The organism is Photobacterium sp. GB-72 (genome assembly GCF_003026095.1).
In the GTDB taxonomy this organism is placed as follows: Bacteria; Pseudomonadota; Gammaproteobacteria; order Enterobacterales; family Vibrionaceae; genus Photobacterium.
The window spans coordinates 1-57,461 of sequence record NZ_PYNV01000025.1 but is presented as its reverse complement, the minus strand read 5'-3'; the positions used below and the strand labels follow the sequence as shown (position 1 = coordinate 57,461).

Annotated in this window: 57 protein-coding genes and 1 CRISPR repeat array; of the genes, 5 read left to right on the top strand and 52 right to left on the bottom strand. The window is 37.7% G+C overall.

All coding sequences use genetic code 11. The features are described from left to right. Positions 1–1,374: 1,374 nt before the first annotated feature. On the top strand, positions 1,375–3,663 hold the full coding sequence (locus tag C9J40_RS20295; RefSeq protein WP_107247855.1) for a hypothetical protein: 2,289 nt from the start codon (positions 1,375–1,377) through the stop codon (positions 3,661–3,663). 147 nt (positions 3,664–3,810) lie between these two features. Here C9J40_RS20295 and C9J40_RS20290 read toward each other — a convergent pair whose 3' ends face one another. The 23 genes from C9J40_RS20290 to C9J40_RS20165 all read right to left on the bottom strand — a co-directional run bounded on the left by C9J40_RS20290 (position 3,811) and on the right by C9J40_RS20165 (position 25,275). Continuing rightward, positions 3,811–4,134 carry a hypothetical protein gene (locus C9J40_RS20290; protein WP_107247854.1) on the bottom strand — a complete coding sequence of 108 codons (324 nt, stop codon included), beginning with the start codon at positions 4,132–4,134 and terminating at the stop codon, positions 3,811–3,813. Positions 4,135–4,275: 141 nt separating this feature from the next. After that, the gene (locus C9J40_RS20285) at positions 4,276–5,856 is read right to left on the bottom strand and encodes a hypothetical protein (RefSeq protein ID WP_107247853.1); all 1,581 of its coding nucleotides are present in this window, start codon (positions 5,854–5,856) and stop codon (positions 4,276–4,278) included. 145 nt (positions 5,857–6,001) lie between these two features. Next, complete coding sequence (locus C9J40_RS20280; protein ID WP_107247852.1) at positions 6,002–7,276, bottom strand: GlyGly-CTERM sorting domain-containing protein; 1,275 nt, start codon at positions 7,274–7,276, stop codon at positions 6,002–6,004. Between the two features lie 228 nt (positions 7,277–7,504). Beyond that, positions 7,505–8,041, bottom strand: coding sequence for a hypothetical protein (locus C9J40_RS20275; protein WP_107247851.1), 537 nt, complete (start codon positions 8,039–8,041; stop codon positions 7,505–7,507). Beyond that, positions 8,028–8,537 carry a hypothetical protein gene (locus C9J40_RS20270; protein WP_107247850.1) on the bottom strand — a complete coding sequence of 170 codons (510 nt, stop codon included), beginning with the start codon at positions 8,535–8,537 and terminating at the stop codon, positions 8,028–8,030. The genes C9J40_RS20275 and C9J40_RS20270 overlap by 14 nt, the downstream gene beginning before the upstream one ends. A 102-nt stretch (positions 8,538–8,639) precedes the next feature. Continuing rightward, positions 8,640–9,716 (bottom strand): hypothetical protein, encoded by a 1,077-nt coding sequence (locus C9J40_RS20265; RefSeq protein WP_107247849.1) that lies wholly within the window; start codon positions 9,714–9,716, stop codon positions 8,640–8,642. A gap of 14 nt (positions 9,717–9,730) precedes the next feature. Beyond that, positions 9,731–11,278, bottom strand: coding sequence for a GspE/PulE family protein (locus C9J40_RS20260; protein WP_158259569.1), 1,548 nt, complete (start codon positions 11,276–11,278; stop codon positions 9,731–9,733). A gap of 15 nt (positions 11,279–11,293) precedes the next feature. Further along, positions 11,294–12,079 (bottom strand): hypothetical protein, encoded by a 786-nt coding sequence (locus C9J40_RS20255; RefSeq protein WP_107247847.1) that lies wholly within the window; start codon positions 12,077–12,079, stop codon positions 11,294–11,296. A 3-nt stretch (positions 12,080–12,082) separates the two neighbouring features. Next, complete coding sequence (locus tag C9J40_RS20250) at positions 12,083–13,345, bottom strand: hypothetical protein (RefSeq protein ID WP_107247846.1); 1,263 nt, start codon at positions 13,343–13,345, stop codon at positions 12,083–12,085. Then, on the bottom strand, positions 13,342–14,853 hold the full coding sequence (locus tag C9J40_RS20245) for a type II secretion system protein GspD (protein ID WP_107247845.1): 1,512 nt from the start codon (positions 14,851–14,853) through the stop codon (positions 13,342–13,344). Before C9J40_RS20245 ends, C9J40_RS20250 begins: the two co-directional genes overlap by 4 nt. Position 14,854: 1 nt before the next feature. After that, positions 14,855–15,571, bottom strand: a complete 717-nt coding sequence (locus C9J40_RS20240; protein WP_107247844.1) for a hypothetical protein — start codon at positions 15,569–15,571, stop codon at positions 14,855–14,857. Further along, entirely contained in the window at positions 15,571–16,056 is a 486-nt protein-coding gene (locus tag C9J40_RS20235) for a hypothetical protein (protein WP_107247843.1), read from the bottom strand. Before C9J40_RS20235 ends, C9J40_RS20240 begins: the two co-directional genes overlap by 1 nt. Before the next feature lie 380 nt (positions 16,057–16,436). Continuing rightward, positions 16,437–16,655, bottom strand: a complete 219-nt coding sequence (locus C9J40_RS20230) for a hypothetical protein (protein WP_107247842.1) — start codon at positions 16,653–16,655, stop codon at positions 16,437–16,439. 67 nt (positions 16,656–16,722) lie between these two features. After that, positions 16,723–17,139, bottom strand: coding sequence for a hypothetical protein (locus C9J40_RS20225; protein WP_107247841.1), 417 nt, complete (start codon positions 17,137–17,139; stop codon positions 16,723–16,725). 623 nt (positions 17,140–17,762) lie between these two features. Next, the gene (locus C9J40_RS20215; RefSeq protein WP_107247839.1) at positions 17,763–17,978 is read right to left on the bottom strand and encodes a hypothetical protein; all 216 of its coding nucleotides are present in this window, start codon (positions 17,976–17,978) and stop codon (positions 17,763–17,765) included. 454 nt (positions 17,979–18,432) lie between these two features. After that, on the bottom strand, positions 18,433–18,693 hold the full coding sequence (locus C9J40_RS20205; RefSeq protein WP_107247837.1) for a hypothetical protein: 261 nt from the start codon (positions 18,691–18,693) through the stop codon (positions 18,433–18,435). 110 nt (positions 18,694–18,803) lie between these two features. Then, a complete protein-coding gene (locus C9J40_RS20200; protein WP_107247836.1) occupies positions 18,804–19,157 on the bottom strand; it encodes a hypothetical protein in 354 nt (117 codons plus the stop codon). Between the two features lie 111 nt (positions 19,158–19,268). Next, positions 19,269–19,775 (bottom strand): hypothetical protein, encoded by a 507-nt coding sequence (locus C9J40_RS20195; protein WP_107247835.1) that lies wholly within the window; start codon positions 19,773–19,775, stop codon positions 19,269–19,271. A 128-nt stretch (positions 19,776–19,903) separates the two neighbouring features. After that, positions 19,904–20,500 (bottom strand): hypothetical protein, encoded by a 597-nt coding sequence (locus C9J40_RS20190; protein ID WP_107247834.1) that lies wholly within the window; start codon positions 20,498–20,500, stop codon positions 19,904–19,906. Positions 20,501–21,684: 1,184 nt separating this feature from the next. Next, positions 21,685–22,284, bottom strand: coding sequence for a hypothetical protein (locus C9J40_RS20180; protein WP_146144971.1), 600 nt, complete (start codon positions 22,282–22,284; stop codon positions 21,685–21,687). 34 nt (positions 22,285–22,318) lie between these two features. Then, a complete protein-coding gene (locus C9J40_RS20175) occupies positions 22,319–23,533 on the bottom strand; it encodes a hypothetical protein (protein WP_107247831.1) in 1,215 nt (404 codons plus the stop codon). 15 nt (positions 23,534–23,548) lie between these two features. Then, positions 23,549–24,511, bottom strand: a complete 963-nt coding sequence (locus tag C9J40_RS20170) for a hypothetical protein (protein WP_107247830.1) — start codon at positions 24,509–24,511, stop codon at positions 23,549–23,551. A 5-nt stretch (positions 24,512–24,516) separates the two neighbouring features. Next, positions 24,517–25,275, bottom strand: a complete 759-nt coding sequence (locus C9J40_RS20165; RefSeq protein WP_107247829.1) for a hypothetical protein — start codon at positions 25,273–25,275, stop codon at positions 24,517–24,519. Positions 25,276–25,437: 162 nt separating this feature from the next. On the opposite strand from C9J40_RS20165, the gene C9J40_RS20160 reads away from it, so the two are divergent. Next, a complete protein-coding gene (locus C9J40_RS20160; protein ID WP_107247828.1) occupies positions 25,438–27,756 on the top strand; it encodes a helicase C-terminal domain-containing protein in 2,319 nt (772 codons plus the stop codon). A 101-nt stretch (positions 27,757–27,857) separates the two neighbouring features. Continuing rightward, positions 27,858–28,247: direct repeats of the CRISPR family, unit length 34 nt; unit sequence GTTACCATGCTATGTCATGAAGGGCATAGGCTGA. A gap of 521 nt (positions 28,248–28,768) precedes the next feature. Here the strand turns inward: C9J40_RS20160 and C9J40_RS20155 are convergent. The 17 genes from C9J40_RS20155 to C9J40_RS20065 form a co-directional block, all read right to left on the bottom strand. Next, entirely contained in the window at positions 28,769–29,128 is a 360-nt protein-coding gene (locus C9J40_RS20155; RefSeq protein WP_107247827.1) for a hypothetical protein, read from the bottom strand. Positions 29,129–29,266: 138 nt separating this feature from the next. After that, positions 29,267–29,596, bottom strand: a complete 330-nt coding sequence (locus tag C9J40_RS20150; RefSeq protein WP_107247826.1) for a hypothetical protein — start codon at positions 29,594–29,596, stop codon at positions 29,267–29,269. Positions 29,597–29,812: 216 nt separating this feature from the next. Continuing rightward, entirely contained in the window at positions 29,813–30,502 is a 690-nt protein-coding gene (locus tag C9J40_RS20145) for a hypothetical protein (RefSeq protein ID WP_146144970.1), read from the bottom strand. A gap of 98 nt (positions 30,503–30,600) precedes the next feature. After that, positions 30,601–30,780, bottom strand: coding sequence for a hypothetical protein (locus C9J40_RS20140; protein ID WP_107247824.1), 180 nt, complete (start codon positions 30,778–30,780; stop codon positions 30,601–30,603). 727 nt (positions 30,781–31,507) lie between these two features. Continuing rightward, entirely contained in the window at positions 31,508–32,224 is a 717-nt protein-coding gene (locus tag C9J40_RS20130; RefSeq protein WP_107247822.1) for a TIGR03747 family integrating conjugative element membrane protein, read from the bottom strand. Further along, positions 32,221–34,410, bottom strand: coding sequence for a type IV conjugative transfer system coupling protein TraD (traD, locus tag C9J40_RS20125; protein WP_107247821.1), 2,190 nt, complete (start codon positions 34,408–34,410; stop codon positions 32,221–32,223). Before traD ends, C9J40_RS20130 begins: the two co-directional genes overlap by 4 nt. Then, positions 34,407–34,988 (bottom strand): PFL_4695 family integrating conjugative element protein, encoded by a 582-nt coding sequence (locus tag C9J40_RS20120; protein WP_107247820.1) that lies wholly within the window; start codon positions 34,986–34,988, stop codon positions 34,407–34,409. Before C9J40_RS20120 ends, traD begins: the two co-directional genes overlap by 4 nt. After that, a complete protein-coding gene (locus tag C9J40_RS20115) occupies positions 34,955–35,536 on the bottom strand; it encodes a hypothetical protein (RefSeq protein ID WP_146144969.1) in 582 nt (193 codons plus the stop codon). Before C9J40_RS20115 ends, C9J40_RS20120 begins: the two co-directional genes overlap by 34 nt. Beyond that, complete coding sequence (locus tag C9J40_RS20110; protein ID WP_107247818.1) at positions 35,511–36,323, bottom strand: hypothetical protein; 813 nt, start codon at positions 36,321–36,323, stop codon at positions 35,511–35,513. The genes C9J40_RS20115 and C9J40_RS20110 overlap by 26 nt, the downstream gene beginning before the upstream one ends. A 202-nt stretch (positions 36,324–36,525) precedes the next feature. Continuing rightward, positions 36,526–37,362 carry a hypothetical protein gene (locus tag C9J40_RS20105; RefSeq protein WP_107247817.1) on the bottom strand — a complete coding sequence of 279 codons (837 nt, stop codon included), beginning with the start codon at positions 37,360–37,362 and terminating at the stop codon, positions 36,526–36,528. 13 nt (positions 37,363–37,375) lie between these two features. Beyond that, entirely contained in the window at positions 37,376–37,798 is a 423-nt protein-coding gene (locus tag C9J40_RS20100; protein WP_107247816.1) for a hypothetical protein, read from the bottom strand. Positions 37,799–38,767: 969 nt separating this feature from the next. Continuing rightward, positions 38,768–39,067, bottom strand: coding sequence for a hypothetical protein (locus C9J40_RS20095; protein WP_107247815.1), 300 nt, complete (start codon positions 39,065–39,067; stop codon positions 38,768–38,770). Continuing rightward, positions 39,067–39,867, bottom strand: coding sequence for a PFL_4669 family integrating conjugative element protein (locus C9J40_RS20090; protein ID WP_107247814.1), 801 nt, complete (start codon positions 39,865–39,867; stop codon positions 39,067–39,069). The genes C9J40_RS20095 and C9J40_RS20090 overlap by 1 nt, the downstream gene beginning before the upstream one ends. Before the next feature lie 66 nt (positions 39,868–39,933). Continuing rightward, the gene (locus tag C9J40_RS20085) at positions 39,934–40,833 is read right to left on the bottom strand and encodes a hypothetical protein (protein WP_107247813.1); all 900 of its coding nucleotides are present in this window, start codon (positions 40,831–40,833) and stop codon (positions 39,934–39,936) included. After that, the gene (locus C9J40_RS20080; protein ID WP_146144968.1) at positions 40,823–41,506 is read right to left on the bottom strand and encodes a hypothetical protein; all 684 of its coding nucleotides are present in this window, start codon (positions 41,504–41,506) and stop codon (positions 40,823–40,825) included. The genes C9J40_RS20085 and C9J40_RS20080 overlap by 11 nt, the downstream gene beginning before the upstream one ends. A 192-nt stretch (positions 41,507–41,698) precedes the next feature. Further along, complete coding sequence (locus C9J40_RS20070; protein ID WP_107247810.1) at positions 41,699–43,852, bottom strand: TraI domain-containing protein; 2,154 nt, start codon at positions 43,850–43,852, stop codon at positions 41,699–41,701. Next, positions 43,852–44,163, bottom strand: a complete 312-nt coding sequence (locus C9J40_RS20065) for a hypothetical protein (protein WP_107247809.1) — start codon at positions 44,161–44,163, stop codon at positions 43,852–43,854. Before C9J40_RS20065 ends, C9J40_RS20070 begins: the two co-directional genes overlap by 1 nt. Positions 44,164–44,360: 197 nt before the next feature. Here C9J40_RS20065 and C9J40_RS20060 point away from each other — a divergent pair, with 197 nt between their 5' ends. Next, on the top strand, positions 44,361–45,623 hold the full coding sequence (locus tag C9J40_RS20060; protein ID WP_107247808.1) for a hypothetical protein: 1,263 nt from the start codon (positions 44,361–44,363) through the stop codon (positions 45,621–45,623). On the opposite strand, the gene C9J40_RS20055 is transcribed toward C9J40_RS20060, so the two are convergent. Then, positions 45,604–45,804: a hypothetical protein gene (locus tag C9J40_RS20055; protein ID WP_107247807.1), complete on the bottom strand. Its 201-nt coding sequence runs from the start codon at positions 45,802–45,804 to the stop codon at positions 45,604–45,606. The genes C9J40_RS20060 and C9J40_RS20055 overlap by 20 nt on opposite strands. A gap of 53 nt (positions 45,805–45,857) precedes the next feature. Here C9J40_RS20055 and C9J40_RS20050 point away from each other — a divergent pair, with 53 nt between their 5' ends. Next, entirely contained in the window at positions 45,858–46,610 is a 753-nt protein-coding gene (locus C9J40_RS20050; protein ID WP_107247806.1) for an EAL domain-containing protein, read from the top strand. Positions 46,611–46,959: 349 nt separating this feature from the next. Here the strand turns inward: C9J40_RS20050 and C9J40_RS20045 are convergent, their stop codons facing one another. The 3 genes from C9J40_RS20045 to C9J40_RS20040 all read right to left on the bottom strand — a co-directional run bounded on the left by C9J40_RS20045 (position 46,960) and on the right by C9J40_RS20040 (position 49,039). Further along, entirely contained in the window at positions 46,960–47,652 is a 693-nt protein-coding gene (locus tag C9J40_RS20045; protein WP_107247805.1) for a hypothetical protein, read from the bottom strand. 51 nt (positions 47,653–47,703) lie between these two features. Continuing rightward, the gene (locus tag C9J40_RS21950) at positions 47,704–47,931 is read right to left on the bottom strand and encodes a hypothetical protein (RefSeq protein ID WP_146144967.1); all 228 of its coding nucleotides are present in this window, start codon (positions 47,929–47,931) and stop codon (positions 47,704–47,706) included. A 529-nt stretch (positions 47,932–48,460) separates the two neighbouring features. Beyond that, positions 48,461–49,039, bottom strand: a complete 579-nt coding sequence (locus C9J40_RS20040) for a hypothetical protein (RefSeq protein WP_146144966.1) — start codon at positions 49,037–49,039, stop codon at positions 48,461–48,463. A gap of 235 nt (positions 49,040–49,274) precedes the next feature. On the opposite strand from C9J40_RS20040, the gene C9J40_RS20035 reads away from it, so the two are divergent. Then, positions 49,275–50,471 (top strand): site-specific integrase, encoded by a 1,197-nt coding sequence (locus C9J40_RS20035; RefSeq protein WP_107247803.1) that lies wholly within the window; start codon positions 49,275–49,277, stop codon positions 50,469–50,471. A gap of 7 nt (positions 50,472–50,478) precedes the next feature. Here the strand turns inward: C9J40_RS20035 and C9J40_RS20030 are convergent, their stop codons facing one another. From C9J40_RS20030 to C9J40_RS19995, 8 genes are all read right to left on the bottom strand, one after another. Continuing rightward, positions 50,479–51,108, bottom strand: a complete 630-nt coding sequence (locus C9J40_RS20030) for a hypothetical protein (RefSeq protein ID WP_107247802.1) — start codon at positions 51,106–51,108, stop codon at positions 50,479–50,481. Positions 51,109–51,235: 127 nt separating this feature from the next. Next, complete coding sequence (locus tag C9J40_RS20025) at positions 51,236–51,565, bottom strand: hypothetical protein (RefSeq protein ID WP_107247801.1); 330 nt, start codon at positions 51,563–51,565, stop codon at positions 51,236–51,238. Between the two features lie 100 nt (positions 51,566–51,665). Beyond that, complete coding sequence (locus C9J40_RS20020; RefSeq protein WP_107247800.1) at positions 51,666–51,923, bottom strand: hypothetical protein; 258 nt, start codon at positions 51,921–51,923, stop codon at positions 51,666–51,668. 4 nt (positions 51,924–51,927) lie between these two features. Then, the gene (locus tag C9J40_RS20015; RefSeq protein ID WP_107247799.1) at positions 51,928–52,491 is read right to left on the bottom strand and encodes a hypothetical protein; all 564 of its coding nucleotides are present in this window, start codon (positions 52,489–52,491) and stop codon (positions 51,928–51,930) included. A 209-nt stretch (positions 52,492–52,700) separates the two neighbouring features. After that, on the bottom strand, positions 52,701–52,943 hold the full coding sequence (locus C9J40_RS20010) for a hypothetical protein (protein ID WP_107247798.1): 243 nt from the start codon (positions 52,941–52,943) through the stop codon (positions 52,701–52,703). Between the two features lie 21 nt (positions 52,944–52,964). Then, on the bottom strand, positions 52,965–53,357 hold the full coding sequence (locus C9J40_RS20005) for a hypothetical protein (protein ID WP_107247797.1): 393 nt from the start codon (positions 53,355–53,357) through the stop codon (positions 52,965–52,967). A 544-nt stretch (positions 53,358–53,901) separates the two neighbouring features. Beyond that, positions 53,902–54,189: a hypothetical protein gene (locus C9J40_RS20000; protein ID WP_107247796.1), complete on the bottom strand. Its 288-nt coding sequence runs from the start codon at positions 54,187–54,189 to the stop codon at positions 53,902–53,904. A gap of 639 nt (positions 54,190–54,828) precedes the next feature. Next, positions 54,829–56,430: an ATP-binding protein gene (locus tag C9J40_RS19995; RefSeq protein WP_158259568.1), complete on the bottom strand. Its 1,602-nt coding sequence runs from the start codon at positions 56,428–56,430 to the stop codon at positions 54,829–54,831. Between the last annotated feature and the right edge of the window lie 1,031 nt (positions 56,431–57,461).

Genomic DNA, 57,461 nt, shown 5'->3' with positions numbered 1-57,461 from the left:
CTACTTTTCAGTGACTTAACATCATTTCAAGTTCACTTAAGAGTTACGTTAATCCCAACTCTCAAGTGAACACCACATTATCACGGCTCACTTCGACTTCTGATACTCAACTCTCAAGTGAACTTCTGATAAATACCATCAACAGTTAAAAATTAATTAATGCTACTTTTCAGTGACTTAACATCATTTCAAGTTCACTTAAGAGTTACGTTAATCCCAACTCTCAAGTGAACACCACATTATCATGGCTCACTTCGACTTCTGATACTCAACTCTCAAGTGAACTTCTGATAAATACCATCAACAGTTAGAAATTAATTAATGCTAATTTTCAGTGACTTAGCATCAATTAAAGTTCACTTAAGAGTTACGTTAATCACGACTCTCAAGTGAACACCACATAATCACGGCTCAATTGGACTTCTGACACTTAACTCTCAAGTGAACTTATGATAAGCACCATCAACAGTTAAAAATCAATTAATGATATTTTTCAGTCACTTAGAATCAATTCAAGTTCACTTAAGAGTTACGTTAATCACGACTCTTAAGTGAACACCACATAATCATGGCTCACTTCGACTTCTGACGATTAACTCTCAAGTGAAGTATTGATACTCAACTCTCAAGTGAAGTACTGATACTCAACTCTCAAGTGAAGTACTGATACTCAACTCTCAAGTGAAGTACTGATACTCAACTCTCAAGTGAAGTATTTACACTCAACTCTCAAGTGAAGTATTTACACTCAACTCTCAAGTGAAGTACTGATACTCAACTCTCAAGTGAAGTACTGATACTCAACTCTCAAGTGAAGTATTTACACTCAACTCTCAAGTGAAGTATTGATACTCAACTCTCAAGTGAAGTATTGATACTCAACTCTCAAGTGAAGTACTGATACTTAACTCTCAAGTGAAGTACTGATACTTAACTCTCAAGTGAACTTCTGCTAATCTATCCTTTAGATTAACAAGCTGATAGTAAGCCTAAATCTTGCATCAAGACTTATACTTGCACATTTAGCTGTTGATAAGTGTCGTTTTTTTCTGAGCGCCAAAAAAAAAACGACATATTTTGGAAGTTTTATCCTTAATTTGTGGATAAGCTGTTAATAAGCTGTTTAGTAAGAAAATGATCAGTAACTAAAAATATCAGATCAGAAAGTCTAGATGTAGCATCAGTAAATGATTTTATAAGATCAGTAAATGCATATAACAGATCATTTAATGAAATCACATGATCAGCAAATGCATTTACAGGTTAAGATGTTGATATAAAAGAATTTATAGTACTGTGCGGGGGTGGGGTATATCTGATATCTAGATCCTAAATCCAACATCTAGATCTTTTTTAAGGAACAATAGGAAAAGCATGATTTTTTATAATAAAGAAAATAATTTATATGAGGAGAGAGATCGTCTTGCTAGCGATGGTCCCATCATTTATTTTCCTATGTGCGTTAATTCAATCGATGATCTAGATAAGAGTATATTAACAAAAGATCTCATTACTAAATTTAAGTTGCTATTTAATAAAATAAATAACCAACGCTGTTTTTCTGCCTCAGAAATTGCTGAAGTGCTAAACTTAAAATTTAATTCCGCACGTTCATTGCTACACAAATTGTATAAAATAGAGCTATGCCATCAGTGTGATAATTTTGTTCATTTTAATAAAAAGACATTAGCTTCCTTATACATAATAAACTCAAAAAAACAAACTTATGATCAAATTATCAATAACTCTAAAACTGATATTACTGTTGTAAGTAATACTAATAGACACCTTCTCGTTACAGGTGATCAAAATCCACTGTCTACTCCTAATTTACACGTCAATGATAACGCTTTGTTGAAGGCATTTTTTAAATTGGATAGCTTTCCAAATCATGTTCGATTTTCAAATGTTATACCTTTAAGTGGAATATTATTTAAAGATCAAAAGAGCTTTGTTGTAAATCACTCTGAGTCGTTTACGTCAAGTATTACCGCAGCAGACCCAACACTTGAAGTTGCTGACATCAAACGTTTGAGGTTTCTTTATTTAATAATTAACCTCACAATGAACTACTTTGAGTACCATAAGAAATCTTTTATTTTAAAAGACCACGTCGAAGCTATCTGTAGTATTGATCGTGATCAGGTATTAACATGGTTAATGGTTGACAAGAATCACGAACATTGGAAAAAGTTTGTCGATGATAATTTGGCAATTTGGGCCAATACGCTATTCAGCTCCAGAAAGTTAATAGATGAAACATGGATTAGCGAAGAACAAAAGCCACTATTCCGTATTGAGAAAAAGTTAGCACATCGTGAATCATCGAAATTTCCCCAAATTTATGTATTACGATGGGACGTTGAAGCACTTAAATATATATTAAAGTCAAAAGGACCTTACCTTCTACCATGGTCGGTTATTAGCGGAAATGACTTCACTTTTTTACTCTATCTTGACGCAAGATTGAAGTGGCCAGGAAAGCACTCACAGTCGCAGCATATTACCTATGACCATGTTGATTTGATGAAAGTATTTCCAATTGTTAGTGGAGAAAAACAAGTACCTCAAAGTTCCGAGCAATTTGCTCATTTTATTATCACATCCTTACGAGAGCACGCTTCTCGTTTTGTTAATTTTATTAAAAACAATTCTGAATACAGATTTAGGAATGAAGACAAAGTAAAGTTCTTAGATCGTGAAGGTCAAATAGTTGGTTTGAATTTTGTTTTAAAAAAACGTCGATTCATTTCTAAAATTGAAGCATGGATTGGCGGTATTTTCTTTGAATTCTTATTTGACGGGATTGGTGTAAATAAAAAAGTATATCTTGAGGTTAGTTATTATTCTAAAGATGTAATCCGCAACTCGTTACCAGCACTTACGCTAACAAAAACAACTAATTCGGACAAAGAAATTGACACTAAGTTACTTAAAAAAAGTGGTTTTTATAGTTACTCACCTCAATTCTACTACTCTGAAGAGTTATCACTACATGCCGAAAAGTTAGTTGAACCTGGATTTGATTATAAAATGATAGAACCAGATTCAAGTCTTGAAGATATTCCTAGCAATGTTGTCAACATTATTACAGAGCAGCATAAGAATGAAGAACTAGCTAAGTCAGGTCCGTTACTTAATGCTCACTTAGATATGACACCTGCATTTTTAAATGCAGATAAACCACCTGTTGTTGAGCCGTCAGCATTACGCAATGTTAATGCTCGTAAATTTGTTATTGCTAAGTTGCCTTCAGGTAAGGCCGTAACTGCTCATCATCACATTTGGATAACCATCACAAAAGAAGAGCCAAAACTACTATTAAGCTACTATTCCGGTGAGGATGATATTCAACGCACCATTTCAGAATTAGTTAGCTTAACCGGTGATTTTGAGAATCGTATTAAATCTAGAGTTGATAGTAGCCATCAAACGTTACAGCCTATATCTATAGGGACATATTTAATACAAAAAGCGGATATGACTAAAATATTTAATGCCTTAAATTCGCATTTAGAAAATCACTTAAAACTGAATTATGTAGATCAACTTTATTTATTAATTTTGAATAACAAACGACACATCACAAGGCACAGCCAATCGGTGAGCCCGATTGACGATCCTGTTGCGTTCACAAGCCTTTTCAAGCATTACGTGAAGTAAAAAAAAGCGCCTAAAGGCGCTTTTTTAATATGTGATAGTGCTATTTACTAATGAGTAATAGAGCACAGCGGCAATAATGATAATGGCTGGCATAATGTGTCCCAAGGTTGAATGTAGCTTTTGCTATTACGCTATCACAGTTTAAAATTATGCAACTTTCGGTTTAGTTGGCCTCTTTAATATATTCCAACGCGCGCTTTGTATGAATTTGCCAAACTCTTCATCATAATGAAAACTATGAATAAATGGTGGCTGATTGCTTCTCACACGGCCTGTCAGATCAATTGAATAGCTAACGTTAGTTATTTCACAATATTCAATATAATCACCGTCTGACGCACGTTGCCTTAGCCGTTTGCTTTTACTCGATACCATTGACCATAATGCATCAGTGTCCTGACACTTAAAAATTCCCAGCAGCTCCCTGCGACCTGTTTTGTTTATAACCACCAAATATTCTTCGTTAGCCATTATTGCTGTTCCTTGAGCACATTATTTGACTAGCGTAACAAAAAGGCCGTCGTTTATTTTGTTGGTTTTTTCTTGAGCTAAAAAAAAAACCCGCATTGAGCGGGTTTTTGGTGCCAGTAAATTGAATGTTCTATTTATTGACTAATTACAGACATAGTGTTTATTTCTGCAATTTCTTTCAAAACTTTCTAAACTGGCAAGGCGTGTATTAATACCATTGATTGAACGTTCGTTGTCTTGACTTCGTGTTCTCGCATCTTGTCCATACCACAGTGCACTACCTGCAGTGCTGTTGGCACTGTTAGCTGTTCTCTCAGCATTAGTAATTCTGTTGTTGAAACTATTCACTGTGTTTGTTGCACTCGTAATTCTGGAGTTTGCTTGATTAATTTTTCCGACTAAAGAACCATAATCGCTTGATAGTTGATTGATCTCTTGTCGATGACTATTAACGTCCTGCATGTATCGAGTCAGTTCACTGGACACATCGACCCAAGCACCATTTTTCTTGATCGAGAGTTGATTGGTATTCAATCCCTGGTTGATCGAGAGTTGATTGAAATTAACATTATTTTTAAAAGTTTGATTACCGCTGAACACATTGTCACCTTCTAAGCTTGCGTACTTAGTTGAAACAAGTTGACCTTGTTCGTAAAGACGACCTGTATCATCGACGACTAAATTTTCTTTTTGCTTGATCACACCTTCAACAGAAACATTTTCGTTCACACTGAGTGTACCGATGATGGCGTCTTGGATGTTCGCTACCCCCAAAACTTGCAAGTTTTTGGACTTAATATTACTGGCAGTTAGAGTTGTATCGTCCTTCATATTCAAATTGTCATTAAAGGTAGTATTACCTGTCACCGTTAATGGACCATTTACCGTAGCCCCCCCCTTAAAGGTTGATAAGCCTGTAACGGTCAATGAATCTGAATTCAGCGTGTCGGTTTCTATTTGGTTAGTAACACTGATGTCTTTGGCTGACGTTGTACCATCTACAGTTACGTTTTTTTTAAAATTAGCGTCTTCGTTAACGGTCAATGTAGCTAGACTAGTAATACCTGTTGCCGTGAGATTGTTTAGAGTGGTATCACCGGTAACCGATAATGCGGTATCGATTGTGGCATTATCAGCGGCTAGGGACTTTGCATTTAGGGTGTTAATATCATTGATATTATTCCCATTCATATCAATGGACGTTTCCATTTTGTTTGCATCGGGATTGCTTGGATCGTATTTGCGCGAGAGCATACCTGACACTAATGATGCAGCGGTAGGGACTCCAACAGAGAGGCTTACTTTCTCATTATTTGCTGTTCCGCCTGATTTCGCCGCCACTAGCGATGCAATACGTTTTCCTTGATCACTATTATCAGCCATTGAAACGTATAAATCGTAGTTACTGCCGTTTGGTTCGCCATTAATGGTGCCATAAGGCGTTTTAAATGAACCGGCATAAAAACCATCACTTTCAATATCGCTTAAATTAGCTGGCCAGCCCATATTTGCCATGTAGTAAGCAACGATGCCTGCTCTAACCTTATTAATGTCTCTTGCTGTAGCGGTTGTGAGCTTAGCGTAACGCTCCTTTTGAGCTAACTCATTTTTAGTGATTTGTATGCTGAGATCTGATGCCGTATTTGACACAGATGTATTGGCGTGAACGCCGAGACTCATTATCATGAGTATTGCTAAAATTGATAGATTACGAAATACCATGGAAATTCCTTTGTCTTAGGATTGCGTTGATATTTGGTAACCATAAAGGCGGGTCCGAGTTGTTATTTGATTCTAGCAAAAAACTGCTACTTGAAAAACAAAAAACCAATCCCGAGGGATTGGTTTTTGTATAACACGGTTGTGTTTAGTGGCGCTTTCTAGCCCTTAACGCGCATAACGCTAGGCCGAATAATGTTAGCAAGCCAGTGCTACCGCCGCTACCGCCACCATTTCCATTATCTGGTGTTGGTGTTGGTGTTGGTTCAGGCTCTTTGTCTTTTGCACAATTAGCGAGCGTGTCTTCAGGCGTTTTAACGGTTAAATCGAGTTGGTTAGATGAGCCAAGTTTCTCGCCCCATCGTGTACCAAGTTTTAACGTTCTTTCACCATCATCACAAATCGCATCAGTAGGTGCTGGATTGACAAGTTGTAGAGATACCGTTTTTGTGGTTTCGTTCGGTGCAAACTCAACACGTTTTGCCAGCTCTTGATAATCGGTTGCTGGCACAGCGGTTACCGCATCTGAATAAACCTCAATCGAAGCAGCTTGAGACACGTCACCATCACGTGTCACCGTGATAACTTTCTCAAATTCTGACGATTGGTTTTCATCCAGAGCAATAGTGACGTTACCAATTTTTTCTAGTGGGGTAACATTTTGCCAGTATGAATTTGGATGGGCGATTGATTCTTTCAGTACTTTCGCATTGTTTGCGGTTACCGTACCACACGCCTCGCCACCTCTTGTAACGTTTGGATCCGAATAGAACTCATTCAAATCAAACTGATCGTAATTGAGGTCGGCACTCATGATGGTCGGTTTTCCGCCACAGCGCCATGCGTAGTTGTCGTCTTCAAAATGTGATTGTGTGTGCTCGTACTCATGACCTAGACGGTCAACGTGTCCCCATTCGTGCGCTAGCAACGTTGGTAGTGAGCAGGCTTCGTTAAATACGCTGACGGTGTGGTAACTGGTTTGCACACCACACTGACGGTCAGCAAGGTTACTGTTGATTACAAGTGAGACGACTGAAGCACCGTATTTGCGGCGTATCTCATCAAAATCACCAAATGAAAAACTATCAGCAACTTCTGCCACATTATCGCCTTCCAATTTCATAGGAATGGCGGCAACAACATTACGGCGGTATTTGATGTTGTTGATGTCGTGAGCTTTATTAGCAATCGCGGTTTGCTGTACCAAGTAACGATTTAACTGCTCAGGTTTGATGCTTGGATCGTAAATGACAAGAATGTTACTCAGTGGACCGTCATAACCATCTTCAACTTGGGCGTTATAATCTTTAATTTCGTAACTAGGCCATCCTTCTGGAATGTTTTTAGCGAAAAATGGTTGCATTCCTGCGAATGCTGGAGCTGCTACAAGAGCAGTAAGAGTTGTTAGTAATAACTTTTTCATGGTGTTTCCTTAAAAAAAGTAAACACTCTCAGTAACTGAAAGTGTTTAAACTGTGGGAGGCGGTGATTAATCAAATGATAACTTGACTGAAATATTTGCAATGGTGGGTAAGTGGTCAACCATTCAGTTATTCCAGACCATTAACTGATTATTTGTATTTTTAATATACAAGCGATATTTTGTTTATAACAGGCTTGTAAAGAAAAAGTGTGAGCTTTGTTAACTTTATTATTTGTGACAAATGTTTCCGCCAAAAACACTATTATCTTGTGCTATCTCGGTTTCCTTTCCAAATAAAAGGGGACGTGAGAAATATACGGTTTTGTTATTAACAGCCACACCAAAATATTTCTCTGCTTTATTTTTTATTCCTTTAAAGTACCTTTCAGAATTAAATGTTGCTTCAATAATAATATTGGTGCTTCCAGTGCTACGATCGAAATTAATAGTAAATGGGTTACCGAAAGGATTTATTATTTTGTCATTTTCCGTCAAAAAACCATCGGTTTTTAAAGATGAAACAGTTGGGTTTATGACATTATCAGGACTTGATGGATCATTGCTGTCGCAATTAACTAAATAATATTCTTCCGTGGCAAAGAATAATTTTTCGACTTGATATATAAGTTGTTTTTGGTGGTTAATTTTAATAACCATCATAGTAATGATGCTGAACATGACTGTTATTGTAATCATAGCCATCATCAAGGCGACCAAGTTGGTCGCCAAGACAAAACCATGCTGCCTATGATTAGACTTCACCATAGGTAAATACTGCTGTTTTCGTTGAAGGATTGTATACAACGCGGCTACCGTAGTTATCGATAATTCGCTTTGAATCATAGACACCAACATTAGTTGCTGTGCATGTGTAAATATAAGGTACTGAGCCAACGCTACAAGTGTAATTACCGCCCCATGGATTGACTGCGACACCGACGTTTGTGCCATCATCCCAGTCTTTAGGAAGATCTTGCTTTAACTCGTCCATATCCAGCGTGCTGTAAACACCTGAGTGCGCGTAATTAATGCTTACTGCTTTATTTATAATATCGAGATGTGCTGCTAAATTATAAGCACGCAACATACTCATACCAGGTTTAATCGCCATTGCTGCAAGAACTGATATAGCAATTATAACCACAAAATAGAACAGTGCATCAGCAGACAATATCGCACCAGCTTGACGGCGACTTTTTCGGTTTAACGTTTTAATTGGATCTTTTTCCAGTGCAACGTCGTTTTGCTTTATCTTTTCCATCGGATTGTCCTTAAAGTTAGGAATGAAGTTCGTTTTTATTATTGCAAATATGCTCATAAGGAAATGGTCGTTTTTTTCTTGAGGTCAAAAAAAAACAACGTATCAACTTAGCCCCATGCCTTCCATCATGAGCATGACGACTGAAGCTAAAACACTCAGCATCAAGACTATCGTGATGCCAAGAGCGAATAGCGGTGTCAGTCCTGCAAGTGTCTCTATTTTCTTAGTGTTGTTTGTCTCAATAAACTCTGAGAGGTCAAGAAAACTGCTATCTGCATCCACTGACTGAATTCGTCCAATACTTCTTAATTTCACTCGCGCTTCTAAGCTCAATAATCCTGTATCAAGGTGATCGAAGCCTTTTTGTGAACCATCTGTATTGAGCATCTGTTCAACGTGGGGGTGTAAAAAGGGGATTAAATTAGGTTTTATTAACTCCAATCCATCGATCGTCGTTTCACCTGTGCTTTTGATTAATGCCAACATGGAAAAAAGGTGGGCGACTTTTTGATAACGATAAATTGGTAGCCAGGCGAAATGTGACAAGCTGTAGCTAAACAGCTTTATCAGAACAATCAGTATTGGTAGCCAAAAAAAGCCGATAGTCGTAATGACGTTGCCTATGTTAGCGATAAGTTTTGAGTAACCTGTCAGCTCAATTGAGTAGCTAGATGCGAGTAACGGCAAAGCGGTAGTCGCGGTGATCACAAATGTTAAGATGCCGATTGCAATTATAAAAGCAGAGATAAAGAGAGTTCGCTTAGTGGTTGCGTTTATCTTAAATTGGCGTTTTAGAAATTGCGATAACAGCGATAAGACATTTGAACCACTGGCTTGTGATGTTACCGTTGTAGTAATTGCAAAAATTTGCACCACATCATTATTGAAATATTGGGACATCGCATCATCTCGACTGATCCCTTGTTCAATACTGTCTAATAGATATTGGCAAACAGTGACGTAAATTGAGCTCTCGCTATAGACCTCAGTGAAAATATCTCTCATCATCTCAAAAATGACATCATCTTTCTCAACGACCTGATCTGCATTATTGATCTTCAACGATAGATACAATTCAATAAATGCCTGTTGCTTTTTGTTAGTGAACTGCAGTGATTCTAATCGATTCACCTTAGTTACCTGTGTCGTTGGGTTATTTAATCCAATGTCGTAGTCCATCTCTTTTGCGTCCTTTATGCGTAGCGAATAACGCTGTCCGTTGGAATAACATCTTTAATGAACTGATTAACCATTGCAGGGTCGATCTTTCCTGCGGCAATGGCAACACGTGCGCGATCAACCAGTGATAACCATCCCTTTGAGCGAATATATGGCTCAATCAGTTCAAGTTTTTCATCTCGAATAAATTGACAGATTTCTTTATCGAACAATAAATATTCGATGATTGGCAAACGTCCTGTAATGCCATTCGTGCAGTGTTCGCATCCTGACGGATTACGATGTTTTATCGTATGTTCCTCTCGATTGAGATTGAGTGCTTCATAGTAAGTGTCGTTTTCTGAGTCGGTAGCACAATGCTGGCACAGTGACGGCACTAAACGTTGTGCAATGAACATCGAAAGCGTTCCTTCGGTACCCATATCGGCATAACTCACACCCAGATCTTTGAGGCGTACAAGTGTAAGAATGGTGTCGTTGGCGTGTGTTGTTGTGAGGACTAAGTGGCCTGTAGATGCTGCGGTCATTGCAATTTCGGCAGAAACCGCATCACGCATTTCACCAATAAAAATGCCATCAGGATCTTTTCGCATTAAACTTTTCAGTTGAGATTCAAATCCCTCTGCAATATTGACGTTGGTTTGCGTGATGAGCGAGTTGTGTTCAGCAATGACTTCAACAGGATCTTCCAGCGCTTCTAAAACTTTTCCTTCAGGAAAACTGTGTAGAGCACCGTGAGCAAGTGTCGATTTACCCGATCCTGTCGGTCCCGAAATGATGATAAAGCCACTCGGTTGCTGCATGACTTGATTGATACATTGGCTGACGTGGGTAGGGACGTTCAGTTGTGTCAGGTTTTTCGATTTATTCTGCGTCGAGACACGTATAACCGCCTTTTGCACCGACTCTTTTGATTTGACGCCAAGCTCATATAAGGCTTTCTCAACCCTCAACATGACGTTCATTTCATTGATGAGTTTTTCATTTCCGTTATCGTCGACAATTGTAAAATCTGTGAGTGTCAGGCCATAACTGTTTCCCTGAGTTGAGTTCTCACTGAATTCTTGTTTTCCACGGCCTTTATCATAAAGAGTACGAATGACCGCTTTTACTGTTTGGTAGTCATCTGTTGTTCTTAACCGACGATCAATTAAGCCATCTTTTCTAAACTCCAATCGTGTACGACCCGGCTCCATAAAGACGTGAATATCTGAACAACGGTTTTGGATGGCTTTAATTGCCCATTCGGTAAGTTTACGTTTTGTTTCTGTCTCGTTGATTTCTACGTTCTTCGATTCAGTAATGTAACTTTCAAGGTGCTCCTGAATATCAGTTTTATCCTCATAAACAATATTATCGAACACCAATTGTTGATTGAAAACTAATCCATAGTGACGTTTGAGCTCACTGAACGCGACAGGATGAGCAAGCATGAGCTCTTTATTAAGGTAAACCTGCCCAGAATTACTAACAAAAATGGGAATATCGTTTTTCAGTAGATTTTTACAAAATAACTTAAAGCTAGGCTTTAAATCGGCAAGTTCCAGTGAATAATTTTCCATAATCATCGATGCCTATTACTGTCCATAGAATAAGGTTTTAGTCTTTCCACTTCTTTTATCTACTACAGTGGCAAAACGCTCTTTGACGTTAATACTTGCAACCTTGTAGCGATTAAATGCGGTTTGACCAACTTTCGCATCTGGAAAGTAATCGTCGCCGAATGCCAGCGTGACATGGTTTTTTCGAATACCTTTTAACACAAGTCGTGCTCTTGATTTCGTGACTTCACCACCAGTACTACCATTACTGCTTTGGCCTCTAAAACTTGATAAAGAAGTGGGAAATTCTTCATCGTCTAAGTAGGCAGTAGATTTCATTTTTGGCTCGTCAGTATTCAGGTTAACTTTATTACGCTCTTTTTGGTTGCGTTCTGTCTCTAGCAGGTTTTCAGACAGTTGTTTCTTTAGCTCTGAATTAGCGACGCGTACTTTTGCAAGACGGCTAGAGTTGATTTCATAGAGCCAAGCGGCGGCTTCTTCACCATTGACAGCTTGAGCAAGAATGATTGCTGCATTTTGTAAGTCTGAATAGACGGGGGCGCGCCACTCAGGAGGTGGTGCCTTAGTGATTTGTACAATTGTTTCTCCATCACGTTCAATGATTTTTTGAGTATCTTTTCCGAGTGCTGCAGGGGAATGAATGCCCTTGTCAGCTTGATGACTACTTTGGTTAGTCGCTTGATTACTGCTTACTTGAACATCACTCGAATATTGAAACTGTTCGTAGTTCAAGTACACAGTGAAAGCCCCAGCAACACCTAAAAGAACCAACATTGCTTTCTTACCGTTACTTAATGCCATAAGTTAAATTCCTAATAAATTAAAGTTCAATTGACCGCTTATCATATGAAACTCATCCGTCGTTAAGTCAGCATCGACGAACGAAGCGGGAATATGACTTAACGTACTCGCGAGTGAATCAAAGTCTTCTACTGACCAGTTTGTAACAGTCACCTGCATTGGAGTGGCTTGCCATTTTTTGGATAAATTAATGGCTTTTATCGATACTTTTACTGAATCCGACCAATACACTTGGGTTGCGTCATAAATGTAATTTTTTATCGCGTCAATCGACATACGACCAGGTCCCTCAAAGACCGACATGTTTTTGTTTTCGGCAAGTAAGAAATACTCACCGTCTTTGACTTCGATTTTAAAATGATTTTTTGAGGCAAACGTTTGAAGGCTTTGACTGATACCATTAGCGCGTTCGACTTTATATGAGACCAACCTCTTACCCTTAAAAGTCGTCAGCTTCATGCTAGTGACAGACCAACCTTTCAGTTTCACAAGCTCGTTCATATCAGCGTAAAACGGCAGGACTTGTGATTTAAAATTGGTGCTATTAGCAAACGCTTCTCTGAGATCTTTATGGTCATCAATGATCTCGGTACGGATCTCTTTTTCTTCGAAATTTAAACTGTAAGCGGCATAACTCCCGCCGATTAGGAATAATAAAGCTGCAATTAAAAAGTATTTGTAACTGTTGGCGTCTTTAATCGTTTTCAACAGTTGTGTCGTATTTAAAATGTTATTTTGATATTTACTTACAACCGATGAGCGGCAAATATCATCAAGCAGTGTTGAGTTTACTGTGTGTGCACTGTGATATTCATTAAGCCCACATTCGCTTAAAGCCAGTTCATTTAACTCGGTATTAGAGATTATGCTCAGCTGTGTTTTAAAGGTTTTGACTAAGCTAGCGATATGCTCAGGACAAGATTCATCTTTAAAATTATCTCGAGTGAAAGTATCAACGACACGCTGATCCTTCATTATCACCATGAAGCTTGGGCTTTCATCTTCAAAATGAACATAAATAAACGAATTGAGTTTGAGCTTATCCGTAATGGCATAAGCAATAGGCCAGCGATCATGTTTTAAACCTAAAATTCGAGACTTGGCAAACAAGCCACTTTGGGCTGAACTAATCAGGCAGTAGTGCGTAATATTGAGTGTTTTAAATTGCTCAAGAATCCCGTTTGCCTGTCGTTGATCTTTCGGTAAATCTAAGGGTGTCGAACAAAACAAGCTGTATTGAGTGAGTGCTTTATCGATCGATATCATCCGCGGCTACCTCGTAAGATAGTCGGTGTGATGACGATAATTGTCTCAACACGTTTTTTCTTGGCACCACCAGCAAAACCTAACGCATCGTAACCAGCATTATTGTGTTGCTGATGCATTCTTGTTGATGATAATCCAGCGATGACTAATGATGATCCATGTGGAATTACCACGGTATTATCAAAATCTTTATCACTGATTCGAGCTGACTCGACGTAAAGGGCATCATCGTTTTCACCCGTTCCAGCACCGAGACTCTTCTTATCGATACCAAGCAGCGTGCTCATGTTTGTGGTTAAACGCATGACAACATCACCGTTAATAATGGTCGGTAATGCATACATTGAGAAACCGGTCTCAACCGTTTTTTGTTTAACGCCAACTTCACTGCCAGAGTTAACGGTGTTGTTGATTGAACGCTCTGAAACAATATCCTGAGTGTCTACATTTCTTAGTTTTACGACACGGTTATGTAACGTGACCGCACGCGGTAATGCACGACGACTAACGCCACCTTGTGCCTTAAGTAATTCGACCATAGCTGAAGTGCCAGAAGTTCTGCCTTGACCGATACCTGCACTAATCAACATAGGAGCGACATTACTAGAAACGGTATCTAACATGCCGCTAGCCGCGCCAAAGATATAATCTTTAGAACCTAGTTGTTCAGCGATGACGGTCCAATCTAGACCTGCTTTGGTTTCATCGTTAATAACAACATCAATCACTTCCATGTCGATTGATACCATCCGCTGCAGACGCTCATTAACGCGTTCGATTTCATCACGCATTGCAGCAACATTCGATGGATAATCTTTAACCGTGATTGTCGAGTAGCTTTCAGAATAGCTGATAAATCCATCTTCAGACTTAATTGCGTCTAGCGATGAAATGATGTCTTCGAAAACTTTTAATGTGCCTTTGATATGAGAGAACTCATCCGCACTCGATACGATTGAGGCGCCATCCTCGCCTGAGCTTAAATTGACGGTAGATTCACCCGTCTTACCGATACCAAATTGGTTTTCACCAGGGAACATCGCGATATCGAAAGTATCAGTTTCAAATTGCGACCATAGAATAGTTGAGTTTTCAATCGTGTAGCTATATCCGACATTCGCCGCAACATAATCTAATGCATCACCTTTATAACCATTTTCAAGATCTAAAGAAGCCAGCTTTTTTCGGTCTGTACCGTCAATAAATTTGTGTGAGACGTTTTCGCCGATAAAAATAGAAGACAAAATGCTGTGCAGCGGAATATCACGATAATGGTAGCTGTCGCGCTTGAAGTGCCACTCAGGTTTTTTTGCATCTTTATGAGACAGTTGTTCAACGTACAGTTCTTTACTGATAGTGATATTGCTGTACTGGTTTTTTCTATTACGAATTTCTATGGCGTCATTTCTATCAGCCATAATTTCTGATTTGACTTCTTCTTGATGTTCGTAAATAGAGCAACCGCTGAGCGTTAATGCGAATGCCAATGTAAGAAGTGACTTTTTCATCTTAAGAGCCCTCGTAATTAACGACAATTAGGTTGTTTGGATGGACTTCAGCATGTAGCGTCGATGGTCTGACAAATGGACGAAGAAGCTGATCGGAGAGTTCCAAAACTGTTTTGCCTTTTATATAAAAGGCATTTGGAAATTCGTGGCCAGAACTCGGTTTAAAGATCAAGGTTGTGTTGGCTGTTTTAGCCAATAGGTTGCTTAGATTCGATTCCAACGATGTCGGTGTTACCTTGAACGTAAACTCTTTGCTTTCATTGTTAAACGACAAACGGTAATCAAGTTTGTTTACACGTAAAAATGGAAAAGGTGTTGTTGTCTGCTTACTTAGTCGAGAAGCCGTACTGAGTACATCGCGTCTTGTGCTGCTTTCGACTGGCTTAACGAGCGAAATAGGTTTAACGAGTTGTTGTTTATTTTTATTGGTACTTGCTGTTGCAATAGGCTGTTTGAGAACAACGGCTGGCTCACTGATCTTCACAGTTTCAATCGGTTTTAATTTGACATCCGTTTTTTGACTTATTTCTGCCAAGATTGTTGCTGGCTTTTCGATCTTGCTTACCACAACGGCATTGTCAGTTGCTTTAGCTGGCTTAGCCTTAACATAATCTTTATTAACGACTTGTTTCGGGGCACTGTAATTTACCGTATTTGATTGACACGCAGACAGTGATAAAACGGATAAAACTGCAATAGATATAACGTTAAACTTCATTATGCACACTCCGGTAATACTGATAGCGGTTCAATGTTAATACTGTTGTCTCGTTTAACGAGGACAGGCGTAATTGGTAAGCCTTTGAAGTATTGCAACGTCGCTCTATGTGGCTTAGTGACATCAATTTTGAAACTATTATCGAATTGCCAGTCGCACGACTGTGGAATATCGTCACTCCAACGCACTGTAGTAAATCCAGCCTGTCGAATGAGGGCAGGTAATTGCTTTCTTAAAGAGCCAGGTTTAACCGAAAAATACTTAAATTGATCTTCTCGCTTGATAAAAGCGATTGCCGTTTGTCTTTCTAAAAGCAGTTTTTTTAGCTTGTTATTTTCAGCTTCCACGTTATTAATTTGTTTTAATACATTTTGCACCCATTCATCACCCAGCGTGTCGTCAGCTCCGATTGGTGCTTTGGCCGCAACGCTGGTGGTCGATGCAAATGCTAATGCAGTTAAGAGTAAAATCTTGGCTGGATTCATAACGATTAAATTCCATTTTATTAACATTGGAGCCAGTATATGTTTTTGAGAAGAGCGAAATTTGCAGTTTTTTTTGTAGCTAAAGAAAAAAATTGAAACTGGCAGCAGAAATTTGATCGCTTAAATTAACTTACTGTATTGCAGGACTTTACATCTTGTCATATGATGAGTTCGTGGCTGACTTGGGTTTTTTTAAAAAAACGTAAAACTATAGTGTGTAGTTTCCTTACCAATTCAGTGCCTGAAGATGGTTGCTTCAAACGCTTGTGGTGAGCGGGGGTTTGGTAACCCCATTGACCGTAAAAAAAGCCAACACTTTGTTGGCTTTTTTTGCATCTAGAGGTTAGTTATTTCAAAATCTTGATGATGGCCGTTCGTCTTTATATAACATTCGCCCAATCCTTGATGCTGACAAATTTAGAAATGGATAGAAACTGTGGAATACACTCTATAGAGGAGTAAATACCCATGGTGTCTTCTAGATTGTTTTCTTTCAGTGCTTGCTGCATTGCAACAATCAGATCGGCTTTATGATCAACGTCATTGTTCAACACAGTTATTTCTGGACTTCCTGACCACGCATCTTCCTTCCATGCCATCACGTGCTTATTATTTCGATAAATATCGATCTTTTGGCAATAACCGCCATCGTGATATTTCGTTGTACTAGCTATTGCTAATAGCCGACCACTCTTTAAGACTCTCAGGTAATTCAAGAGCCTTGATCGGCGTGAGTAAGTAATAGAAAGGTAGTGTATATTTACTGTGTTCAGTCATTAGCGCTATACCTTTCTTAGTCGTACCCGTAACTAAACCTTTAATAGTCTCGCCATCAACTGTACAGCTCGCTACTGTGCCTTTTTCAATCTTGATAAATGGCTCCAGTTTTTCAAATTGGATAGGCGAACTGACTTGATAACGTTGAAAAAACGCTGGAGATGCGGAAATTATCTTACGTTCAGTGCTTTGTATTAGTACATCGGCGGATTGATCTAACACCCATGCAAAAGCTTTCGTTGCGGTGGCGTAAATCACGACAACATCAGTCACTTTTGAATGGTAAGGGATACGAGCGAACATCATGGCAGACTCCTTTTTAATGTGTATCAACATGGTAAAGGATTCAAGGAAAGAGCAACGGTAGTCTAGGGGATAACGCCAAACATCATGTGGATTACAAGTTCAGCGTATTGCGGTATAGCGGTAAAATGTTGGTGGTTTTCTTAATTTATATACTAATTGTCACTAGTAATAATTAGAAGAGAAAGCTTATTGATTTTGCAGCGTTATCACTTCTATCGATTCGGATAATTTGAAATTTAGAATAAAAATCACCTAAAAAGAGCAAATTAACGCTATTGCAGCGAATATAAATATTATTCTCTGTGCTTTTATAGTCAACAAAAGCGTTCTGTACAGCGTCACATCGATCTGCTAAGTCCAAATCAGGAAAACTACTGACATTTAAGCGACCAGCGTTCACGACAGCTTTAACAGGCACGTTATCCCATTCTTGATTAGTCTGATATGCGCGATATGCGTAGTACGGCATACCAAAGATGAGCAATAGGAGTGTGCAGGCCATTATCAATCTAAACACCTTTTAAATCCTTCATATAGGTAATGTATGAAGTGATTTTATCATGGTAAAAACGAAAAGGTATCCGGAAGAGCATGTGAATAAAATATAGGACACCCAAGCTAACTTAATCCTCGTTATTATTGAATGTGCTCTTTGCGCTATCAACCATTTCATGTGCGATATCTTGCATTACATCAAAGCCGAGCACTAGGCTAACTCCTATTAGTGCACCGATAGAAATACTAATTAAGAAAGTAGCAGAGCAACTAAGTCCACGTTCTAAAAAATACTCGAATCCTTTTTCTTTAGCTTCGTTATTTGTTTTGATATTACTCTTCATCGATTTTCCCTCCTGTAGCGGTATTAATTAACTGTAAAGGAGTTGGATAATTAGCAAGGGTGTCAAATAGCCCATTAAAATTAATCAACTTTATAGGTTATTAGGTATGTGGATGAGTAAATGATGGCATTAGACGAATACCAGTATATGTGTCTTTGAGTCTTAGTTGAGTTGGTTTAATCGATCTGTGAAACCTTAGTTCCCCGAAAACGTAGCGGATAAGTACCGTTTATGAAAGTACGGATGCTGCCCCCATGTTTGAATGTAATCTGAATGATCAGCTCTTATCGCTTCGTATCCCCAGTCATAGCCATCATCAACACGTTCGACACTGCAAATAGGACGCCCGTACTTCCCAAAATCCCAACATTTGAGGCGAACCTTTTTTTTATTAAATTGGTTCTTAGCCCATTTTGAAGCTATTGCTCCTGCCTCGGTATTTAATTTCGGATTGCTATGCACGCTTTCCATGTGTATTGATCGCGGCAATACGGACTTTGACACTATAGTATTTATCGTTGAACGCTTTTTCCTGTTTTCGTGATGTTGCTGATGTTTTGAATGATGAGTAATCTTTCGGTGACAGCGTAACAAAGGCGGTGTCGCCATCGACAACCTTAGCTACGGTTACAATAGCGGAAAACGGATGCTCAACGTTGATTTGAGCATAACACGTCGATGTAAACAGCATTGCTAGAATTAAAATTATCTTCATTTGGATAAGCCTTTTTAATGTGACTATAGATGCATTAATATGCGTTTATATTCAGGATGGTTAAAAAATACTCGGGTCGGTACCTTTTAAATTGAATAAATTGAAAATATTTATTCACGACATAAACTAAAATATGAGCCAAAAACGAAGAGGAAAGAACCGATTGCCGTCTCCCAGTAGGTGCTAGATAAGAAAATCTCTGGCAACTTATGCTCAATGATAGGGTGGACGATAAATACCCAAATAAGTGTAAGTATTGTAGAGATGAGAAAAATAGGTTTTTCTCTTAAAATGAAATAACCGATGCTTGAGCCGAGCATAATTAAGCTGACGGATATTGCTATATCAAAAGATAAATCACTGGGTAATGCAAAATAAGTTTGGATTGATGTTTTTAAGCTGAGTAAAAGAACAGCTAAAAATAACATGACAAAACAAATAATTACTTTAGTTGAATTTTGCATAGTATTGAACCTCGATATTTTAATGTAAGTAAGAATTGGCTTTTATATGTATTACATCATTTAAAGCAGAATTTCCTAAATGGAAAACTGTCAGGGTCATGGAATATTGATCTAAATCTCTACGGCAATGAAATTACTGACGCTTTTAGACCAAATAGCAGCCACATGAGTATTAGCATTAAACCCATCGTGGAATGCGCTTGTAGTAGTGTCAGCCCCTAAGCTATAGTGCTTGTTCAGTTCGCTACGTTTTATTAAACGCAATTGAGCCTTGTTTAGATACAGCCCAATACCGTCATGATGTGTACTCACAGCAATATACTCGGCTATTTTGCAAGAGAATTTATGGTACGACTCATGCAGTAATCCGCACTCATCAATAAACTCAATTATCTGATCAATAAGGTTACAGACACATTCAGAATCTAATGTTATTGCTACATTGGTTGATGAAAACTCAGTAAGATACTTTTCTTCAAAAGCTGTTACTTTGACTTTTATATTTTGGTTGTTATTAAAAATAATATTTATATTAAGTGCTTTATCCTCAATTAAGGCATCGACTAAATTCTGAGTTAAACTGAAATGCAAAACTTGCTCTAAATTGGCTTTACCCATATTCCTTAAACCTCTTATTAATTAAGTTGGTTCAGTTTAAAGGCTGGCGTGAAATTACAAGTTTTAGGAGGGATATAGTATAGATGTGGGTAATTTTGAGGTAGGGGATTGGGCTAAGGCTATCAGTATCAGCCAAGTAACTTATTAATTTGGTCAGTTTCTATCTCTTGATAAAGCGTTGATAGGACATGAAAATCATTTTCATTGAGAGGGTCATATTTAGTAAACACGTACTGCCTAGCAAGTTCTACTGATTCAAATTCCATATACAAGCCTGAATATTGCAGGATAGACTCAGCGCTTGAGCGGAACATAAGATAGGCTTTGTGGGTAGTTTCAACAATCACTAAATCTTGGTTGTTCAGATAACAGCAATCAAAGGTAAACTCGTGTATTTTAAAGTTTGAATCATCAATAATGCCTTGTAGCTGTAATTGGGGATCGTTGTTCTCTGAGTAGCTAAGGATCTTATCGACAAGCTCGAATACCTCTGTTGGCAAGTCATCATAGTCCTCAAGATACATATCACCAATATGGACGTCATAATATTCATCTTTTTCTATTAAAGCCCAAATATCACTGTCTTCTAACCATTTTACTTTAAAACCACATAGAGCGCTTTCAATTGCTTGTCGGCCAACCTGCGTTAGTATTACTTCTTTACAAAATTCAAACTCTGTATGCGCTGATATTTCTATCTTTTGTATATATTTTTCATGACCCATTAATAAAAAGCACCCTAAATATCTCGTGACGTATTTAAGTGTACTAGACTTTGCTGCTTTTACCTTTCTCGAACCGTTAATTTTAGCTAGTTGCATTCATTAAGCAGGTTTAAAAAATTAGGGAAATGTTGCTGCTAAATATTTAATCTATGACCTTTGACCAAAATTTTTGGGCGTGGTAAATAACAGCTAGCTGTTCTGATAGTGACCAATTACGTACCATATCTATAAACTTTTCCGCACTTTCTTCATCACCTAAAAATTCACGAACCGTTTCATCGTATTGATAGCCCTCGGCAACGATTGGTTGATATCCAACACAGTGTAATCGGGTAGTTTTTCAGCTAATTGATACTTTGCTTCCTGAGCGCTGTGTACGTGCGGATAGCTACATTTAGGGCAAGGTGTTCTATCTATTGGACTCGATGTACTTCTCATTTCTAATTGCCTCTTTTTCAGTTGTAGTTAGGAGGTCTTATTGTGAATGTGAAGTGATATTTGCAACAGTAGAGATAAGGGTTTAGAAAAAACAACCGTTGATGAAGTATACGGATGTCTATTTTCTTGCATACTTCGATGTCACTCACTAAGCCGAATTAATGATCTTGTCCGCGAATTTCTGATCCAACTTATCTGCAGAGTTATAACCACAGCCTTTCTTGTAAGATTGCGATTTGCCATCAAAAACTACTAAGCATTTACCGTCTTGGTTATGGTCAATAACAGCTGTGTTGGTTTTAGAATTACAATGTTTGCATGTGGTCATAGGCATTGTTTTCAGATTCTCTATTAGTTAAAAATCAAAAGAGCAATTTCTATCACAAAAAGTGCAAACCTCAATAAACCACTTAAAGGTTTATGTTCCTCATGTGTTTCTTTAGGGCAAATATAATTATTTGTAACAGAAATTGTAGTTGTGTTATTGATGCTGATATTTATCATTTTGTACGTTTTTTTAAATCGTAATCGATGTTTTGAAAACAGCAAGCAATATATTTAGCAGCGATTTATTTAGAATAATGCGGAATGGTTAAGGGCTTAAACGACTTACACTATTGCGACTAAGGCCATGACAAGTAATTACTTATCTGATTTGCTTTATTAAAAACAAATTTAGTGCAAGGGGAGGAAATCTGGTGGCGGTTATACCACCAGTCTTGAGAGTAATGAACTTTATTGAATCGTTAGGGCACAACATTCCACGACTTGTTGTAAACAATCACTTGCTCATCATGTTTCCAATAAGGAGAGCGCAGGCGGCCAACCACGGCATGACAATCTGCATCAATTTCGCTTGGAAGAAACCGGTGTTGCCAGTAATCCGCTTCTTCTTTCAAGGCTTCTGCAAGCTGTACTGATTTAACAAGCCCCAAACCAAGTCCTTTGTTTCCGCCGATAAAACGCAGCGTTTTTAGTAACTCAAGAACACGATCGGGAGAATCAGTGACAACATAAGCTTCAACAACATCCACCAGCACGACTGAATCAAAGTAAAGATCTGCTTTGTATTTACCTGATGCTGTTGAAACTTTATTAGGGATTTTAGTCACACCGTTTTTAACAATTTCAGCCAGGTGCGTGACATCAATTTTATTGGTTTTAGCAATGACTTCTTGAGCAACAGGACTAAATCTCAGTGTGCTGGCTTTAAAGCACCAACCATTTTCTCCCTCAAACCTTTCAATGGGCAGATCGTGTTGATTTGTCCAGTCACCACCATCCTCGGCGGTTTTCGCAGAGGATAGAAGCCCGTCAAGGTGAATCGGGAGATCAGGCTTACTCATAGTGCCACCCAACTCTATTATGACTTTATAGGTTTTAGCTACCATATATAGCCTCAATTAGATCTGCATCGGATTTATCAAGCGATTCTAGGTGCGCCATCGCTTCTTCAATCCATGTTGCGGCGTTACCGCTAAACTCATACGCGCCTGTCTCTTCATCTTGAGCCATGATCAGATTGTGATCAGCGTCGTACATCGAGAAACTCACTCGACCGTGACCAATCGCGCCGTTAATGCCGAAGTTCATTTTCGCAACATCTTGAATGCCCAGTAACAGTAACCCAAGTTGCGCGGTATTCATCTCGCGCTCCTTGTATGTGATGAGAGAGTGAAACTGCAAGCCTGTTGCCAGCGTTTCAATTTCCATCATGTTTTGAATATCCAGCTTTTTACTGAGTTTTTCACGTTCCGCTAATTCTTTTTTAACCAGTTTGTTCAATTCAGTTTTAACGGCTTTCGACTCTTGAGCCTCGCCTTCAACCTTCAGCTTGCCGCTTTTCACTTTGTCAGCAATGTTACTTTGAGCTAGAGGTAAGAGTTCAGTGTCCAATTTTTCTTTGAGTTCTTCTAACGCCTTTTCTTTTGCGGCTTTTAGATCAGCATCAGCTTCAGCGTCTTTTGAGCTATTTCGCTCTTCTTTGTTTAACGCAATCAAAGCACGCCACTCATCAAGACTGGCGTAATAGTTGTCGACAACTTTGGGTAGGCCATCAAATACAGAGCCATCTATCGTCGAGTCCTTTGAGATTTTGGTGAATTTCTGAGTAATTCGAGCGCTTACATCAACGGCAATATCTGACAAGAATTCAGGTACATAACCGTTATCGATGTGTCGGTCGCAGACGAGGTTGATGGTACCGAACGACAATTTAGAGTTCAACATAAATTTACCGCCGCCTAGTAGCCCAGAAAACGGTTTTTCCAATGCGTCGTTAATCAACGAAATTGAGGCACTTTCAGAAGCAGGAACACCGGTGGCTTTAGCGTTAAGAAATCCACGAGCTGCATCAGCAGACAGTGTAATACCTTTATCAGCCAACGCGTAAGCAATGCGATCAGCCAGCTTACGACGTAGACGGCCACGAGCACCGTTCGAAGGCAAAACAACTTCTCGATAAGTCGTTTTGCCTTCTTTATATAGTGCACGTGTTGTTGGCGTAGCTGTACCGCTTGGCGTCGATACCGATGCATCGGGTACATGGACAGGAGACAAAGTGCGGATCACTAGATGGAAATCTTGACTGTTCATATTTTGACTTCTTCCTTAAAAATTAATTCGCATTGATTCGTAGTTAATGGCATCAACTTCATTCGATAGCTTTCCTTGAACTTCCAGTGTGTGCATCTTGTTGAGTAGATACACCCACCAAATCTCGCCGTTGTTGAGCGAGCAAACATACGAGGACATGTCACGCAGTTGATCGAGTAAATGGATGGCTGACTCTTTTAAATCTCCTTCGAGCGCAGCGATGGCTTCAAGACTTTGTTGAACCCAACCAGAAATCTGACCCATTTCTTTTTCTTTCAATTCTCGAACGTGTTTGTAATTACCCGCCAGCACACTGCCTTCGTTTTTAGCAAGCAATTTAAGACGTTCAGCTGTTATGCCCATAGCACTAATAGAATGTATTTCTGCAGCTGCAAGAAGAAAGGCAAATGTTTTAGCTCTCAACGATGTAACGTTATCTACAACCGCCATAACATTTTTTCTGACAATTAAATAATCGTGCTTATCGAACGTGTAATAAAAACACTGGGCTGAGAAAGACGGTTTTGAACGCCAGTATACGTGAGCTTGTTTTGCTGTGTATCGAACAGCTACGAAAGGTGCTTTGGGAGGGTTATGCCAGAAGAAATACGCTTCAGCATCTTTGCTTAAGCTATAGAAACCGTCTTCTGTTGCTACGGCTACTTTATTTGGCATCAAATACTTTGACGCGGAATGCGTAAGCACGTAGCAATTGCCGCAGAATTGGTTCTTGTCGTTTTTTAAACTGAGATGATCGTTAAATTTTGGACTCGGCTTCTCTATGAGCATGTAGCCGTTAGTTTGCACACGTCCACAGTACGAACATTCGCAAGGATTTGATTCTGATGCCTCTATGTCACTGTGTGCTTTCTTCGCAATACCGTGACCTGCCTTGCCGTCATTGGTTAGAGCCAGTGCTACGTTTTCGTCACCGCCAGCTTTGACGGCAATATTTGAGGATAAATCGTGTGAAATCAAATTTCTTACCCTCTTAAGAAAACACGACCGAAGCCGACATTTTTGAAATAGCCAATCTGAGCCGTTTTGATATCTAACTCAAATGGAATAGTGGCAGTAAGGTTTTTAAATCCCCAACGTCGCCCACCTTGATTGTTTAAATTGGCTTTTGATTTGGATTGGCTGGTGGTGTAAATATAAAAGTTGGCCTCAGATAACATTGCTTCTATATCAGATGTATTGCCTGCCAGCGTTATGCGTTCACATTCTGCGAGTACGGTTTCGTGCGCCCCTTGGGCGGTTAGTTCATCTTTAAAGTGCTGGCGAACTAAATCATTGATAAATTTAACTTTTTCAGTGCTTTCTTCGAGTGATGTCCATTTCTTTAATTGCTTGGATTTAAACAGTAAAGGTTTGTCGAGCTTTGCAATACAGATGTTGCTACTTTCGACGTCAACTCTACCGATCATGGTCTGAACAGATGTATCAATTCCTAATGTTGCAAAAGCATCACGAATCTCGCTGGCCATCAAGAGCGCCTTGGGATGGCATATTGTGACAGTAGGAGACTCATCTTTAAGGCCCCAACGACATGCGTTTATTTTATCGTCTTGGCAAAGCGGTGAACCATCTGCTTTTTTATTGAAAATATACAGAAGCGAGCGGAAACTCTCGTGCGCCATGACGAAGCTCTTGATCATATCCAACTCTTTCATCGAACGCATCGTGATTGAATCGAGCCGTATCCGCACGCTCGGCCTTAGTTGTAGTTCTAAACCATCCATTTTTTCCGCACCTTAACTGTATGATTAACCGCGTTTATCAAGAAAATCCATTAAACTTTAAAATTTATTAAAGCCCAGATTATCAGAAAAAACCAGTGTATATTTTACATTTTTTAAACTATTGTTAACATAATTACAAAATGTGCTCAAAAGGTTTATGGGATGGCTTTCAAACTCATCATGGATGAAAACGAAATGGCAGTGTTCGATGAAATCACTCAAAGCAGTGGACAATCTAAATCCGCCACGATCAATAAGTTACTCAGTAAAGCTGTAGAGTTAAATCTTACGCCGATGATGAGCATCTTGAGTTCCAACGACGCTATGCCGACGTTTCATCTCTACCCAACTATTGAGTCAAAGCTTAAAAAGCACATTAAAGAAAAAGGCTATTCTCTGAACAACGAGCCATCGAAAGTGCTGAGTGGATTAGTGAGAGCAGTCATCGACAATAAGCATGATAACGACGAAACGCTGAGTGACTTAGACGAGTTTATTGAGCAGTTTTTTTCAACAGCTGGCAAGCACGTGCGGGATCAACAACAAACCTTGATCCACCATCTTGTCGAGCAACACACAAGTAAAAGCGTATCGTTGCATGAAGCCTCAACAGGAATCGGAAAAACCGCAGCAAAACTCTGTGCCGCCTCTTATTTGCTGAAAAAAGGTGTGGTGAATACTGCTGTTATTGCCGTACCCACGAATAAGCTCATCACGCAAATAAGCAAGGAAGCCACAGCATTTGGTGTCGATGTGCGACAACTTAAATCCAGAAGAGAGTTCATATCGCCATCAGCTATTGAGCTAGCGTTAGAAGAGAGTCCGAAAGATACCGATGTGCTTGCTTTCATAAACGCTGAAATAGAAAAAGCTAACACTTATGAATTAAGCAGGCTCCCCAAAGCCGTCATCGATGCGGTTGATCAACTGAAATATGCAATTGGTTGTGATAACTCTACGCCCGATAACGATCTTGCTCTTCAGGAGTACCAGCGTTATATCGAGTCTTTTAATCCAGCAGGGATCATAGTCACTACTCATTCCATGCTTGCCTTGGATTTGCAAATGCTACTGTTCAAAAGAAACGGTGTTATAGCTCAATACAGTGAGAAAACAGGTAAGAAGATCTCGTATAAAAGCTACACAGATGACACCAAAAAATTGAAACAGAGAGGCTTGATAGCGCCAAGCTATGATGAGTGGTTTTGCGATTTGCTCATTGCTCTATCAAGAGAAGCGAAGTTCGAAGCCGTAAGTCGCCTACCCTATAGCCTGACGACAAATTATAATATGGCTCTATTTATTGATGAGGCACATCTCTATAAAAGCAATGTCGAGCTGTCACTATCAAGTTCAGTGAGCCTGAATTTACTAATATCACGCTTGTCTTCCGTTGATAAAATGCTAACGGGTAAACAAAAACAGCAATCCAAAGCGATGATTAAAGCCTTGTCGATCTTGTCAGATATGCCTGTAGATACCGCAAGCGACGCCATTAAATATCGACTCATCGATTTTATTGATTTATTCAAACACTCGCGCTCCTGGACAAGTAAGGGCTCGGGTCAAGTAACGACTGATGAATTGAGACTCAACAGGATTAAGAAATCAATCGAATCATTGATCACATTTTCTGAGGACTATCACGACGTATTTATTACATCCAGCCGCAAACAAAAACGAAAATCTATTCACTCCAACCACGATAGTTTTAATACATGGTTGATCTTGTCGAGTACACATCAACTGACACACTCAGTGTCATACACCAGTGGCACACTGAATGATTCAACTGGACACTATCGACATAGTATTGGCGCATTGAGACTCAAATCATCTGCTGCTAAGAATCGTTTAGTAACGAACGCAAGCTTAAACAGCGACTGGCTATTTAAGAACGTCACGCTTACCGTAAATCATCAATTTACCGATAACTTTCAGTACGCTGAAAAGGCTAAGGTTATTGTTGATGAATTAGCAGACAGAAGTGGTGGCGCACTTGTGCTTGGTAATAGTTTTGAGGAAATTGAAGCCATTGCCCTTGAAATTCAGCGATTAACGAACGGGGCGTTCCCGCTAATTTGGGATACACCAAACGGCGCTAAAAACAACGCAAAAAGCTTTCTCGAACTCTACAAAGAAAATGGTAAGACGATTTATCTCGCAACCGGTGCTGCTTGGCATGGAATAGATATCACAGACCGCGATGTACCTGCAAATGAAGATAATTTGATTCAAACGCTAATTATTACACGAGCGCCCTTTGAAAATATTATTAGATCAGATAACTCTGAGTTAGCCAAATATCAGTGGTTGTCATATCTACACAAAACGTATGTAAAATTTAAGCAGGGCTTGGGTCGGCTTGTTCGTCGCTCGGCTCGCGAAAATATGCATTTGCTGTATCTCGACGCCGAATATAACAAAGAGTCGCGTCGTGAGTTTAAGCATTATCTGGAAAGAAACTACCAACACCGATGATTTCGAAAATACAGCGGTTTTTTGGGTGGCCCAGCTATTTTCGAACTTTTGCTCTTTATCAATAAGGAAAATCCGCTATTCAACAATAGTTTTTAAATAGGGTTACCATGCTATGTCATGAAGGGCATAGGCTGAAAGAACCCAAACTTTAAGTTTAAACAGTCTTCGATGTGAGTTACCATGCTATGTCATGAAGGGCATAGGCTGAAAGTATATTTAACTTAAATAATTACGTCTTTGGGCTGAGTTACCATGCTATGTCATGAAGGGCATAGGCTGAAAGCTGAGTTTCTTCTATGTTAGCTAGTGTGTTATTGAGTTACCATGCTATGTCATGAAGGGCATAGGCTGAAAGTACCTGACACTTCACGGATAACCGCTTGATTTTGTTACCATGCTATGTGTTTTTTATACATAGGCTGAGAACCTTGCGGTGTACCCGCCTCCGTCGAGTTAAGTTACCATGCTATGTCATGAAGGGCATAGGCTGAGAAAACTCCATCGTTGTGTTAGCGATGATTTGGAGAACGTTCCATTTGCTATGTCCTTCGTGGGCATAGGCTGAAAGGTATTTAAACGCATTGAGCAAGGGTTGGTGTTTCTCGCTTCATGCTATGTCATGTCATAGGCTGGAAGTCCAATATTGATGGAAGTGCGAAGCTCTTCTTGCGTTAAATGCTATATCATCTTATTTAGATATAGGCTGTAATGCGTTGTACGCACCAACTGACTTCCAGTTTTTGTCTGTAAAACGCTATGGCTCAGGTCATAGGCTGAAAGCAGCTTATTGCAACCAAAGAAAACAATACGTTTTGTTACACGCGTTCTTACTTCCTTGCAGTAACAGATATTTAGTCTAATCTTAAATGGTTATATTTACTGCCGAATAGGTAGCTGATAACAGATAAACAATGTGAAATTTTAATAGCTACACCTACTGCCGAATAGGTAGATAATGAAAAAGCCGAGCATAAAGCTCGGCTTTTTTGATCTTGTTCGGTAGTAATCATCATCAATCATGTTCGCTTGGCAGACTAATAGAACTATCGTCGTTAACAATCGTTGTATCAATACCATTCTTAGTACAAAACTCAACGATAGCTGGCTGCATAAAGGCCCAGCAATCATCGCCATTATCTACTATGTAATCAAAAGCTAAGCGAAGAGAGTCAAAGTGCTTGATTGCAAAATTATCGTCTTGAGTGACTAATGAGCCGTCTGTATTAATGAAAAAGAATCGACCGTAGAGATCTGAGTCATGATCATTATTGCTGATCATTAACTTAATAAAATTTTCATCATTGCTAAACTTGCTAACTTGGTAAATTTTGTGAGAATCGGATGTGATGCAGACCGCGTGATTTAACAGCATATAGGTTTACCTAAATTTAGTATGTAAACCTATAATGCTTGATATTTCTTTTATGCAAGAGTGATTACTTCTGACCGAAAATAGCCTATCTAAGCCTGTTTACAAATCAAAGTTTGCCTAACTTCGATGATCATTCATTTAACTAACCTTATTTGCTCTTTGAACTAGGGCTTTAGAAAACGATATAAGCTCGGTTGTGCCAGAAAAATAGCTAGTCACCCAATATTCTGCCGCAAAAACAAACAGTGTATTTTTACCGCTATTTCGTGCAAGCGCAGCATTAGGTTCGTCGTCTTTTGTTCTTACGATTACAACTTTCGCATTTATTTTTCCAGCGTTGCGTTCATAAAAATCTATGATTGACTGACCTGCATTCTCAATTCTCGCTCGCCAACCGACCCCATAACACTCTAGGAAAAACTGATTCGGCTTGTTGATGAGTGTCTTTTGATCTTTATCATTAATCATTTTTTGTCCTTGGTATGACTTAGTGAAAAGTAATATTCGATATAACGAAGTGTGGACATATATTAATAAATATTCATTTTACGCAAGGTGTGACTTTAGACGCTTCTGGCCTAAAGAAAATAGAAATGGTTTTTAAGTTTTATGGTGGTGAATAACTATAGGGAATTACGATTGCTCAATTAAGCGCTGCTCAATCACAACGCTATAATGATGTTTTTAGCAGTATCTTAGGCTTGAAACCTTCGATTTTTGCGGTTGGTTGAACATACTATAGTATGTAGGATCGAACAGGCTTATTGACTCAATTTCATCTTTGAATAAAGTGATATTAAATTTTTCCAAGACTTTTTCAGGTGTTGAGCTAATGTCTTCGTTTTTTTCGTAATGGTCGAAGTAGTTTGTAGTAAAATTTAACTTCAAATTATCTGCATCTCTATAGCCACTCAAAACAGGGGTGAGACGTATAATAGAAATATGCCCATGCTCGAATGAAACTGAATTGCAAACACCTACGTAAACCTTTCTTGACTTTAAATTAATAGAAAGATATGAAAGATTTTCTCCCATCTTTTTTTTCTGATTACGCATGATATTTTCATAAATGACACTATCTAACGCATCTGACTTTAGCAGTCTCTTAGTTTGCCAAGAAACCAAACTTGGGAAAATTATATGTATTAACGTTGAAAGACAACCAAGAAAGACAGAAAGCGAGAGCGATAGAAAAGACCAGCAAAGCAGTTTAAGTTGATAAACCTCAAATCCCCATTCTTTGATATGTCGCCATTTAATATTCAAGAATTTTGTTATTTCAACGCCGTAGCCTTGCATATCAAACCATAGTAAGAATGGGAATAATGAAGCAAAGAAAAAAAAGCCTACTGTTGCAGTTAAGAAGTATGCCACCCAACCTTCAGCTCTATTTATTCTATATTTAAGTGGGTAATGTAACTGAGAAAAGACGAAACCTGTAGCGAGTATAAATGCAATATAAACGACGCCCATTATGTGATTTTAATACCTCTAAATGCATCGGCTTGAGCAATGAATTTTCTCGCGGTTTCTCTATCTGACAAGTCAAAATATGGAAGACCGTTGCTATCAATGCCAACTTTAAGTCCCATACTCTTCTTGTTGTCTTTGTTTTCCTTTTCAGGTGCTTGAGCACTGTTTGAGTAGTTCATACACGATCTCCTTAATACTATTGCTCATTTTAACACACTTACCAGAAAAACTCGCATTTCAACAATAAGAGTACTCCCAAAGCTTATTTTTAATAAGTGATTTGATTATGCAGGATATTAATTATTTGCAAGTTACCGGTACTCGCACCGCCACCACCAGCAAAGTTATCAACTATCAACTCATTTGAATGGATCAATTTTGTATTCCTCACGATTAAATCAACATCGAATATTTGCATTATCGATTCGGCTCAAGGAAGTTTATCGGACATATCTTTACTTAGATAATAGGCTTACTTTGATTTTAGGTTCTGAATTCGCTTCTCAATCTTAAGTAATCTTCTATTGTTTAAGTAGGACTGAATAGTCGCGTATAGACTTGTTATTGCTATAAAGACTAAGGCATATAAAGTTAATTTCTCATTCCCTTCGTCTGCTTCATCAGACAGAAAGCGAACATTGACATAATTGATAATTTCCGTAATTTTCACCTTTACTTCAACTAACCAGTACTGAATATCCACAAAGTTGATGGCTACTAACGTTATTCCCGAAATAAATAAAGTGAATGTAAGTTTTGAGTAGAATCGGTACACAATTGCACTTGAAGACTTTTCAGAACTTGGTCTGAACGCCGAATCAAAATGCTTTAGAGCTTTAACACCTGACAGAACGCTTAAACATATTAATGCTAGTGCTATCCATAACATAACTAGTGATCCTTTTTTTAAAAATATTTTTTGAAGTTTGCTGCGGTGAGATAGACGCAAATAAACATACTGAGTGCAAAGATGCTTAATATCGACGGATGCACTGTGACAGGACATGCCATATATATAAACCAAGCGCCAAAAAAAGTATAAGGTATCCACGACTTGAATAAGTGATACGACAGTCCACTTTCGGTGTCACCGCCCATTCTTCGTAGTTCTCGCTCTACAAATCCATCTAGCAATGCCGCTAAATACACCATTAGAAATAGCGGTAGGCTAAAAATGAGTACGGATAGTCGCGCTAGTAACGTGATGATGACGTAAATCATAGCTAATCCATATTCGGCAGCAACAGATACAATCAGTTTCAATGCTGATGTAACTATATTGTCGCTTGGACTCGCTCTCATCCAAAATAGGTCGTGTACCTGGTCTGGTGAGTATGTCTGACCGGTAATGAATTCATAGATTACATTAGCCATTGCAGATGGTGATAATCCAAATAAAACATAATGTGCGAAATCTTTATTCAGATATCCCATTTCGGTAATTGCGCTCATCCGAGAGTAATTCGACCCTTGTTCTGGTCGCCAAAATGTCATTAATAGCCATTCGACAGCAATAGATATCATGATCGAGACGCAGAGTGTCGTGATAAGATAGTGACAAAAAGTGAGCAACGTCATTCGTTTGTCTTTTTGTGTTTCTTTTTCTCTTGAAGTGTTACTCATGCGGCCACCTCAGTAGATTTTTCATTGTGCTCGGCATCCAGTGTGCGATAAATATCGTTGATACAATCAGAAAAACCTAGCATGGCCTCATGTTGTTCTTCTGTCATTTCGGTAATGGTGTTGTCATTTGCGCCACCAGCAAAATTCCACCAAGCTTCACCTGTTTCGTATTTCGCAGCCATTTCAGCACACATATCTTCGAGGTAATCAGGAATATCAATATCGTCTGCTTTATCGTTGATAAGTGGGAATCGCACATGGCTGAGATCTGCACCTTTTTGGAGGATATAGGCTTGTCCTTTTGGTTGTTGCATGATGTTATCGACGGTGATTAAGTCAGCATCCTGAGCTGTTCGACGATCTTCATTTTTCGATGTGAAATGAATGTTGTTATCTACTTCAGATGAATCATTAGCCCCACTCACTGTTGTAAATGAGTTTATTTGACACTGCGAAATCTGATCGGTCAGTAGCTCGGCGGTTTCCTTACCTTTGACGCGCATCATGATCAATGTGTTCATGTTACCTTCCAATACGCTTGCTTTGTCAGCATTTTGAGTGCCAACCACCAAATCCGATCTAACTTGGGTGTAGTTAAACGTGGTTATGCCGCTACCGCCTGCTTTGTTAAGAAGAGGACCAAAACAACCGCAATACTCATTGAATTCATCATTGTGCATACGAATCTTTGGTAACATGCCTTGTGCACCGCCATACAAGCCCATCTCGTATCCATACTTGTATAGATATCCAGATGTAGATAGCAAATCCGCAAATAGCGCGTTTGCAAAGGTTGAGCTTGTGGCAATGTCTGTCATTGCATCTAATCCAATATAGACCACTGCCTTTTGTCTAATGATGGTCATCCAATCGATGATAGGACGATGATCGTCAACTGCGTCATAGTCAGGAGATATCAGTTCGGATAATCGGCCACTACAAAGTCGTTCTAGCTGGGGCAAGAGAGAGGCAACAATTTTATCGAAGTACGTTTTATCGTAACGAACACAGCTCATTAATCCTGCCAGTACTGGATCAAAAAGTTTACGTTTAACAATCACAGCATCGATAGCAGCTGTAATTCGGAGTTTACCCATCATCACTTTTGCTGGCTTAAAATCTTTACTACGCTCAAGCGAACGTACTTCTTTTTCAAGGTTTAGTGACTTATGGTTTTTATTGGCGTACCAAAAGAAATATTGGTGAAATAGGGGCTCTATATCGACAATATCTTGCGCAAGCTGTTCGTAAGATGGTCGTTGACCCAGTCTGACACGCGCTTGAGAGATAATGTTAGCAAAACGCCAACAGAACTCTTTAAATGCCGCACTTGAACCCTCACCGCTAATTCCTGATGTCGCCCTAGTCGCTACTTCTGAGATGCGAGAAAAAGAGCCAATTGCGTTGTAACGGCAGCTAACATCTGGAAAACCAAGGTGGATGAAGTAAAAAGGGCGTCCATTTCGTTTGGCTTCAATGAAACATCGCTTAAATAAACCCTGATCACCTTTAGGGTCTACTGTGACCACCACATTGTTTTTATCCGCGCAGTCCTGAGCGATAAAAAACTCAGCAGCGCGAGTTTTGCCCACACGTGTTGTTCCATAGCAGCCCAAGTGTCCCGATCTTTCATCGTGATCTAAAACTATCGTTGTCTCGTCGGGTTCAACACCATGTATAAGAGTGGAGCCACCGACAGGTGGAAGAGGTTTGAAAGGATTAAGTTTTGAGTTCTTGTTGAGTAATTTCGCTAAAAAAAACGCTTTTTTGGTTGTTGATGCCCATTGCTGAACTCGACGACCGTATATATACCAGACGGGATCTTCTAAATACTCCTGCCCTTCGTTAGAGTTCGCGTCGTACAGACGTTGTGTGTGTATAGGACGCCAACGAAAACCTTTACCAATGATAAGATACTGCGGTGATTTTGGTATATCTTGCGGAGACAATAGGTAAGTGGGCAGCTTTTTAAGATACTTTTTATAGTTTGTGACTTCACGCGCATCACACCACCGATAAACGGCTCTCATGAGTAAGCCACCCGCGACAATATATGACACAGATGGAGTCATAAAAAATAGTTCAGGCATCATTAAGCAAATGATAGCGATGAATGTTAGTCCTGTGGCCGATAGGTATTCAACAGGTGGGCGCAATAGTGCTTCAACAGGATATTTTTTTGTCATTGGAAATAACCCTCGCTAGTGATTAACACTGGATAACCCGGTACGTTGTATTCAGTGATTACTGCAGTGGCGCCAACCATTTTAATAGGCAGAGGTTTTAAAAGTTTTTGAATGAATTTATATCGCATGAATGATTCAGTGTTCGTAATCAACCCAACACTACCAAGGCGCAGTAATTCTTGATGGTTACTCACCGCCCATTTCAGCGAAAATTCATCATCCCCGATGATGAAAAAGTTTTTATGGCCAAGTTCCAGTTTCTCTTGCATATGTCGACTGACAAATTTCTGAGGTTTAAGATTTGATGTGATAGGAAATAAATCGTTAATCGTATCAGACGCTGAATACGACAGATTTTGTGCGGCGGCGTTTGTTTCTTCAATAATGGTGCGAGCATCTTTTGCTTCGTTAAAACGATATCGCTCCGATACATCATCACCAATAAGTTCTGTAATAGGTAATGATTTACCGCCATCGTAAATTACCGTTGTTGGTATCAGTGTGATAGGTGCTGCTATAGCCACAACAGGCATAATCAGACATGCTACAGAAAGCATTTTAATTTGTATTTTTTGCATATGCGCTTAACTCCTTTAGCATACGGATCTCCAACAGATCTATTTAGGTTGTGATACCCCCCAACGATAGATGACCAACTCTTGCGTCCTGGCATGTTCGATATCTCTATCAAGTAATTTGCTGCTTGAGGTATGCACTTGTATGGATCGGTAGCGTGCCAGAGACTTTCGAAACGATGTGAGTGCCATTTCCAATTCATTTGCATTGGGCAAACATCAACTACTTTCTTACCTGCTTTAACGAGATTGTTTGCGGCTGTGAATAGTTCAGAGCGACTACGAAAGAAATGACCTTTCTTGGCATAATTCATCGTCCATGGCCATGCGCGATATTTTTTATGCTTACTCGAATGATTAATCGTTGTTGTACCAGATTCTTTGAGTGCAATGGCGTAGAGCAAATCACGAGGCAGTTTCTTCTGCTCGGCTACTTGCTGGAAGAAAGCCGGTACGGAAACTTTCGCTTTACTCGCCAATGCACTGTGACTTAATGAGGCCAAAACGATAACCAATATGATTTGATTAAGGCTTAACAATGGATTCACCAAAACTTGTTGTTCTTACCGCAAACGGATAGCTCCCTTGATAGCTATGTTTATCCTTTAATGATCTGGCATTGCCGTTATCGTGATTAATGGTGACTTGATAGTTTTTAATGTCTTCAGGCTTGATATCCCACTGTTGAGCTAAACGTCTAATGCTCCTGTCACTACCAAATGAGTTAACAAACCATAAGTCGAGTACTGCTGCGTCTGACTTCGTTTTAATTAACTGCTGGGCAAACTCATTACACTGTGCATCACAATTCGCAGCATCAATAAATAGTTGGGTACGCACTTCTTTATATTTTGGTAAATCTCTGAGTGCTGGTGGCTGTGAACGTTTAACACGTTCAGTCGTAGTATCGTAAAGGTTAAGACCGAGCTGATTATTTTCATATTGGTCAACGGCTGCTTGATATTGATAAGATTGCTTTTGCTTTTGACGTTCAAATCCAACAGTAAGTTTTAAATACTTACTTTTTTCACCTGGTGTTTCTGCGTACATATACAGTACGTCAGTCGGCCATGCATTTGGATATAAATCAGCAGCATTAGTTGTTAGCATTAGTTTCTTATATTGCAGCCAATCCCGTTTATCGATATTCCATTTTTGTGCGTTTAATTTATCTTTTGCAGTAAATGTAGTTAAACGTCTATTTAGTTCCGCATTGAAATTATCATCAGAAAGTGACTGGCTAAACTCTGTATCGACATAATCAGTTTTAAATAATTCTGCGAATACATTATTTGAAAAAATTAAAATCGAACCAGTAATAATTAATTTATTAAACATTTCAGTCCTCCTCTTTGATAACCATATAATCGCTCATTTTCATAGGTAAACCAGATAGCACCATTCTTTCTAATTACGCTGTCTAAATCACACACTTTAACGTTATCGGACAGTGATACATATCTATCAACATAAATGATTCGCGTGTTTACACAGCCCGTTAGTATTAATACAGATGAGATAATTAATAATATCTTCATGGCTACTTACCGAGATACATAGAAGTAGAACCAGAAACTAATTTAGCTTTATGAGTATTGATACTCTTAATTGACCACGATTTATTTCCATTTTTTAAGTTGTGTCCAACACGGAATCGTTCAATTTTACCGTTGTGCTGAACAACGAGTACATTTTCATCACCCCATGTATCGATATTTAGAAAAACATAATCACCAAGCTGACTTTTTGTTGCAGGTTTTCTATTTACTTTCTTTGGTGACGTTTTACCTTTTTTAGCTGATTTGGTATTTACAATATTATGTGTGGAAAGTTTTTTTTCTAATTTCTTAACGTCTTCTTCAATTGTCGTTAAGCGAATGGATAAATTCGAAATAGTGTTATAATCCATTTCAGCAATATCTTTTTTACCATTATTATCACGATTCATTTCGAACAACATGTTTGAATGATTATTAACAGTGCTTTTGATATTGGTTAGAGAATTTTGGATTTCAATAATATCTGCTTCATCAGATATGATGAGTGATAATTGTTGATAATCTTTGTTTATATTATTAACTCTACTCTCAAGTTCATCCATGTTATGCATAAAAGACTGGTTATTACTCTCAATAGTAGAAGCCGTATTTGAGTTAATACTTTTTGACATTAATGTTGTAACGCCTAATGTTAAGCCTAAATTTATCAGAACAGTTAAACCAATTAATGGAATTGGCTTATTTATATTTAGCTTAAACTTACTCAATTTGGCTTTGTTATTTGGCTCTAATTTATCCTCGCGGATATCTTCAACTTCAGGTTTAACACTTAAAGCTTCATCATTATTGATTTTCGCTTTTTCAAAATCACTATCCATGTAATTAGTCCTTTTATTTAATGATTGAAAAAAAGTTTACTTCGCGCTTTATAGGATCGACTAATAACTCGTAAGGCTCGCCAGCTAATACTCTTAAAATATTATTTAATGTCTGGTACTCGAACTTACGGTGTATATCAGGCAACGGTAGATTAATTAGCGTTCTAGCTTCATCAGTCAGCTCTAATGGATCTGCTAATGAATAACCAGAGTCTATAAGAATATAATTTAGTGCTTGGCCAATTGATTTAATTTCAAATGGAATAGTTATATTCAATACCGTTTGTAATGGGTCGGCTTGTTGCTGGTGTTGATCTACTTTCATGCCAACATAACGACTAATATCAACGTACTCGAAACTATTTGTCTCTGCGTGAGTAAATCCAGATATGACTGCTATTGTGCTACTCAACATTAAATTCGCTACCTTCATCATCGCTCAAATCTTCCGTCATTAAATAGGTAGATTATCTAATATTTGAAGATGCGATTTTGTCGGTTTTTTTGTTGAGCTAAAAAAAAAACCGAGCGGTTATCGCTCGGTTTTAGATGGTTCATTGTTTTTGTGTTCGTTTATCATCATTCGTTGTTTTGCAATTCCCGATTTAATCGGTCGCTCGTCTCATTGCAGTGAGCTACTAGGCGCTTCTTACGAAACAACAGGACGCATCCAATGTTAAGGCCGATGCTGACGATTTGCCCGACTTTTGTATTTTGTTAGCTCACATTAGTGAAACTAACGTTTTTATTAAACACAAACATTGCAATAAGATCAACTGACTCACAAAACGGATCAACGGATCAACGGATCAACAGTTACTCATTCCGCTACGCGAAAATCGTAACTGTTATTATCTATTAACAGTTAACAGTTAGGTGGCTCGCTGGTTCGGGATGCAGTAGTTGGAGGTTTTGATTAAGAATAAATGATTAATGTTGTCTTTTTAAACCTTAAAATTCGAAATTAAAACTGCTGGTTTGTAGAATAAAATAACTAAATTTATGTATTAACTAATGTATAAATCCAAGGTTTGAAGGTTTAATGGTTTAATGGTTTGATATTAGGGTGAGTTTTGATAGGGGATTATGTTTACCTTTAAATTCAATAGCTTATATCCTTAAGTGATCTGTTTGGTTTTTAGGTTGGTATATAAAACTGATATTTGATTTTATAGTTATTTGAAAATCTAGGATTTAATATATCTACAGAGTAATAATCTGAATGACAGGCTTTTTTTTGCAACTTATTGTTTTTAAAGTGAAAGTTTATGATTTGGTTTTTTTTATAGTGTGTAAACCAACGATTTACCACTATATATAGTGTTCGAAATTGCTATTTTGGTTATATATAATAATATTTTGGAATAAAAAAACCTCAATACTTTTAGTGCATTGAGGTTTTTGGTCAAGCTTGGTGCCTAATGTACAGCGCCATTTTCATCTTTTTGTTGAGTTCTAGTCGCATTTTTTCAGATGTAGTATCTGTTAACTCGGCAGGGCAATAACTCATTCGTCGATGAGATGTTTCACCTACTTTGCGCCAAACTAAGACTAATTTTTCACGGTCTAGTTTACGTAATGATAGCCTCCAGCCAATGCACTGATCATCTAAATTGTCATTTGTATTTAGCTTGTGCTGCTTCATGCTTTTAGCTATCAATGCAACCTGACCATCAAGTAAATACAAATGGTCAGATGTATTCACTATTTAACCTCAGCTATTTCCGCGTCAATTTCTGCTTCTGTGCCATCAGGTTGATTAGGCTCATCGGCACTAGTAAGTGGTATTTGATCCTCGTCTTTAATAATAGTAGGTGCATATTCTGAACGGCGCTCTCCACTTAAAATGTCTTCCGGCAATTCGATATTTGGATATATTTCTTTTGCTTTTATTACTCGCTGATTATTTGCAGCAAAATCATCTCGAGTACAGCCGCTTGGATTATACGTGCGAATAAAATGCATCAAACTTCGGAATGGTTTAGTTTGTTGTTCAATAATTTCTTTTTTGTATGATGGTGTAATTAATCCAATGTGGGCGAGAGTGTTAGCCTTACGCACAAAGTCATCATAACTAATTAAAAAGAATGACAGCTTAAATAAGAATGGGTTTTGACCGTCAATATTTGTAATAAACGGGGTTTCTACAGATCCAATTTCGGTTGAAAAACCACTTGGTAATTCAGTATTAATCTTCTCTTTGAATATCTCTGTCATTTCATTAATCGATGCATTTAATAAAAGAAGAGTTTCTTCAATATGTAGTAAGTAATAATCTGAATAAGGGCAGTTCTTTTTTGACCCAGTAAACATGGTATTTAAATGGAAAGTCACATTATTAAGTCCATAACTATGACCTTTATCCAATTTTTTACCAGTGTATAAAAGAATAGCATTACGAGTGTGAAGCATGATTTTTGAAGAACCACGAATACCACCAGTTTGTACCGTTTCTGAAGTTGCCTGTGTATTTAATTCGATAGAACCAAGTATTTCTTTGCTCATTGTTTATCTCCATTATTTAAATAACGAGCTCTGCGGTTTTAACTAGTTTTGGCTTTTTATGCCAATTTAAATTTTATTATTATCGTCAAACCATTTATCGATGGTTTTGTCGAATGTCGTGCCTTTAGGCAAAAATAGCTTTCCCAGGCTATATAAATTTGCGTCCCATTCCTGATGTTCAAAAAGATAATTAATTTCTTTTCGAATGAATCTTAAAATAGTTTTATAGTCTACTTGACCTATATGCTCATTGCATTCTGATTTAATGTATTTAAGTATTTCTATTTTTCTATTTACGTCCTGTTGGTTTATGTTGTATGCAATAAATTCATTCATGAAGTAATTCTTTTTAGCGAATAGCTTTTGAATTTCTTCAAACAAAGAAACTTTACTAACACGAGTAGATTTTTTCTCGGTAACAATAAATGGCTTAATCAAATCATATGTGAATTGATTATCATTCATAATTAGTTTGATCGAACTTTCAGGAACATGATCATTAGCGAGTTCAACTATGAAGTTGAATTTATCGATTATAGAATCCATTAACTCTAATAATGAACTCTCTATAATAAAATATCGTGTATCCGCATAGTGAGTTGAATTAATGAATTCAATTTGCTCGGCTGCTGGTAAGTTAAAAAACCAAGCAAAATCATCCTTACTCTGAAAAAATATAGAACGATCGGCTGCTGGACATTGCTGCATCGCGTGTTTGAAAAAAAGAGAAACCTGCTCAGGACTTCGCCCTTTATTAAATAAAGGATTTTCTTTGTACCTTTTAATGTATTCAGGTTTTAATCCAATAATATAATCAACACCTTTCTCGTGTACTGCAATAACATTACGCATTGTTTGATTGCGGTAATACTCGTCGGCAAAGGGACCTAGATCATTTGATAATAACTCATATACGGCAGCATATGAAAAATGCAAAAGGTTGGCATGATAAACATTAAGATGCATCAGTATACTCCGTTATTATTCTTGCCAATTCAAGTCTAGTATTTTTATTAATTATTTTTGTTAGAAGCCAGTAGTTAGCATTAATATCTGCGCTGTTCATGTTTAATCGACAACCGGCATAATTTAATACGTCGCTATAATTATTAGCTACAAGTGTCGTATGGTGCTCTTTGTACTCTTGAAGTAATAAGTTTTTTGATTTAGCAATGTCGAACGACAGATTTATCAGTGAAAATGCAATCGCCGCACGTTGCTGTAAATGTTGTGATTCAATAAATTTACAATAGGTCTGTTCGATATCAACGAGAAAGAAACCTATATGAGTATCGACAGGGACTATTGCTATACCTATTTCATCCAGCAAAGCACAGAGTTTATCAAATGCTTCTGTCTGAACTTCACGAGTGATTATTGCATCTAAGCGCTTTTGTGATAGTCGCTGCATTTTTTTGAGCGTCATGAACGATGGAAATACGCCTTGAGCAATCGCGCGTAATTTTTGATCATTCCAAACGACATACGCATCGTCGTCAATCAGTTGAGACAGTTCTGTAGCCTGTGAGTCAGACAAGCCGTAGAGATCAATTGACCGTGAGATCGCAATGATTTGAGCATCCACACTATTATTATTACGACGAATGTTGTTAGCTAAAGTATTAAGATCGACCATCACTGAAATCTCCATTAATTGATATTAACGAAGGGGTACTCGTTGTTTTCATATTTACTGAAAAGTAGGAGGTAAATTTTTTTTCAGCTGAAAGAGAACCTAGCGCCAAGTTTTCAGTAAACATGACAACATTAAGTCGAAAAAAATCAAACACCATTGTAAGTAGGTAAATGCTCAGTTCCATTGATTATCCTGTTAGTCCTTTTCCAGTTGTAAACTGCGTGATGGTCGTGCTTTTTCGAAACCATTGAGCTGACAGCAAATAGATTGGTTTAGTTTGATAGCTGAAATGCTTACTCCGCTTGTTGAGCGACCTAAAGTAAACGCTATTTTCACAAAATCCACGTTGTTTCTTTGCTTATCATGGTAATTCAGGTTTAAGATCATCCGCCTTAGTTCGCTTTCATCAATGACGCCCGTTATTTTCCGTATATCACGTTCATGTCGATGTTTAAAAAGCGTTATTACCTTTGGCCACACGCAGTACAAATTATTATTTTGCTTATGTAGTGGTGCCTGCGCAACGCTAACTAATTTTGAGTCACGCAAACAAGATTCAATAAACCTCACAAATAGTTTACTGATATCACTATCTATAAAGTTAACGGTATGTCTTTGTGGAATGTCGTCTGATTTTTGACTTTCCTCAATATTATTGTTTGATGAAAGTTTCGCTAAATCAACGGGATGATTGTGTAATTGAGAAGTCGCTAACATAATTTCATGCGAGTCATCAGTCTTATTTGTACTGTCTTTTCTGTCTTTTTGCGAGTCATCACACGAAACGCTAGAAACTTTATTTGATTCATTCATATAACTGTCAAATAATTGTTTTTCATGAGATTCATTCGCTAATGGAATATTTTGATTTGTTATACAAGTTAATTCTTCTGAATCGGTGTTAGTTATTTCTTGTAACGCTTTATCATCTTTTTTTGCTTCGATAATATTAGTAGGGGCTTTATCAGTATCGTTTGGCACCTGAGCCCGCGAGTTACCCTCGGAATTTTCCGTATCGGTGTTAGTTATTTCTTGTAACGCTTTATCATCTTTTTTTGCTTCGATAATATTAGTAGGGGCTTTATCAGTATCGTTTGGCACCTGAGCCCGCGAGTTACCCTCGGACTTTTCCGTGATTGTTTCGTCTACATTTTCAATATAACCAATCAGTGGTGATTGTTTTGTTGGTCTTATAACAAGATCGCCTACTTGTAATTGATTATCAGGATCTATTGCAGAGCGCTGTATTAAAATCACCGACCAAAACGTTTTATTTATATTGCCAAATTTTTGGCTGCTCTGTGATACTTCGATATTGTTCAATGTGCGTTTATCGCTTTTAACGATGAGGTCAGTTTCACCTAATATATTCAGCACGCGAGTTTGTTGCGTTTTCCGCTCATCAATGTCTTTAGTTAAGAGGTCGCACCAAGCAGGATGGAGCAACAGAATATGTGTTGATAAAACGAATATTGGTTGGCCAACCTGGTTGATCTTAGGAGCGTTAAAAACAACACTTTTAATATCAGAGATAACACTATCGAGTTTGCTTGGTGGTTTTTGTGATTGTCCAGTGTTGGTACTTACTGAGTTCTTAACACTGTGTCCATCACTATATTTAACTATTTGCGTAATTAACTGGCTGTTTTCATAATCTGCAGATAGGTAACCAAATACAATACTCCAAACCTCATAACTGCTATGTAGCCAATTAAGTTGTTCCCTGTTTAGAATACGTGGTAGAAAAATACTGTTTAAACACGCGTGTAAACTATAGTTTTGTTGGTTACGGTATCGAAATTTGTAGCGAGATCCTGTTGGAATATTTTGTGTTAATGGGTTCCAAACGATCGGTTGCTCTTTTTTATCAAAATAAACAATTTCTAAATCAGTAAAAGCTTTTGCAATGTCATGAAAAAGTGCAGAAAGAAAAACGCCGTAAGTAAAGCGATCTCGAAGTAAAGCCACTTTATCCTCGGTGCCTGGCATAAAAACTTGTCCACGCTCTTTTCTTGTCGCATAAAGTGCAACTTCTAAACTATGCAATGCTAAACCATAGCGCATGGAATGATGATCGGATTTGCTAGCTGGTAATGCCTGAATAAACTCTAGAAAGCGATCTATAACAACGCCATAAAATCGCTCAGCATACTCCTTATCGAGAGCTCGTTCTTCGATTATTAAGTCTCTTAATTGTTGTAATCTCGGTGCTGCGCTATAGATATCATCGGCACAAAGGGCAGTTTGTGAGTGAGCAACTGCACCACTAAGATTGTCATTACTGCCCATATCGTCGCTAGGATCTACACTAGAATCTTGTGACAGCAGAGATAAGAACTTTCGAATCATTAACAAGTTCCTATTAGCTGGCCTGCCAAGATCCAGTGATAAACTTGTTTCACCGTTATTGCTCTTGGATTCTCGCAGTAGCTGACCTTAATATTCTCGATACCAACCCGCAGTTCAAAGTCACTAAAGGTTTCAAGAATAGGCATCCATTTCTCGTCATCTGTGTATATGGCAGCGCGGTCAAACACGAGATCATGAAAAATGCCTTTTTCTTCATCATTCATGCGCTCCATAATCTGAGCGGAAGGGGATTCGATTAATGACTCTAAACCTGCAAATTGTTGTTCAAAAAGATTTACGTTATAGAGCATGCCCCCTCCCACTAAAGAATAAAAAAGGCTGAATGTTTCTTTCAGCCTGAGCCGCAGAGCTCAACATGTTTATAGTAATATGAAAGTAGAAGCCAATATTTGCAGTTTTTTTTCTGAGTTAAAAAAAAAAATGCAATTTATGGGTATAGTTACGATTTAACATAAGAGGAGGTGAGTTCTGTAGAGGTTTATAAAGCATGTGGATATATGAGCACACGACCAAACGTCGTTTATTTAAAACTCCAGTGATTATTAGCTATCAGACTATTGGTACAGAGTCAGTGCAAAGTTATTTACGAGAATGCTATGAAAAAAAATATTGGTTAATGTGTGATTGCACTACACCACCAGCGATAATGTTTTTGCGACGGCAAAGTAAAGATGGTGAGATTGTATTAGTTAACCACTCGCAGTTTGGTTCCCATGGTGCAGAATGTGAATTTTACTCTTCGGTAAAAGGCTCTCCGCGTGAAATTAATTTCAATGGTGCGTTAGTCAGTGCCGGTGAAAAAAGACATCATGTTCAACTATATCGAAATTTTACTTCTGACATACCATCTGCAGCGTCGCCGTCGTCGGCATCCTCAAATAGTGAGATGCGGATTGACAGTTTTATTAGATTAGTTTGGCAACTTTTTGAGGACTCACTAACACAACTTGCTGATATATCTCAGCCAAGCCCTTCAGAGTTAATCAGCTTATTGAAAGTTAGAGATGCAGGCCAACAAGTCATTCTGTGTAAACAGGAGAACCTTAAGAAACATCTTTACGTGGATGCTAAAGGGTTTGGTTTACTTAAATCAAATATGAAAAAAGCACATAGATTAAATTCATCACGGCGGCATCAAAGTGTGTTGCTACTTTTTGCGACACACTTAGAGTTTAGAAATGAAAGTTTGAGATTAACGACATACAAAGGAGAGGTATTTTATATAGATAATGTCAGAAGAAAAAACATAAAAATAAATAGATTCGATTTATACGATACTCCTTGCCTAGTAGCATTGTCATTCTGTTATGAGTCACCTGAGTCAAAACCAGAAGATTTAATATGCATAAAATGGTTTGCTCAGCCTTTTGTTAACCTAAAATTTCCTATACTCGTTCATAGTAATTACGAAAAGATTGTGATCGATTACGCTATACATTTCTTATCCAATTATCCTGACATCCATAATCCATGCTTATACAAACCGTTAAGCGCAATTGTTGATAATCGGACCCAAAAAGAGTTTATACCGAGCTTTACTGTTAGTTTTAGCCAGGCGAATAAAACTCGACGATTTGCTCTATTCTTACAAGAAACTGAAATAGAGAATGTCTACCCTGATGACACACAATTTTCTAATACTTTTGACTCCATCGAAATATTGAAGCTCTATGAGATACAAACCGTTGAAACATTGAAATACAGAATTAGAATGATTCTAGAGGATGCTATTAATCGTCTAAATCTTTAGTTGGTTGCCATAGAGCTTCGATGATTACATTAAGGATCAGTACTAACATTAAAGCAGCCACTAAGAATTTGCTGTACCAAGCCGATAATATGCTAGGAGCAAATATGTTGAATATAACTATTAACATACTTGCGACAATGAGCAGTGCTAGGTCCACCATTAATTTCTTATTAATTTTCATATATAGATCCTCCGTTAAAATTAAAGACTATATCAAAATTGGAAAACGCAACCATGATAAATAAAAGAGATACAGATATCTTGTTGAAAAGTGTCTCAGCTGCATTCTCTGAAGGAAAAAGTCATTATGACAAAGCATTACTTGAAGAGTTAGAGTCTGATGGTTTGGAACTTATTAATGAGGATGTTATTGATCTTGTTACTAATGAAATACGCTATAAGGACTGGAGCCTTCAAAGAAATAATCATCTCATATCTAAAATTTCTCATTTACCGTTACTGGTTGATACCATATTTCAGTTAGATCTCGCAGGTTTTAATCTATTACTCAAACACATAAGAAATAACAAAGATGATGTACTCTTTACTCATAGCTTACAATTAAGATCTTCATCTCTCAGTCATAAAGATTTTCAGGAAAGGTTCTCGGCAATAGTAAATAGTCATCAAACCAAGAATTTACAGATATTGTTATTCTTTAATAATAAGTATGATAATCACGACGAGACATTTAAAGACAACTTTCAGTTAATTAAAACGACCTGTTCTAAAGTGATTTTAGATTCATTCGGATGTGGGGCTGCAACGCCAGTTTTATACGACATGTTAGATTTTGACGGTATAAAAGTGCACTCATCGATAAAAATGTTGCATGAAAGGCAATCTCTGGAACGAGTTTTTCTGATGAAAGGAATACTTAAACAAATAAAAGCTGATGGTAATCTAATTGTATCTCCTTTGATTTTATCGAATGAGATTAAGCGTTTCTATGTTGATATGGGCTGTGAATGCGGAGTCATCCTTTAAACAATCTTTTTATCTGTTTTAATTTTTACCATTTCAGCTTCACCGAAAAAAGCCAGCAATAATAGCTTATTGCTGGCTTTGTTGTGTTTAAGGGCTTTTTTCTTTATTTTCTATCCTCTTAGATTCGTTTCTTATAAAGCGAAAGGACACATCTTTTATAGCGGACATGTACTCAGCTCGTGATAATAACAAGTTTGGATACGTATTACCTTTCCAACCTTCTGATGGCTTTCGGTATTCGAATTCATACCCAAGTGAGTGGTATTTTCTTAATCTAAAGTAAAGCCTATTTTTCGACACAGGGTGTTCGATATTCCATTCACGATAGACCCCATGATTGTCATTAGATCTAATCAATATGCTGAACTCCAAAAAGAGAAGTTTGAGTTGCTGTTACTGGCGGCTTATGCGAACAAACAACAATATGGTACGAGCCAGTTTGACAAACATAATCAACACTCCTGAAATGCAGCAGTGCTTCTTCTTTAAGTTCGTTGGGTTGGTAACCTTTTTGAAAAGTTTGCCCGGTAACTGTATTACCCGTTGCATCTTTAACTTTTCGGACAGTTTTGGTAAGTACACCATCAAGGTAGGGTTCACCCACGATGCCACGATCTTTATAGCTTCTGACCGCGATGTATGCTTTGCCATCCTTATCGTCAGTTGCTCTAGCAATCTGTTGCCAAACTATTTGGCGATTCAAAGGGGGCAACACATTCAGGACGTAATTCGATATCACGACTTTATAGTTACAGCCTAAAATCTGAGAAGCATTTGCGGTACCCACATCGAGCTCAGCATAGGCTGCAGCGATTGATTTAAAGTACAGGCAATCAGGAATCGCTTTCCCTTTTCCAAAATGCAAGAGTGATTGTTTGAAACCATTATCGATTAAGTTTTTCTTTATTAGATACTTTAAAGGTGCAGTTAAATCTTTACGGCCGATGGCAGTGGTTGAGGCAATAACGAAATTATTTGTAATTTCGTCGCCGAAGTTATCTTGATAACCATTAAGATCGTTGGTTTGTTTTACAATATTCATGTTATGTAATTTCCTGAAATAACCGTGAGGTTGTGTGGTGGGTAGTAGGTGTTACTTGGAAAGAATGTGGCTGATTTCTGAATTAGAGATACAAGTGCCAGTGTAAGTTTCTGTAATTCTATTATTACTGCTGATCGTTAAAAATAGTTGCTGTTTCATTCCTATTTGAGAACGGTACTTAATACTTATATGTCCGTTGCAGTTAGGAAGTGTTTCAAGCAACTGTTCGATATTATCCGTTTCGATAACAGGTTCACTCAATTGACAAATTTCGTACAAGGTGTACTCCAAAGTTGGGTTAGTAAAAATAAGGTATAACTAAGTTGGCGTTTGCAAGGGGATTGCAGATCAAAGGGTAGGGGATGGCTCTATTGGTAGGTTGGCTATTAGATGAGTATTACAAGCCATTACTCATTTGTTACATTTTTAGACTAAACATCAAACTTGGTAATGTCAAAGAAGATCAATAATCGATTAAAGTTTTTTTTACTTAACACTAAAAAACGCAAAATACTGCCGAATATTATAGTTAACCTTCAGATATCTAGGAGCAAATTATTAAGTGGTAGTCGTTATGTTGAAAGAGATACACTATGCGTTATTTTTAAAGTTTTAGAAGAGTACGATCGCCTACGTAAAAATATCAGACGTGAGGATAGGTTTGAGTAGCAAGTAAGAAAGGATTGATGTTGAAGCTACTATCGCGATTTAGATAGAAATCGCGATAGTCTGCTTTATATAACCGCCATGTAATTGAATTTGTTTAATGATGCGTTATCGTGATTTTGCTACAAATCTCGATAAACAATTAGATGAGTCCACCTTTATCGCTAGAAACTAATGGAACATACATTGCTGCTTCCAATTTGGACCGTTCGAAGTTTTCAAGAATTGTACGGCAATGATGATAAGCTGGACTGGCTATTTCATACTTCATCATTTTGCTTAACTGGTTAATAACCAAATCATTTGTCGTATAACCATTATTTTTAATCGCTTCTACCGAACAATGTATCCAATATAATTTAAGCAAATCAATATCAAAACCTGTGAGTTGGTATTCAGTTTCAACACCACTGGCTAAAGCATTAAAGAGTACTGCGTAATAATTTAAACAACAATTACTTATCTTAGGCTCGACTGTACGTGATGCCGTTTTAAAGTAAATGCTAAATGCATCTTTATAGCTATCTATATGGTTAATTACTACGTCATCAATCGTGTTGCGATAACGTACTTTATTAAATTGATTTATATCCGATCTTAATTTATTAAAACCTAGCTCGGCATACTCTTTTTCTAAACGGCAATAATCCTTTATATCAACTGCGTTCGTACTACTTTTAGATTTTATGCGCATATCGTTAGCTATCTGAAAAAATTCCATTACTCTCAAACTCTGGTTACAAAATACGTAAAAGAAAAGCCGAAACTTTTGGTTTTGCTAATATGCTCTGACTCATACATTAAATCATAGCAGCCACACTCTCCGTCATCCTTCGATATGCTATCTGACGGTCTTTCAGGTATGCATCATTACATCGGTTTCAAAATTTGCAAGTTATCCAACAATTAACTGTCAACTTTGATACTGTATATAATCACAGCAGGATGGAGGCATAATGACAACAGCATACTTCGACACCATTCAATTCATCGAACAGCCAAACCAAGAGCTTAATCTAAAATTAATGCAGAAGTCTTTTGTAGACATATCGTATGAATACGAGCTAGTTACTGACTTTTTGTGTCAGTTTACTGATAACAGCTTTAAAAGTTACCGTTCGTCTTGCAATACGTTTTTCGTGTGGCTATACGACTATTACCAAAAGGCTTTATTAGACGTAACGAAACGCGATATTGCTAAGTTTGTGAAGTGGTTACGTAATCCACCAGCAGAACTTATTGCGCGGAGTCCGCAACCTACGCATAAGGGATCACTGCGCAGTTTGAACGTAAACTGGCGACCTTTCGTTAATAATGATTCGACGAAAGATTACCGCATAAAAGATGCTTCTCTAAGGACAAATCTTCTCAATATTTCCGCATTGTTTCGTTTTTTAATAGATGAAGATGTGATTGATAAAAATCCTGTTTCTCAATATCTTCGTAATAACCGAACGTTAACGAAATCAGGAGAAAGCGAATCATTAAGATATTTGACGACTAAACAATGGCATTATTGCTATAAAGCGGCATTACGATCAGCTGAAAACGAACCTGATATTCATGAACGAACCTTATTCCTTATCACTTCGATGTACGCGGGTTATTTACGTATAAGTGAAGTATCAGACAGACCTGGCTATAGTTGCTGCTGGAACCAATTTCAGGAAATGTCAGGGTATTGGGTTTTGAATGTTCCAAGATCCAAGTTCGGTAAAAGTAGGCAGATAGAAGTGTGTGAAGATTGGCTGAAAGCGATTATTCGTTATCGAAAATATCTTGGTCTTAGTCCCCTACCAACCAATGATGATAAGCCAATTTTTATTCGACATAAGATTGCGTCTAGAGGAGATAAAAAAGGTCAGATTGACGTTAACCTCTCAGCATCACGTATTTTTGAAATAGTAAAACAGGTTTTTGAATTTGCAGCACAGTTGGCTGAAGAAAATAATGACCTATCTGATGCATCTGTATTGAGAATCGCGACACCTCATTGGCTACGGCACTCAGGTATCTCGCATGATGTTGAACGTGGTCGTCCTCTCTCTCATATTCAGCAAAACGCTGGTCATGCAGATCTAACTGCAACATCAAGGTATGTGCATTCTACAAGCTCAGAACGTTATCAATCATTAGTCAACAAGAAGATATAAATCGATATTATTCCTTAATTGGCAAAATTGCGCCTTTAATTTGTTTTTTCAGGATAACTAGCCTTTCAAGTGTTTCGATATAAGGATGCGTTCTATTGAGTGTCTTAGCTGTTTTGATGGCCGAACAATAATGCATTAAGTCGAAGTCTCGATTTCGGTTAACTTCAAACCCTAAGAAATGAAGGATTCGCTGTAATTCAATAATGTAACCTTCATATGAGTCATCGTCTTTATTGAGTAATGTCGGAGTGAAAGAAGTGCTGTTGTTTGAAAGAGTGATCTGACACTTTAAATTTAAAACCATGATTTTGATTAATGCCATTACGATATCGTCCTGAATATTCAAGTTTTGATGCTTGTCGGTAAACAGGCAGCAGATACTAACGCGGCATTCACGCAACGAAATATCAAAAGTGATGCTTGATATTTTGCTCATAGTTAAAATGGGTTTGATGTTGAGTTTAATGACTTGGTAGGTTGGTATAAGAGCAATGATCTCAGCTGCTTTAATCATAACGTGGTCATTAATTACATTGATGTTTGTAGAATTAGTAATTAGCCTATACAAATCAATTTCAGCATTAGTATTAAGGATTTCGCTAGTATAAATTCTCTCAGTATTATTTGTTGCCAGCATCTATCTAAACCTCCATTTAAAGCGATTATTATAAAAGTATTAATAGTCGTATATTTGTTGTTTTTTTCTTTGAACAAAAAAAAAAAGACAACACACTGGTTGCCTTTGTTTTAATAATTAGCTTTGTTTATGCTGCACAGTTGATGAAACTTACTGGCAGTTTAAGACTAAAGTTATTTACTTCGTCTTGCGTAACTAAGGTAACGCAATTTTTTAGTATACTTACTGCGTTTTGGGTTATCTCATTAGCTAAAACCATCGAAACATCAGTTTGATGACATCGACCTTTGCTAGCACTTACCCAAGTCATTTTATCAATCGGTAAATTTAGTGACTTACAGTGGTGAATATTGGCAATTGCTATTGCTGTAATTAATGATGTCGATTCAATCATCGCTAATTGAGTGGTAAATTCATCACCAGTTATTGAGGCTGTTTCAACTAGAAATGTCTTCATAGTTCCTTCTAGGTGGCAGGTGGTTTTATATGATTTGGCTATCCTTTATAAAAAAACACCATGCGACTAAATTCGCATGGTGTTTAAGGGCGGTTTGATATTAATAAAAACTGATAATACCTTTTTGAATCATCTCCATGGCAAAGTTTCGCTGTTTATCAATTGGCCAAGAATTGAAGGTCTTAAGCTTGTTCGGCTTGAGATTGGGTTGAATCTTCAGGATGGCTTCATCGAGTAGACGATTTGCTTTTTCGATATTACTCTCTTCGCAGTTTTGGCAAGTACCAAAGCCGGTATCATGAGAGGCAGTTTGTTCACCGCGAAATAGTTTTCCGCAACAACTACAATCTAACAACATATAATCAAACTCCACAAAGGTGCATGTCGACTGTTTTAATGGCTTCGTCAAAGGATGAAGCTGATTGCATTATTTCCGTGTTTGCTCCATCAATTGCTTCTTTAGATGACGGGATGATGAACTGTTTTTGGATGTATCGATGCAGGTCTTGACTAACGACTAATGGTAATGTGAAAACTCGCATTGATTTAACCAAGTTGGTATCGTGATCAATCAGAAAAGCTGAAATTAACAGCCTCTCTTTTTCATTTGCATTAAATGACATCTTATCGTGCGATGTTTTACCACCTTCCAACAATAGAGCTATATTGAATGGTTGCTCGAAGCTGAGGCAGCCGATTTCAAAATAGATCATACATGCGCCATTTGTGTTGGTTTTTAAGCCACAATAAATTGGTGCATTATCGAATGCATCTAGTTCAAGTGGATCAATATTGTTAAAACTAAGCGATAGAATATTGCTTAAATCATTGCGAAACAGTTCCAAAACAGCGCCCTCTCCAGGCATTTCCATGAAAAAAGGTTTATTTAGAAAAACTGCTACATGTTCTTGTTGTTGAGTGTTCATTTTGTGGTTTCCTTAAATGAAGAGAGTGTGAACTCTTAATGGTGGTGGTTTGGATTTATGCTTGTTTTGCTCACATGCTAAGCAAAGCTGCTTGGACGTAAACTTAAGCAATCAAATAATTTTTGGTCGATGTAAGCGTAATAAAGTGAGTACCGGATTAGTTCAATTTGTCCGATAGCCAGTAAGGATATTAATTATCAATTTACCTATTACAATTTAACGGCTTTGTATGCTTTGATAATGGTAATGCACTTGTCACATGTAATGCCGCCACGAGCAACGGACTTTTCTTCCCATTCAGCATTTGTGTCTATATCCAGTACCGCCTGTGTACATAGGACTCTAGCCACGTCTAATGAAGGGTTAGCATCAACTAAGCACCATTCTTGCTCAACGTTTGGTAGGATATCGCCATCATCATTTTTAATGATTTTAACTAGTTCATTAGTCACGTATTCACTCCTTAATCAGATTTACTCAAAGTAATTATCGAGTTCGATATCTAAAGTTGAATCCTTATGATGAGTACCGTAGTCCACATACGCTCTTCCATATTTAACGGATGGCGGCGCAGTCTCTTTACACGGATCATCAAATCCAACATACATCTCTATTTTGAATTGGTTTTTATTTGCACAGATGTGCTCCCAATCAACCGGTGTAACTAATGGTTTATCGTTTTCGTCAATACCAACCTGTTCTACAGAAATGACAAGATGATCATCTTCAATCGAATATAGCGCTGTATCAAACCGTTGTTCACGATCTGTTTGTTTGTGAATGACGGTAAGGTAACCGAAGTCTAATAAACCAAAGTGCTGATCTAAAATTTTATTTTGAGTCTCAATGATTACTTGAAAAGACATTCGTTATCTCCTATTTAGGTAGTCGTAGTCGGTCGATTTCAATGCCGCATTCGGCGCAGCAAACTTGACCAGTTAGTGTGATTTCAAAATCGCCAATACAATGGCAATTGGCACAGTTGAGATTGCTGTATCCGTCAGGATTTTTTCTCAACAGAAGTTTTTTCAAAGAAGCTTTGTTGTTAAACAACAGTCCTTTTACATCGCCGCAATCGGCACACTGGACACTTCTATCCTGGTCAATAACGAACTTCGAAAGTGATTCGCATTCGTTGCAGGATAGAGAGCCGTTTTTTCCAGATAAAGAAAGTGTCTTTTTAATGGTGGTAGTTAATCGAGGCATAGGTTCCTCATAGTTTGTGTTATGGGTACTGGACGTTGTAAAGCCCATCAACGTAGATGTGCAAAGCACATATAGCTAACGTGTATTTAGCTATATGAACGTTTTTTATGTGGGACTGAAACCAAGAAACTAGAAGATTTATGTGGGACACGAAGTGTCTTTAGTGGAGCGGCAAGATGTCTCGCCGCTGCAAACTAAAGTGTTTTAGCTTGGATCTTGATAGATAGTCTCTATTTGTAGTTTCAGCGTGTTATAGTCGCTCTGCTTATGTTTAAGTTCCATGTCTAGGACCATATTAAGATCAAGACCATCTTCAAACTTAGCCCCATCACAAGCGCCTAATTGGTTGATTTCACATCCGTACTGTTTAGTAAGTTCGGTTTTGCAGTGAGGGCAAAAACGTTTATCTTTTTGGGATTGTAAATAAGCAGGATCATTAATTAATCGATTGATTTGATCGTCTGTAAAATTAAAAATAGCATTCTGCGCCATAAGTCGGTCTCCTTGATGTAGCAGATGGTTTATTTTTTATCACTTTTTGTCATGGTTACTACACCAACGATAATTAGTAATATTATGCCGCCTATCAACGACCAATATTGACCAATTAACTTTATAACTGTACTAACGCGGATTTCACCGTTTATTAGAAGCTCAAGCATAAGTTATAAATACCCCTTTAGTGAATTGTATAAACATGACTGTTTTTTAGAATTACGATAACTCTAGTGTTGTAGTTCGCTTCTAAAAAAGTCGGTGGTGGTTTGAGGAATGAACGTTGTAAAACTCAACAACGTAGATGTGCAATAGCACATATAGCTAACGTGTATTTAGCTATAGATACTGTAATGGATGAGGGTGTTACCAAGGAAAGGTAAAGATATTTTGAGGTTGCCATGGCGCTTAAGCTCGTTTCAGGCATCGAGCTATTTTATTCATATTGGATTATTTTCAATTTGAAAGCAAAATTTTTCTTTAAATTGTACTGATTCTTTCTGGACAAGAAGTGATTAAGGTAAAAAACAGCATATTAGAATCTAATATGCTGTTTTGGTTTATAGGTTTACTCCGTGGAATACGGACGCTTGTGAGAGTGTTTGAGCTGGTGGCTCAAATACAGTAGGTGGTTTGTTATTTAGGTGATTTAGTAACGACAAGTGTTCCATTTTCATCTTTCGTAAATGAAACAATATTGTCAGTGATTTTATTCATTATTGAATCAGGTAGTTCTTTGATCGCACGTTCAATTATCTTGGCAACATCATCTGTTTGATTTAGTAAAATAGACTCAAGAAGCGTTTGTTGGCCTTCTTCAATAATAAAATCAACATTGTCCTCGTCGTAATCTAAATGATTGATTTGCTTGAAAACTTCACCTTTATTGCAATCGTTAGGGAAAACGATTCCTCTCCCGCATCCTAACGAAAAAGAAGAGTACGAATCATCAATGCTGCCGAGTGGACCACCGATACTATAACTATCACAGTACGTTACTGTCATGTGATTGATAGTTGCGGTTTTGTAGTGATTATTGACTTCTAAATGAAGTTTAGCTTCTTCTAGAAAAACAATTTGGTCATAAATCCAGTGGTCAGAATCGAGTTCGATAAGCAGATTGTATGCGCCATGGAGATAAGCATACATCTCTGGTAAAAACGATTCTGATTCTTCGTAATTAAGACCGTCAACAATATGCAGATCACTAATTTCATTCGAGCTCAGTACCTCATCTGAAAATATTAGGTATATAGGCTCACCAGTTGGAAACTTCTCTCCTAGATCAATAAAATAACTGATTGGTAAATAATCCACGTCATTAAGTAGAGCTTTGTAACTATTGTAAGTTAGTAACTTTTTGTATTTACTAACTGTGGTTTTAACAATGTCTAGATCGTCAGAAGACAGCCTTTCCTTTAAAAGTTTTTTGACTGTTTCTCGAGTGGTGATTTGGATTGCTCGATAAATATCATCTTCATTAAGCAAATCTAGGCGGTCAGGCATCCGAGCTTTCACTTTTTTTGGACAAAGCTTGACGATATTACAGCCTTCAAACATTATTTTGTTTTCCAAAGCGTGACGATACCCACCGGGAGATACTGACTCTTTAAAGTACTCGTGTACGTACACACAGCTAGATTCTGTTAGCGTTGGGTTGAAATATATCACTCCATATTCAAAATTTTTCGCTACATAGTTAGCAGCAAGTAATTTTGTGTGTTGAAGCTTTGATTCCAGTTCAACTTGGTTATAGAACACCTTAATTTCAGATACCTGCGCGATATCATAAAGGTGCTGTTTTATCTGACGTTCAGATAAATAATAATCGTGCATGGTAATTTCTGTACCATTAACGAAATGGTCAACTGTTTTGATACTAAATGACTGACCATTCTTGATATCCTCAGTTAGAGCTGAAATATAAAAGTGGCCAGAAACCACACATAAATTCTTACAGCTAAATAGTGTTGAGATAAAACCGAAGCCAAAAGGTGACTCTTGATTGTTTTTCCAACTCGATTCAGTCACATTGAACAAGTGTTTCATGTCAGAAACACCAGAGCCATTATCGCGGACTCGAAGCGTTGTGTTATCAGTACGAAAGTGAATTTCACTGGCACCAGCACGACGTGCATTTTGCACAAGATCGGCAAGTACAATTTCTTTGTTAGTGAAACTATTTTCGATATTTTTAAGAAAATTTTTTGAGTTTATAGATAGTTTGATGTCTGTCATATGTATTTCCTTGGTATAGGTGGTAGTGGTTTGGGGAGCGGGCGTTGTTAAACCCAACAACGTAGATGTGCAATAGCACATATAGCTAACGTGTATTTAGCTATAGATACTGTAATGGATGAGGGTGTTACCAAGAAGTTGGTAAAGGCAATTGTGAGAGCCGTGTGAATCGACCGTTTCAGGCAGCGGACACCATTAAATGTAATACATCTTTATCAGTTAATCTATAAAAAAACCGACGTTAACTGTCGGCTTTTAAATTAAATGATTAGAACTGCTATTTATTTTGCTGCTTAAGGACGACAGCTCTATCAATATATTACATTTAACTTTATCGTTCAATTAATTTTGTATATGTTGTGCCAATGCATCAAGTTTTTTTATGCAGATGCTAGAGTTATTATTGTCATTAATACATACGTTATCGTTGTTTTTAAATGAAATATTAGCTGTTCCACTATATACCTTCTGGACAAAATTAAAATTTTCAACTGTTGAGTTTTGGCTTTTAGGGTATATCTTATATTTCAATGTATATTGATCCTTATTTGGTTCAATTTTGAAAATATAACCTGTTATTTTTTCTCCAATAATTGGATCATCTGTTAACGTTCCATCTTTAAAAGGAGTATTCAAATACCCAAGAATAAACTCATTCGTTTCAGTGTTTATAATATCGCTATTTAATCCTTGTTAAACATATTTTTGTTTGTTTGGAGTTTTGACTCCTAAAGCATTGTAAATGATGGTTTAAATTGGCAATGTAAGAGCCAGTAATTTTAGTGGTTGATAACTTAGTTAAATTATCTTTTGGGTAGTATGTAAAAGATATCGAGTTAGCCTTGGCCATATTAACTGATATTATTAAGCCGCTACGTCGAGTAATCTTTTTTATATAAATAGAGTCAACAATCTTCATCTTTATGTTGAATATAGCCTTTGTAAACTGAACGTTCTTATTGGTTTTCACTTGAAATAAAAAATGATGATAATAAAAATAAACTAGTAATCATAAACTGAAAATCTTATCT

Coding starts and splice junctions, on each gene's coding strand:
- C9J40_RS20245 (WP_107247845.1), bottom strand. CDS start 14,853: ATGAAAAAGTCACTTCTTACATTGGCATTCGCATTAACGCTCAGCGGT.
- C9J40_RS20160 (WP_107247828.1), top strand. CDS start 25,438: ATGGCTTTCAAACTCATCATGGATGAAAACGAAATGGCAGTGTTCGAT.
- C9J40_RS20070 (WP_107247810.1), bottom strand. CDS start 43,852: ATGATTCGAAAGTTCTTATCTCTGCTGTCACAAGATTCTAGTGTAGAT.
- C9J40_RS20030 (WP_107247802.1), bottom strand. CDS start 51,108: ATGCTGGCAACAAATAATACTGAGAGAATTTATACTAGCGAAATCCTT.
- C9J40_RS20180 (WP_146144971.1), bottom strand. CDS start 22,284: ATGAGTAAGCCTGATCTCCCGATTCACCTTGACGGGCTTCTATCCTCT.
- C9J40_RS20040 (WP_146144966.1), bottom strand. CDS start 49,039: ATGGAATTTTTTCAGATAGCTAACGATATGCGCATAAAATCTAAAAGT.
- C9J40_RS20270 (WP_107247850.1), bottom strand. CDS start 8,537: ATGGAAAAGATAAAGCAAAACGACGTTGCACTGGAAAAAGATCCAATT.
- C9J40_RS20290 (WP_107247854.1), bottom strand. CDS start 4,134: ATGGCTAACGAAGAATATTTGGTGGTTATAAACAAAACAGGTCGCAGG.
- C9J40_RS20250 (WP_107247846.1), bottom strand. CDS start 13,345: ATGATATCGATCGATAAAGCACTCACTCAATACAGCTTGTTTTGTTCG.
- C9J40_RS20045 (WP_107247805.1), bottom strand. CDS start 47,652: ATGAATATTGTAAAACAAACCAACGATCTTAATGGTTATCAAGATAAC.
- C9J40_RS20225 (WP_107247841.1), bottom strand. CDS start 17,139: ATGATGTTCGCTCGTATCCCTTACCATTCAAAAGTGACTGATGTTGTC.
- C9J40_RS20230 (WP_107247842.1), bottom strand. CDS start 16,655: ATGGCATGGAAGGAAGATGCGTGGTCAGGAAGTCCAGAAATAACTGTG.
- traD (WP_107247821.1), bottom strand. CDS start 34,410: ATGACAAAAAAATATCCTGTTGAAGCACTATTGCGCCCACCTGTTGAA.
- C9J40_RS20280 (WP_107247852.1), bottom strand. CDS start 7,276: ATGAAAAAGTTATTACTAACAACTCTTACTGCTCTTGTAGCAGCTCCA.
- C9J40_RS20085 (WP_107247813.1), bottom strand. CDS start 40,833: ATGCATCTTAATGTTTATCATGCCAACCTTTTGCATTTTTCATATGCT.
- C9J40_RS20275 (WP_107247851.1), bottom strand. CDS start 8,041: ATGGTGAAGTCTAATCATAGGCAGCATGGTTTTGTCTTGGCGACCAAC.
- C9J40_RS20105 (WP_107247817.1), bottom strand. CDS start 37,362: ATGGATAGTGATTTTGAAAAAGCGAAAATCAATAATGATGAAGCTTTA.
- C9J40_RS20120 (WP_107247820.1), bottom strand. CDS start 34,988: ATGCAAAAAATACAAATTAAAATGCTTTCTGTAGCATGTCTGATTATG.
- C9J40_RS20020 (WP_107247800.1), bottom strand. CDS start 51,923: ATGTTGTTAGATTGTAGTTGTTGCGGAAAACTATTTCGCGGTGAACAA.
- C9J40_RS19995 (WP_158259568.1), bottom strand. CDS start 56,430: ATGACAGACATCAAACTATCTATAAACTCAAAAAATTTTCTTAAAAAT.
- C9J40_RS20235 (WP_107247843.1), bottom strand. CDS start 16,056: ATGAATCCAGCCAAGATTTTACTCTTAACTGCATTAGCATTTGCATCG.
- C9J40_RS20055 (WP_107247807.1), bottom strand. CDS start 45,804: ATGAAAATTAATAAGAAATTAATGGTGGACCTAGCACTGCTCATTGTC.
- C9J40_RS20265 (WP_107247849.1), bottom strand. CDS start 9,716: ATGGACTACGACATTGGATTAAATAACCCAACGACACAGGTAACTAAG.
- C9J40_RS20190 (WP_107247834.1), bottom strand. CDS start 20,500: ATGGGTCATGAAAAATATATACAAAAGATAGAAATATCAGCGCATACA.
- C9J40_RS20205 (WP_107247837.1), bottom strand. CDS start 18,693: ATGAAGATAATTTTAATTCTAGCAATGCTGTTTACATCGACGTGTTAT.
- C9J40_RS20100 (WP_107247816.1), bottom strand. CDS start 37,798: ATGATGAAGGTAGCGAATTTAATGTTGAGTAGCACAATAGCAGTCATA.
- C9J40_RS20195 (WP_107247835.1), bottom strand. CDS start 19,775: ATGGGTAAAGCCAATTTAGAGCAAGTTTTGCATTTCAGTTTAACTCAG.
- C9J40_RS20130 (WP_107247822.1), bottom strand. CDS start 32,224: ATGAGTAACACTTCAAGAGAAAAAGAAACACAAAAAGACAAACGAATG.
- C9J40_RS20285 (WP_107247853.1), bottom strand. CDS start 5,856: ATGGTATTTCGTAATCTATCAATTTTAGCAATACTCATGATAATGAGT.
- C9J40_RS20090 (WP_107247814.1), bottom strand. CDS start 39,867: ATGAGCAAAGAAATACTTGGTTCTATCGAATTAAATACACAGGCAACT.
- C9J40_RS20255 (WP_107247847.1), bottom strand. CDS start 12,079: ATGGCATTAAGTAACGGTAAGAAAGCAATGTTGGTTCTTTTAGGTGTT.
- C9J40_RS20165 (WP_107247829.1), bottom strand. CDS start 25,275: ATGGATGGTTTAGAACTACAACTAAGGCCGAGCGTGCGGATACGGCTC.
- C9J40_RS20295 (WP_107247855.1), top strand. CDS start 1,375: ATGATTTTTTATAATAAAGAAAATAATTTATATGAGGAGAGAGATCGT.
- C9J40_RS20140 (WP_107247824.1), bottom strand. CDS start 30,780: ATGAACTACTCAAACAGTGCTCAAGCACCTGAAAAGGAAAACAAAGAC.
- C9J40_RS20005 (WP_107247797.1), bottom strand. CDS start 53,357: ATGTCTTTTCAAGTAATCATTGAGACTCAAAATAAAATTTTAGATCAG.
- C9J40_RS20050 (WP_107247806.1), top strand. CDS start 45,858: ATGATAAATAAAAGAGATACAGATATCTTGTTGAAAAGTGTCTCAGCT.
- C9J40_RS20240 (WP_107247844.1), bottom strand. CDS start 15,571: ATGAAGTTTAACGTTATATCTATTGCAGTTTTATCCGTTTTATCACTG.
- C9J40_RS20200 (WP_107247836.1), bottom strand. CDS start 19,157: ATGCAAAATTCAACTAAAGTAATTATTTGTTTTGTCATGTTATTTTTA.
- C9J40_RS20015 (WP_107247799.1), bottom strand. CDS start 52,491: ATGAACACTCAACAACAAGAACATGTAGCAGTTTTTCTAAATAAACCT.
- C9J40_RS20035 (WP_107247803.1), top strand. CDS start 49,275: ATGACAACAGCATACTTCGACACCATTCAATTCATCGAACAGCCAAAC.
- C9J40_RS20260 (WP_158259569.1), bottom strand. CDS start 11,278: ATGGAAAATTATTCACTGGAACTTGCCGATTTAAAGCCTAGCTTTAAG.
- C9J40_RS20065 (WP_107247809.1), bottom strand. CDS start 44,163: ATGCTCTATAACGTAAATCTTTTTGAACAACAATTTGCAGGTTTAGAG.
- C9J40_RS20025 (WP_107247801.1), bottom strand. CDS start 51,565: ATGAAGACATTTCTAGTTGAAACAGCCTCAATAACTGGTGATGAATTT.
- C9J40_RS20175 (WP_107247831.1), bottom strand. CDS start 23,533: ATGAACAGTCAAGATTTCCATCTAGTGATCCGCACTTTGTCTCCTGTC.
- C9J40_RS20155 (WP_107247827.1), bottom strand. CDS start 29,128: ATGCTGTTAAATCACGCGGTCTGCATCACATCCGATTCTCACAAAATT.
- C9J40_RS20110 (WP_107247818.1), bottom strand. CDS start 36,323: ATGTTTAATAAATTAATTATTACTGGTTCGATTTTAATTTTTTCAAAT.
- C9J40_RS20000 (WP_107247796.1), bottom strand. CDS start 54,189: ATGGCGCAGAATGCTATTTTTAATTTTACAGACGATCAAATCAATCGA.
- C9J40_RS20060 (WP_107247808.1), top strand. CDS start 44,361: ATGTGGATATATGAGCACACGACCAAACGTCGTTTATTTAAAACTCCA.
- C9J40_RS20150 (WP_107247826.1), bottom strand. CDS start 29,596: ATGATTAATGATAAAGATCAAAAGACACTCATCAACAAGCCGAATCAG.
- C9J40_RS20215 (WP_107247839.1), bottom strand. CDS start 17,978: ATGAAGAGTAATATCAAAACAAATAACGAAGCTAAAGAAAAAGGATTC.